This is a genomic window from Pseudoalteromonas sp. NEC-BIFX-2020_002 (assembly GCF_013002825.1).
GTDB classification, from domain to species: Bacteria; Pseudomonadota; Gammaproteobacteria; order Enterobacterales; family Alteromonadaceae; genus Pseudoalteromonas; species Pseudoalteromonas neustonica.
The window spans coordinates 1-46,046 of sequence record NZ_JABEPJ010000026.1 but is presented as its reverse complement, the minus strand read 5'-3'; the positions used below and the strand labels follow the sequence as shown (position 1 = coordinate 46,046).

At 39.5% G+C, this 46,046-nt stretch carries 40 protein-coding genes and 1 CRISPR repeat array; of the genes, 19 read left to right on the top strand and 21 right to left on the bottom strand.

The window, feature by feature from the left end; all coding sequences use genetic code 11:
- Positions 1-189, top strand: a 189-nt coding sequence (locus tag HJP15_RS21750) for a hypothetical protein (RefSeq protein WP_212760715.1), incomplete at its 5' end; no start/stop codon positions are given.
- Positions 190-448: 259 nt separating this feature from the next.
- Positions 449-2,388: a CRISPR direct-repeat array (repeat unit 32 nt; unit sequence GTTTCAATCCACGCGCCTGCGTGAGGCGCGAC).
- A 181-nt stretch (positions 2,389-2,569) separates the two neighbouring features.
- Here HJP15_RS21750 and cas2 read toward each other — a convergent pair.
- From cas2 to HJP15_RS20170, 9 genes are all read right to left on the bottom strand, one after another.
- Complete coding sequence (cas2, locus tag HJP15_RS20205) at positions 2,570-2,863, bottom strand: CRISPR-associated endonuclease Cas2 (protein ID WP_170174487.1); 294 nt, start codon at positions 2,861-2,863, stop codon at positions 2,570-2,572.
- Between the two features lie 36 nt (positions 2,864-2,899).
- A complete protein-coding gene (cas1c, locus tag HJP15_RS20200) occupies positions 2,900-3,931 on the bottom strand; it encodes a type I-C CRISPR-associated endonuclease Cas1c (protein ID WP_170174486.1) in 1,032 nt (343 codons plus the stop codon).
- Positions 3,928-4,551, bottom strand: coding sequence for a CRISPR-associated protein Cas4 (cas4, locus tag HJP15_RS20195; protein ID WP_170174485.1), 624 nt, complete (start codon positions 4,549-4,551; stop codon positions 3,928-3,930). Before cas4 ends, cas1c begins: the two co-directional genes overlap by 4 nt.
- Before the next feature lie 3 nt (positions 4,552-4,554).
- Entirely contained in the window at positions 4,555-5,424 is an 870-nt protein-coding gene (cas7c, locus tag HJP15_RS20190; RefSeq protein ID WP_170174484.1) for a type I-C CRISPR-associated protein Cas7/Csd2, read from the bottom strand.
- A gap of 12 nt (positions 5,425-5,436) precedes the next feature.
- On the bottom strand, positions 5,437-7,413 hold the full coding sequence (cas8c, locus tag HJP15_RS20185; protein ID WP_170174483.1) for a type I-C CRISPR-associated protein Cas8c/Csd1: 1,977 nt from the start codon (positions 7,411-7,413) through the stop codon (positions 5,437-5,439).
- Positions 7,410-8,114 carry a type I-C CRISPR-associated protein Cas5c gene (gene cas5c, locus HJP15_RS20180; RefSeq protein WP_170174482.1) on the bottom strand — a complete coding sequence of 235 codons (705 nt, stop codon included), beginning with the start codon at positions 8,112-8,114 and terminating at the stop codon, positions 7,410-7,412. The genes cas8c and cas5c overlap by 4 nt, the downstream gene beginning before the upstream one ends.
- Before the next feature lie 39 nt (positions 8,115-8,153).
- Entirely contained in the window at positions 8,154-10,658 is a 2,505-nt protein-coding gene (cas3, locus tag HJP15_RS20175; protein ID WP_170174481.1) for a CRISPR-associated helicase Cas3', read from the bottom strand.
- Entirely contained in the window at positions 10,659-10,787 is a 129-nt protein-coding gene (locus HJP15_RS22450; RefSeq protein WP_502707001.1) for a BrxR family helix-turn-helix transcriptional regulator, read from the bottom strand.
- 369 nt (positions 10,788-11,156) lie between these two features.
- Positions 11,157-12,362 carry a J domain-containing protein gene (locus tag HJP15_RS20170; protein ID WP_170174480.1) on the bottom strand — a complete coding sequence of 402 codons (1,206 nt, stop codon included), beginning with the start codon at positions 12,360-12,362 and terminating at the stop codon, positions 11,157-11,159.
- Positions 12,363-12,436: 74 nt separating this feature from the next.
- Between HJP15_RS20170 and HJP15_RS20165 the strand changes: the two genes are divergently transcribed.
- The 8 genes from HJP15_RS20165 to HJP15_RS20130 all read left to right on the top strand — a co-directional run bounded on the left by HJP15_RS20165 (position 12,437) and on the right by HJP15_RS20130 (position 20,332).
- Positions 12,437-13,390 (top strand): SPFH domain-containing protein, encoded by a 954-nt coding sequence (locus HJP15_RS20165; protein ID WP_054205019.1) that lies wholly within the window; start codon positions 12,437-12,439, stop codon positions 13,388-13,390.
- An 18-nt stretch (positions 13,391-13,408) separates the two neighbouring features.
- Positions 13,409-13,861 (top strand): NfeD family protein, encoded by a 453-nt coding sequence (locus tag HJP15_RS20160; protein ID WP_170174479.1) that lies wholly within the window; start codon positions 13,409-13,411, stop codon positions 13,859-13,861.
- A 314-nt stretch (positions 13,862-14,175) separates the two neighbouring features.
- Positions 14,176-14,850, top strand: coding sequence for an ABC transporter ATP-binding protein (locus HJP15_RS20155; protein WP_054205021.1), 675 nt, complete (start codon positions 14,176-14,178; stop codon positions 14,848-14,850).
- Positions 14,844-15,815, top strand: coding sequence for an HlyD family secretion protein (locus HJP15_RS20150; protein WP_170174478.1), 972 nt, complete (start codon positions 14,844-14,846; stop codon positions 15,813-15,815). Before HJP15_RS20155 ends, HJP15_RS20150 begins: the two co-directional genes overlap by 7 nt.
- Positions 15,805-16,974 carry an efflux RND transporter periplasmic adaptor subunit gene (locus tag HJP15_RS20145; protein WP_054205023.1) on the top strand — a complete coding sequence of 390 codons (1,170 nt, stop codon included), beginning with the start codon at positions 15,805-15,807 and terminating at the stop codon, positions 16,972-16,974. Before HJP15_RS20150 ends, HJP15_RS20145 begins: the two co-directional genes overlap by 11 nt.
- The gene (locus tag HJP15_RS20140) at positions 16,971-18,170 is read left to right on the top strand and encodes an efflux RND transporter periplasmic adaptor subunit (protein ID WP_054453982.1); all 1,200 of its coding nucleotides are present in this window, start codon (positions 16,971-16,973) and stop codon (positions 18,168-18,170) included. Before HJP15_RS20145 ends, HJP15_RS20140 begins: the two co-directional genes overlap by 4 nt.
- Positions 18,167-19,402, top strand: coding sequence for an ABC transporter permease (locus HJP15_RS20135; protein WP_169327453.1), 1,236 nt, complete (start codon positions 18,167-18,169; stop codon positions 19,400-19,402). The genes HJP15_RS20140 and HJP15_RS20135 overlap by 4 nt, the downstream gene beginning before the upstream one ends.
- Positions 19,403-19,486: 84 nt before the next feature.
- A complete protein-coding gene (locus HJP15_RS20130; protein WP_054205026.1) occupies positions 19,487-20,332 on the top strand; it encodes a patatin-like phospholipase family protein in 846 nt (281 codons plus the stop codon).
- 143 nt (positions 20,333-20,475) lie between these two features.
- Here HJP15_RS20130 and HJP15_RS20125 read toward each other — a convergent pair whose 3' ends face one another.
- Positions 20,476-22,101, bottom strand: a complete 1,626-nt coding sequence (locus HJP15_RS20125; RefSeq protein ID WP_170174477.1) for a methyl-accepting chemotaxis protein — start codon at positions 22,099-22,101, stop codon at positions 20,476-20,478.
- A gap of 435 nt (positions 22,102-22,536) precedes the next feature.
- On the opposite strand from HJP15_RS20125, the gene HJP15_RS20120 reads away from it, so the two are divergent.
- Positions 22,537-23,373 carry a type 2 periplasmic-binding domain-containing protein gene (locus HJP15_RS20120; RefSeq protein WP_170174476.1) on the top strand — a complete coding sequence of 279 codons (837 nt, stop codon included), beginning with the start codon at positions 22,537-22,539 and terminating at the stop codon, positions 23,371-23,373.
- A gap of 11 nt (positions 23,374-23,384) precedes the next feature.
- Positions 23,385-23,855, top strand: a complete 471-nt coding sequence (locus HJP15_RS20115) for a DM13 domain-containing protein (protein WP_170174475.1) — start codon at positions 23,385-23,387, stop codon at positions 23,853-23,855.
- Between the two features lie 11 nt (positions 23,856-23,866).
- Here the strand turns inward: HJP15_RS20115 and HJP15_RS20110 are convergent, their stop codons facing one another.
- From HJP15_RS20110 to ahpC, 3 genes are all read right to left on the bottom strand, one after another.
- Positions 23,867-24,271: a GFA family protein gene (locus HJP15_RS20110; protein ID WP_054453980.1), complete on the bottom strand. Its 405-nt coding sequence runs from the start codon at positions 24,269-24,271 to the stop codon at positions 23,867-23,869.
- A gap of 129 nt (positions 24,272-24,400) precedes the next feature.
- Positions 24,401-25,972 (bottom strand): alkyl hydroperoxide reductase subunit F, encoded by a 1,572-nt coding sequence (gene ahpF, locus HJP15_RS20105; RefSeq protein ID WP_170174474.1) that lies wholly within the window; start codon positions 25,970-25,972, stop codon positions 24,401-24,403.
- 109 nt (positions 25,973-26,081) lie between these two features.
- The gene (gene ahpC, locus HJP15_RS20100) at positions 26,082-26,651 is read right to left on the bottom strand and encodes an alkyl hydroperoxide reductase subunit C (RefSeq protein ID WP_054205032.1); all 570 of its coding nucleotides are present in this window, start codon (positions 26,649-26,651) and stop codon (positions 26,082-26,084) included.
- 251 nt (positions 26,652-26,902) lie between these two features.
- Here ahpC and HJP15_RS20095 point away from each other — a divergent pair, with 251 nt between their 5' ends.
- The 6 genes from HJP15_RS20095 to HJP15_RS20070 all read left to right on the top strand — a co-directional run bounded on the left by HJP15_RS20095 (position 26,903) and on the right by HJP15_RS20070 (position 31,837).
- Positions 26,903-27,322 (top strand): DUF3429 domain-containing protein, encoded by a 420-nt coding sequence (locus HJP15_RS20095; protein ID WP_054205033.1) that lies wholly within the window; start codon positions 26,903-26,905, stop codon positions 27,320-27,322.
- A 56-nt stretch (positions 27,323-27,378) separates the two neighbouring features.
- Positions 27,379-27,729, top strand: coding sequence for a hypothetical protein (locus tag HJP15_RS20090; RefSeq protein WP_054205034.1), 351 nt, complete (start codon positions 27,379-27,381; stop codon positions 27,727-27,729).
- A gap of 77 nt (positions 27,730-27,806) precedes the next feature.
- Positions 27,807-28,655 (top strand): GGDEF domain-containing protein, encoded by an 849-nt coding sequence (locus tag HJP15_RS20085; RefSeq protein ID WP_054205035.1) that lies wholly within the window; start codon positions 27,807-27,809, stop codon positions 28,653-28,655.
- A 304-nt stretch (positions 28,656-28,959) separates the two neighbouring features.
- A complete protein-coding gene (locus HJP15_RS20080; RefSeq protein WP_170174473.1) occupies positions 28,960-29,769 on the top strand; it encodes a class I SAM-dependent methyltransferase in 810 nt (269 codons plus the stop codon).
- On the top strand, positions 29,766-30,761 hold the full coding sequence (locus HJP15_RS20075; RefSeq protein ID WP_170174472.1) for a Gfo/Idh/MocA family protein: 996 nt from the start codon (positions 29,766-29,768) through the stop codon (positions 30,759-30,761). The genes HJP15_RS20080 and HJP15_RS20075 overlap by 4 nt, the downstream gene beginning before the upstream one ends.
- Before the next feature lie 197 nt (positions 30,762-30,958).
- Positions 30,959-31,837 (top strand): EamA family transporter, encoded by an 879-nt coding sequence (locus HJP15_RS20070; protein WP_054205070.1) that lies wholly within the window; start codon positions 30,959-30,961, stop codon positions 31,835-31,837.
- A gap of 515 nt (positions 31,838-32,352) precedes the next feature.
- Here HJP15_RS20070 and HJP15_RS20065 read toward each other — a convergent pair.
- Complete coding sequence (locus HJP15_RS20065) at positions 32,353-33,219, bottom strand: sensor domain-containing diguanylate cyclase (RefSeq protein ID WP_170174471.1); 867 nt, start codon at positions 33,217-33,219, stop codon at positions 32,353-32,355.
- Positions 33,220-33,524: 305 nt separating this feature from the next.
- A complete protein-coding gene (locus HJP15_RS20060) occupies positions 33,525-35,771 on the bottom strand; it encodes a DUF5916 domain-containing protein (protein ID WP_249365900.1) in 2,247 nt (748 codons plus the stop codon).
- A 155-nt stretch (positions 35,772-35,926) separates the two neighbouring features.
- Here HJP15_RS20060 and HJP15_RS20055 point away from each other — a divergent pair, with 155 nt between their 5' ends.
- Positions 35,927-37,978, top strand: a complete 2,052-nt coding sequence (locus HJP15_RS20055; protein WP_170174470.1) for a winged helix-turn-helix domain-containing protein — start codon at positions 35,927-35,929, stop codon at positions 37,976-37,978.
- A gap of 22 nt (positions 37,979-38,000) precedes the next feature.
- Here the strand turns inward: HJP15_RS20055 and HJP15_RS20050 are convergent, their stop codons facing one another.
- The 5 genes from HJP15_RS20050 to HJP15_RS20030 all read right to left on the bottom strand — a co-directional run bounded on the left by HJP15_RS20050 (position 38,001) and on the right by HJP15_RS20030 (position 43,952).
- A complete protein-coding gene (locus tag HJP15_RS20050; RefSeq protein ID WP_170174469.1) occupies positions 38,001-39,305 on the bottom strand; it encodes an ABC1 kinase family protein in 1,305 nt (434 codons plus the stop codon).
- Between the two features lie 101 nt (positions 39,306-39,406).
- Positions 39,407-39,826: a hypothetical protein gene (locus tag HJP15_RS20045; RefSeq protein ID WP_054453966.1), complete on the bottom strand. Its 420-nt coding sequence runs from the start codon at positions 39,824-39,826 to the stop codon at positions 39,407-39,409.
- A gap of 15 nt (positions 39,827-39,841) precedes the next feature.
- Positions 39,842-40,912 carry a lipocalin-like domain-containing protein gene (locus HJP15_RS20040; RefSeq protein WP_170174468.1) on the bottom strand — a complete coding sequence of 357 codons (1,071 nt, stop codon included), beginning with the start codon at positions 40,910-40,912 and terminating at the stop codon, positions 39,842-39,844.
- A 3-nt stretch (positions 40,913-40,915) separates the two neighbouring features.
- The gene (locus tag HJP15_RS20035) at positions 40,916-43,315 is read right to left on the bottom strand and encodes an FtsX-like permease family protein (protein WP_170174467.1); all 2,400 of its coding nucleotides are present in this window, start codon (positions 43,313-43,315) and stop codon (positions 40,916-40,918) included.
- Positions 43,299-43,952, bottom strand: coding sequence for an ATP-binding cassette domain-containing protein (locus HJP15_RS20030; RefSeq protein ID WP_170174466.1), 654 nt, complete (start codon positions 43,950-43,952; stop codon positions 43,299-43,301). Before HJP15_RS20030 ends, HJP15_RS20035 begins: the two co-directional genes overlap by 17 nt.
- Positions 43,953-44,472: 520 nt before the next feature.
- Between HJP15_RS20030 and HJP15_RS20025 the strand changes: the two genes are divergently transcribed.
- Complete coding sequence (locus HJP15_RS20025) at positions 44,473-45,426, top strand: hypothetical protein (protein ID WP_170174465.1); 954 nt, start codon at positions 44,473-44,475, stop codon at positions 45,424-45,426.
- On the opposite strand, the gene yidD is transcribed toward HJP15_RS20025, so the two are convergent.
- Entirely contained in the window at positions 45,414-45,824 is a 411-nt protein-coding gene (gene yidD / locus HJP15_RS20020; RefSeq protein ID WP_170174464.1) for a membrane protein insertion efficiency factor YidD, read from the bottom strand. The two genes, HJP15_RS20025 and yidD, sit on opposite strands and share 13 nt — an antisense overlap.
- Between the last annotated feature and the right edge of the window lie 222 nt (positions 45,825-46,046).

Below are 46,046 nucleotides of genomic sequence, written 5' to 3'. Positions count from 1 at the left end.
AGCTTGGTTACATCGGTCATCCATCACCTAAATACCAGTACCGTAGGTCGTGCTTTAGCGCGAGAGGCCCCGAATGATCACGCTAAGCTAGCGATTTATAATCCATCCATGGAGCTTGGTTACATCGATCACTCATCACCTAAATACCAGTACCGTAGGTCGTGCTTTAGCGCGAGAAACCCCGAATGATCACGCTAAGCTAGCGATTTATAATCCATCCATGGAGCTTGGTTACATCGGTCATCCATCACCTAAATACCAGTACCGTAGGTCGTGCTTTAGCGCGAGAGGCCCCGAATGATCACGCTAAGCTAGCGATTTATAATCCATCCATGGAGCTTGGTTACATCGGTCATCCATGACCTCACTTCCTCAGGCTGCACTGTTTATTCGGTAAATCGTTTCGGTCCATCGTCACCTAAGCTGCCTGTGCGGCAGTGAACGAAAAGCATCAATCCACGCGCCTGCGTGAGGCGCGACATGCAAAATAAACAGACTCGCGCGGGTATTCTTTGTTTCAATCCACGCGCCTGCGTGAGGCGCGACATCCAGCTTTAAAATTGGCCGTTACGGCGGCCTAGTTTCAATCCACGCGCCTGCGTGAGGCGCGACAAAAACCTCAGAACATAACGAGCGACAAGCGCCTGTTTCAATCCACGCGCCTGCGTGAGGCGCGACTGGTGGTTGCTAGGTGATGCCATTACGCTATCTCGTTTCAATCCACGCGCCTGCGTGAGGCGCGACCACTTTACAAAATTCTTGTGGAGTCGTTTAAATGTTTCAATCCACGCGCCTGCGTGAGGCGCGACTGGGTAGATAAGCACTTTGGTGCGAATGGTGGCCGTTTCAATCCACGCGCCTGCGTGAGGCGCGACGTTGTAATGTGTACACTCAAATTCAACAGATGATGTTTCAATCCACGCGCCTGCGTGAGGCGCGACTTTTTGTTGGGACGTAAGATACATTACCTTTTTGTTTCAATCCACGCGCCTGCGTGAGGCGCGACCAAACTGTGAAGCTGCTTTATTGCAGTTAAATGGTTTCAATCCACGCGCCTGCGTGAGGCGCGACCTTTACGCTATGCTGTTGCAAATAGCGCCCAGTATGTTTCAATCCACGCGCCTGCGTGAGGCGCGACTCCCTTTTGAGTTGCACGATGTTAGCAGTAATCACGTTTCAATCCACGCGCCTGCGTGAGGCGCGACAATGACACAAGTCCAAGCTCGCGACTTCGTCGCTCGTTTCAATCCACGCGCCTGCGTGAGGCGCGACCATAACATTAATTTGATCTTCGTAGGCACCAATAGTTTCAATCCACGCGCCTGCGTGAGGCGCGACCGCTGTAATTGATGTGTTATCTCGTCTAACTGAGTTTCAATCCACGCGCCTGCGTGAGGCGCGACAGCCACAGGGGTAATGGTTGATTGCACAAAAGCAGTTTCAATCCACGCGCCTGCGTGAGGCGCGACCAATTAAAACGAGTGCGCCTGTTGGCATCCAATGGTTTCAATCCACGCGCCTGCGTGAGGCGCGACACTTCGAACCATGTAGCGCTGGCAGATTTAAAAGTTTCAATCCACGCGCCTGCGTGAGGCGCGACAACTTGGGAGGGGCAATGGATTTCGGTTGCGCTGTTTCAATCCACGCGCCTGCGTGAGGCGCGACATATCAGGTAAAACGGGTGGTGGCAAAAGCTATGTTTCAATCCACGCGCCTGCGTGAGGCGCGACACCGCCTGAGTTTTTAGCTAAACAAAAAGAGGCTGTTTCAATCCACGCGCCTGCGTGAGGCGCGACGTCGTCCGAACTATGGGCAAAACTTAACTCCTAAAGGTTTCAATCCACGCGCCTGCGTGAGGCGCGACAAAAACCTCAAGACGTAACGTGCGACAAGGGCCTGTTTCAATCCACGCGCCTGCGTGAGGCGCGACTTTATATCTATGTCCGGTGCGCCGTCATCAGCAGGTTTCAATCCACGCGCCTGCGTGAGGCGCGACGCAAACAGAGAAAACAAAACACAAGTTACATCTGTTTCAATCCACGCGCCTGCGTGAGGCGCGACGTTTGGGGTCTTGATTTAGACAGCGTTATTATTGTTTCAATCCACGCGCCTGCGTGAGGCGCGACTTTATTAAGCGTTTTAATCTAGAGTCACTACTAGTTTCAATCCACGCGCCTGCGTGAGGCGCGACAGGTTTAGATAGGAGTTATACCCCGTAATACAAGTTTCAATCCACGCGCCTGCGTGAGGCGCGACTCATCTTTAGTTAATAGTATTAATTCTGAGCTTGGTTTCAATCCACGCGCCTGCGTGAGGCGCGACTCATACTCGCTTTGATTTGCCCCTTGATCTATATGTTTCAATCCACGCGCCTGCGTGAGGCGCGACTGCCTTAAATAAAAGGCATAGCTAGCCTAGCATAATTAATAATATGTCGCTAACCGCATAGGTAACATAGTAATAAAACAATCATTACTATGTTACTTATAATAAATTCCTTGTTTTCAAAGAGCTTAAATAATCGCTAAGGCCCCCACTTTTTAATGAGAACAAAGGGGGTAGCGCAGGTTTATAAAATTAATGTATCTCTAAAAATATCTATAGCTACTTTTGCACCATAATGCTCGACTTTATTTTGCCAACTTTTACCTAATTTATAAAACCTTAGGCTGTCAACATCAGGATCGTAGATTGAAAGTAGCTTTTCTTTGAAAATAAGCCATTGCGTTGAGTCAACCTCACATTCAAAAACAGAGTATTGAACTCGCATACCATAGTCTAAGCACACTTTAGCTAAATTACGTAAGCGCTTTTCTCCGCCTTCATTTTCAAAAGAAACATCGTAAGTTACTAATATCATCATTGTACTATTTCCTTATAAATGAATTTATCTGAGTGATTATTTTTGCACATAATAAGCTGGGTACTTAGCCAAATCACCACGAATATGACGTGCAAGCAACATAGCTTGTACGTGAGGTAGGAGCCCAACTTGTATTTTTTCGCCTAAAAAAGGGTGCGTTATTTCTTCTTGCTTTTTTTCTTGATAAGCCTGAAAGACCAATCGCCTTGCATCATCTTTGAGTGTAAAACCGCCTACGGCATCTTGAGTAAAATCTTTGCTACTAAGTTGCTTATTGTTGAATAACTTAATGGTGATGCTATCGACAATGCTCGCTCGAAATTCTTCAAGTAAGTCTAATGCTAAACTGTTGCGTCCAGGTCGTTCTTTATGTAAAAAGCCAATTTGAGGATCAAGACCTACACCTTGTAATGCGCCACTTATTTCCTGCCCAAGTACTGAGTAAAGTAGTGAAAGTACGGCATTAACTGGATCTTTGGGAGGCCTACGGCTGCGGCTTTTAAATAGTACATTCTCTTTATTTGACTTTATTAGTTCGCCAAACACTGCAAAATAATGCGATGCGGCTTCGCCTTCTAGCCCTAATACCGTTTGGTATTCATTTGTGTGGGGTAACTGAGCAATGATTTGTTTAAGTCGGTCTATTGCTTTGGTTAATTTTACTGAGTCACCATGATTTCGCCTATGTCGCATTAATAATACCCGAGATGAGCGAATTTTAGCCCCTACACAAGTTTTAGCAATATAGAGCGCCTGTTCATTTTGAATACTAAATTGTTGGCGTCTGAGTAATACATTTCCCATTTGTTTGCCGACAACATTTGCCAAAAACTTTCCATGCATATCAAAAAAAGCTAAGTGTGTACCACTCTCACCACAAAACCCAAGTAGTTGTGGTGATACCATGATATTGCCAAAGCAAAATATACTACCGATAGAGTGGATGGGGATTTGTAATAATTTCTCTTTTTTACCGGCGATTTTTTGCTCTATCAACAAGGTGTCTCGTTGCTTATGCAAATAAGCCCCATCCTTTGTGATGTATAAACAATTTTGTAATTTTTTCATTCATCATCCATGTTAAATAAACCCGTAATAAAACGCGATGAGCTGTCTTTAGTTATGAGCTCGGGTTGGCAGATTTCATTTAAAGAACATGCTTTGCAATGCTTGCCAAATATTGGGGGTGGTGTTTTAGCACTATAAAACATGGTTTGAATATCTGAAATCAGCGTTTTGGTTTGCAAACGTAATGCTTCATCAATGTCTACAGTAAGACGTTTACGTGTTTGCCAATACCACAGCGCACCGTGTTGAACTTCTACACTTTGCATTTCTTCTATACATAATACCTGTGCACACAGCTGTACTTTGTCGATGTTACTGGCTTTAGGCTTGCCGCGTTTATATTCAACGGGTGTAAATTGATTATTTGACGCTTGGTATTCTAATAAATCAAGTTTTCCCGTTAACCCCAATTTCGGTGCATTGACCGTTACTCCTCTTTCAAATCTTATGCCTTTGCGTGTTTCAGGCCCACCGTGATCTACCCTTTCGTGTAATTGGCGACCATGCGCCGTTAAAAAGTTTTCTTGCCATACTTGCTCTAAATGGATCAGCGCACATTGACGCTGACAAAATAGATAATGTTGTAGGGCCGAAATAGAAATCAAGCGGGCCTCATGCATATTTTAGAACCCTTCTATTACCTGAGTATCAAGGTCAGGTAGCGCTGGTTTTAATGAGTCATTTAATGCTGATGTATCCAGCGGTAAACCTTGTTGAATATGGTCGCGTAATGTTTGATGTACTTTAGCAGATGAGTATTGCCCTGACTTAGAGTTATGTTGCCACCATATTAAATGTGAAACTGCCATAGAACCTTCTGGACGTGCTGATGATGCATCACCTTCAAACAGCTTAGTAAGTACTTCTTTTATTTTTGTAGCATCTTCATCACTGAATGTTGTTTTTTCTGCGAGCTGTGGCGTCATTGCGCCAAAAGTAACGTATATTGCACTATCAACGCGGTGTTTCATTCCCATGGTATCTGATGATTTTTTACTGCCATCGCCTTCACCACTCACACTTTTGGTGATTTGAGTACTCGTGATACTTACAGGCTCTAAACTAAATGCACTTTGAATCGTCACAGGCCCACGGATAGGAATAGAAACGCCGTCTTTGTTAGCACCTTTAAACGCGAACACTTGTCCGAAAGCACGTACATCAAGCCACTTTTCACAGCACTTTTTGGCAGCTTCATCCACTGGCGTTTTTTTGCTATTAAAGGTGTCTTTACCAAGTCCAAAATCATCTGATTCAGCTCGATTACGAAGACTTGTCATGCCATCGTTTTTTTTCTCATCTGATTGAACAAAAATGCTTTCATCTGATTCTTGTAAGCGATCACGGATTTTACGCTTTAAACACACATCGGTAATTTCACCAAAGCCATCGTAATCTGTGCGTGGGCGATTGCCATTTAAAGGATCGCCATTGGGATTAGCATTTTGTACTTTAAAAATAATTGCGAAGTCGATTTTATTAGATAAACTCATTAGATAATCCTTTTATAAAATTTGTGTTGGTTGTTCTTCTGCTAATAATTCAGAGTCAGCTTTATTTACCCACTGTCCTTCAACTACTTTATGCTGTTCTAACCACAACATTTGGCTGTGAAAACCAAGTAAAAATTCCGGTGATAGTTTTTTATCTGATGTGAATTCATCGATTTCAAACATATCGGTGATCTTTGCAATTAATTGTTTTGTTGCAATATCGTAACCACGATAACGACTATGTAATCGTTGCTGATATGGCTGTAAAGCAGTTGAAATAGTTAACCATGTAGCAGCTGGTTTACTTACAAAACGGTTCATATAACGCTCTGCTGTGGTAAGCCTATTACCTTCGCCAATCGAAAGTGCCACTTGTTCAATTTTATTTGCTGTCGCTAACAATCTGCCAAATAAATAATCACGTGAGGCATAAGTCTCTTGTAATGCCATGTTATAGTCCTTTTTATGTATTAGATTTGCTGTACGCTTGCAATACCCTTTGTACAACGCGCACGCAATACCTAGGTTTTGTAACCACAGCCAAGTTTGATCTGATTTATAAGCAACACGATTAGTTGCCCGCTGAAAAGCATTATTTACAATGTCGATAGGAATGGGTTGCCCTTCAACAATACAGGGGTAAAGCCGTGCGACAAGATTCTTTTTTAGTGTGTCAGATGACTTTAAAACATCGCCATATACGCCATCGAGTACTTTGTATAAACTCGGTGCACACGGCAACCACGTGGCCTTTTCATTCTTTTTCACACGCTGCCACCAGCCTAAGTCCAATTGCCAATTATGGAGCTGATCAATAAATTCTTGAGCAATGGTTTCTCGGTAATAAATAATGCCCATTCGCCCTGGTGTTGCTGAATCTAAACCTAGTAATGCAATTTGCTCGTTGGCTTCCAATTTTTCATCGGCTCCTGATTTATTATGGCCAATCATGCCTGAGAAATAGCGGTTTAACTGGTCGGCGTAACTCTCTCCTAAGTTTTTTTGATGATCAACTTCCTCTGAATTGGCAAATAAATTCATAAAGTCTAATTCTGTAGGAGCAGGCGTTTCTTTTCCTGATACAGCCCATGCAAGGTAAACCTGTTCGCCTGTTCTATAGCCTTGCTTGGCTAACAGCCAACGCAATGCATTATGTGCTTTTTGGGTCACTTCAAAACTAACATTAGCAGCATCATTAACGGTTAAAAATTTTCCTCTAAACGTAAAACCGCTGGTATCATTTGCTGAAATTAGCTTTGCTTTATCACCACTGTGGCGAATTTTCGCAGGGTGATTAGTCGCAATAACTTGTTCATTTCCAGTAACAAAACACAATGCTTTTTCATCACTTTTTTGACTCTCATAGTCAATCCAGGATTGTTGGATTGTCTCATCCAACCATGTTTTGCTTTGCGCGATGCCTTTGGTTTCAACACTCCAACATACAAGCGCTGAGCCTTGATCGAGTTGACCTTTTTCTTTTGGTAGCACTTTAAATAATGCAGGTGCTTCCCCATCATCCAGCCACATTGTTAAAAGTTGATTATCATGAGCATACATTATTTTTGCAGTAATCAAATCTTTAACTAATTGGCCTTTTTCAACATAATTAAGTATTGCTTGCACTGCGCTATGTTTAAAATCGGATGCAACCCAATTACGTAACTGGGTTAAATACAAATCAAAACCCGGCTTTTTTATGCCACCAAATGCAGCGTAATCCCCAGCTACATATTGTATCTTGTCGGCTAAAGCATGTGCACATAAGCCGCTACTTCTACCTGCTGATTGCTCTGTGGCAGGTAATACTACTTGCGTTTTTTCTAACACTTGTGCTCTTAAAAATTCACCTTTATCGTTAATTACTACATGCACATGTGCATTTTGCAGTGTATGGCTGATTGGCATTACTTGCTGATCAATAGGTAAATCATCGTAGCGTATTTTTGCCTGTTCATAGGTTTCATAGAGTTTTGTAAGCCAACTCATAATTGTGCCTCCAGCTGCATGACTGGTTGCAAGTTCTGATCTAAGTCAAACTGCTTTGCTTGCATTTCTTTGACAAACCGCGTTATAGGGCACGCCTGCGTTTTAGGGTATTCGATTACGCCATATTTCATGTGTGCATGCCAAAACCGACTAATTAACTCATTGTTTCCCGTTTCATCTGGGTAACCAAAACTATGAAACATTAAGCCAAAGCCAAGTTCGTCAATCTGATCGTATGCACCTTCCCCATCACCAAATACACAGGGTTCAACATATCCCTGGCAATCTCGAGTACCTAAAAATATATCTTGGCGACCACCTTTTTCGATCATACGTTTTGCTATTGAAAAATGCTTACCGTCAACTCTATCCGCTGCAAGTTCTGGGCGATGTTCGTTCCACTCAAAATGTGCTTCAATTTGGTATTCCACCTCATGTAAAAAGGTATAGAATGCGAGCGTATTGCCGCCGCCCCAATTTAGTGGCTTGGTGCCCTTTGTGTGTGTTCGTAACGGTTTTATTACCCTTACTTTATCAACATGCCATATTAAGGTGGGTTTCCAATAAATGGATTTAAGTACACCTTTTATAGCCTCGTAAGTGGGTATATGGTATGAGCACTTTTCACAACCCACTTTAGTGATTGGATCGGTAAATAATGCATACCTTCCCCATAATCGAAAGCTAATGCTATTTTTCACTCAGTTCTCCTTGTTGTTACAAGCAGCTTTGCTTGTCCCTTATAAAATAAAATGTTCTTGTGTGTTACTTGTTTCTGTACTTAAACCAAAGTAATTACTATAAAACTCGTCTAACAGATAATACACTTGCTCATCATTACCTATTGTATAAACAGCCTGTATATCCACCAGCTTAGCCCATACATTTGGAAATAAATTAACGCTGTATTTTTGACTGCGTTTTAATAGTACTCGGTATTCAGCAGCATTAAAGCGGGTATCGAGCGCGCACAATTCGGTAATGATGGTTTTAGCTTCGTCGTTATAAGGTACGATAACTGAATTACTTGGTGCATCAATTGCTTTGAATGCTTTTGCGGCATCCATAAACGCATGTTTTAAAGGAAATGGTGAGTCACTAATATTGTTTTTATTACGGCTTAAAAGGTCTAACAATGTTTGTGTGCCTTTGGTAAACCCTGATTTTGTGATGTTGTATGGCATCTCACCTGCACGTTCATAAAAGTAATATTCAAAGTAACGAGTCATTGCTTGAGGAGAAAGTAATTGTGTCTCGTCAAACTCATCAAATATACGTTTCGTTGCGCCAATCCCGAGTTTAATATCGTGTAGCATGCCGATATTCTCTTTATCCGGATTTACCACAATCATTTTGGCGTTTTCGCGTAAGCCATGACGATTACAGCGTCCTGCAGCTTGAGCGATTGAATCAAGCCCAGCCATAAAGCGCACCACAGAGGAAAAGTCGACATCAACACCGGCTTCAATTAATTGGGTGCTGATGCATAGCGTTGGTAAACCATTTGCCAGCCTTGCTTTGACATCAGCTAGCATAGTTTTTCTATGTGCGGCACACATGCCGGTGCTCAAGTGATACACACTGATTTGCTCATCGACTTGCATTTGTAATGCTATAAAAAGGCGTTTTGCCCAGTCTTTAGTATTAACAATAACAAGGCAACTTGGCACGGAGAGAAGTTGTTCAATTATTAACTCTGTTAAGTCGCTCTCACACCAGCCATCATCACGGATTAAGTTTTTTACTTGTACACGTTCAAGTAAATTATAAAGTGATGTAATATCTGGGGTTAATTCGTTGGACAGCGTTAACGCTAATTGCCCTAACATTGCTTTCTCATTTGGGAGCTGGTGAAGTAAAGGCTGAGTAGCCGTACACATCACTGCAGTTGTTTTACAAAAACGAGTTAAGTAATTTATGGTGTTATTAAATAAGTGCACACAGCGAATAGGTAAAGTTTGTATTTCATCAAATACCAAGACTGCATTACTCATTTGGTGAAGTCTCCTTGCCCCTCGTGTACCACTGCCAAATGTACTTTCTAAAAACTGCACCATGGTCGTTAGCACAATTGGACGATCCCAATTTTGGGCAGCTAACTTTGAGCGCCAAGTTTGTAATTCAGGCTCTAAGTTTGAGTGATGCTCTAATACCCAACTTTGCTTATTTTCATCATCAAGCACCTTGCGTATTGCATCGGCATTTTGTTCGATGATAGAGGTAAAAGGAATAATGTATATAATGCGATCAAGGTTATGTTTTTTAGCATGGTGTAAAGCAAAGCGAAGGCTGGCATATGTTTTACCGCCCCCAGTAGGCACTGTTAGGCTATATATACCTTGTGGTTCACATGCACGGGCATAACAATTATTTGATATATCTGCACGTACACCATCAATGGGCCCTTTGGATGAAAATTGTGCTATAAAACCCTCAATTTTTTTGCAAGCATTTCCCCAATCAGCAACTTGATTACGTTCAGGTTTATTAGCTGGGTTTTCAAAATCAGCACTATCAATTCTGTCTGCGTCTATCAAACTGCTAAACAGCAATTTAGTGTACATCCCTAAATAAAAATCATGCTCTACAGCGCTTAAACTATAAGCGCCAAGTAATGTTTTTAAGTGGATGCTGCTGTTAAGCAAAAATTGCTTTGTTGCTATTTGCTGCGCTTTTTCAATAACAGTTACATCTGCATTTTTTACGCACTCAGTAAAATGCGCTTCATCTTCACTTTTCAACATTCTTTTTGTAAAGCCGCCTGTCGGCTCAGGCAAATTATTTATTAAACCACTATGATGCGAAACTACGCATAAACTAAGTATTTGCAAAATAGCCAATGCATATATTTGTATACTAGGATCATCTTTACAAACCGGTAGTAAATGCCCTTGTAACTCCTTAGTGATCCACTGTGCTCCCGCCGTTGAATGGTCAATAGAACCTTTTAATTGTTTTGCGCTTGCACCATCTAAATCAGGGTCATAATGGCCTAACAGTTCATTAATGATGATCTGCATATAGCGCTGAAATGCACCACTGTATTTGCCAAAATCATGTAATAGACCAATTAATGCAGCAGCATCTTCGCAATTAAACTTTTTAGCGATATTTTCCGCGATTTTACTGACGGAAAATAAATGCGTGCACACTGACTGATGGGCAAGATCAGTAAAGCTTGGGTGGGCAATCGCAACCTGCAGTGTTGCTTTTGTATTTAAATTACAGAGATTGAAGTCATCCATTCAAACCGACTCCGAAAGTAAGAGAAAATGCCGCTGCAAATGATTTGTGGTTAACCGCCCTTCCCAATGAATAATAAGTTCAATAAAATTAAAGCGTCTACGGGTTATATAGTCGAATTGTGGTGTCATGCGTTCCCTGCACTTTTACTGTGACTAATTTAAGTTATCAGAAAAATTATTGATTACAAGCAGAATTCCTTTTCTGCTTTTAAGGGCGTGTTGACCTTTCAGGATTAAAATTTGTTCCAACAAGGGGCGATTTAATCGCGGCGCGAGATTTGTAACCTGGTGGGCTAAGTAAAAATCGAGCAAAGCTTCCGCGTCCTGCTCACGCCCCTAGGAAGAACCCCGAAGGGCAGCGCGTGTTTGGCATTTATGCTGCGTTATCGCCTACTTATGGGGAACAACCACACACCATAGGCTCTGCCTTGCCTAAATACCAAACACACTGCTGCAAATTTAACCTCGAAAGATAAACATGCCCTAGCTTGTTTTAAATCAAAAATTAAACATGCTTTCTAGTGCATCGTCAAAAGACATAGGCATATGGCGTTTATTATTAATCCGATCATTTAGCTCTTCTTTAAGTAGTTTTACTGTGGTGCAGTATCCTAAACGCTCGGATATTTCTTCACACTCACTATTTAAAGCAGCGATATGATTAGTAAAATTATGTTTAATTTGCGCTTTACTACGACCATTAAATTTACGCCATACGAGTGAAGGCGGATCATTGCCTTCTTTTTGCTGGCGGTGCAGTTTATTTAACTCAACTATTTTATTTTGCAGTAGCGGAATTAAGTTAGCTTTAGTTTCTTCATCAAAATCTACGTCGTCATCAAAATGAGTTATGTATAACTGCAATAAGGTAAAGCCATCTTTTGCTTTACGGGCCTGCCCTAGTTGCTGCATAAGTTCGTGCTTTTCAGCCTTTTTGGTTGGATCAGGCTCTTTGTCCGGGTGAAGTTTTGCTGCTAAACGTTTATACATTTTGTTTAGTTGCGAGCTTTTAAATAGCTTTTCTAATTTTGCATCCGTCTTTTGTTGTTTAATTTCATCGCGGTCGAATCGTTCGAATTGATCAAAAAAATCATCCCAGTCTTCATCTTGTTCTGCATGTGCATTGCCTGGATTAAATGCATCGTCGTCGCTTTCTTCATCCTCACCAAAGCCTTGTTCATCAAGATGCTGATAAAGTTTTTGGGGATTGACGGCAATTTCTCTCAAGTCTTCATCTGTTAACTCTAAACCGGGGAAATCTTGTTGGAGCATAGTTCGTAAAAGATTCAACTGGGATGAATCAATTGCATTAACTGTATCGTGATTGTGCTTGCTTAAATGCGATTGAAAGATTTGCGTTACTTTTTCAATTTCCAACTCACCAATAAATGGGTGCCCTGATAAGTATTCTAAATCTTCGTTTATCCAATCTACAAGCTCATTGCGCTGCTCAATCGTCAGGCTTTTACGCTGAATAAATTTACTCAGATGAATAATTTGCTCTGCCATCATACGGGCTTGGTGGTGCTCGTGAGGCTCCACTTGCTCTTTAAACTGATTGAATAGCGTACTTTTTTTAATCTCAAAGTTTGCGTTACGCCTGGTGTGCTTATCTATTCGCTGCCATAAACGTTCTAATTCTGATGCAGGTTTCGCTGTCGCTTGCTGTTTTACATTTTGTAAAAAAGTTGTGTTTGTTTTCATTAAAGCTCGTATCTCATCATATTTACACGCATAATCATTGCTCTAGTCTAATAAAAAATCTAAGGAGAGTATACATGGACCCAATTGCGCAAATATTCAACATGCTGTTTACTGTTGAAGCGTTTTTACTCATTTTTGTATTAGTGCTGCTTAAAAGCAGTGTTAAGTTTGTACCACAAAACCGTGCTTGGTTAATCGAACGTTTTGGTAAATATCAATCAACTAAAGAAGCCGGATTAAACTTTATTATCCCATTTATTGATCGTATTGCCGCAGATCGCAGCTTAAAAGAACAAGCACAAGATGTGCCTTCTCAATCAGCTATCACTAAAGACAACATTTCATTGATTGTTGATGGTGTTTTATACTTTAGGGTACTTGACCCATACCGCGCCACTTACGGTGTTGACGATTATGTATTTGCTGTCACTCAACTTTCGCAAACAACCATGCGTTCAGAGCTTGGTAAAATGGAACTTGATAAAACCTTTGAAGAACGTGATCTACTCAATACCAATATCGTAAGCGCAATTAACCAAGCGGCTGAGCCGTGGGGTATTCAAGTATTACGGTACGAGATTAAAGACATTGTGCCACCGCAATCTGTAATGGAAGCGATGGAAGCGCAAATGAAGGCCGAGCGTGTTAAACGTGCACAGATTTTAGAATCAGAAGGTGATCGCCAAGCTAACATCAATGTTGCCGAAGGTAAAAAGCAAGCCCAAGTATTAGCTGCCGAAGCTGAAAAAGCAGAACAAATACTGCGCGCTGAAGGTGAAGCTAAAGCGATTATTGCCGTTGCAGAAGCACAAGCAGATGCATTACGTAAAGTCGGTGAAGCTGCTGATACTGAACAAGGGCAAAAAGCAATTCAATTAGATCTTGCGTCAAAAGCAATTGCCGCTAAACAAGCTATTGCTAAAGAATCTTCAGTTGTTTTACTACCAGATAACGGGACTGATGCCAGCTCAATGGTGGCACAAGCAATGTCGATTATTAATACGTTAAATACTAAACAAAAAAGCTAAACGACTAAGGGGATAATCATGGATCTCATTACTAATAATTTACCTGAAGTGCTGATGATTTTAGGCATTGCAGCTCTCATTATTGAGGTTGCTGTATTAGGAATGTCGACTTTTATATTATTATTTTTAGGCATGTCGTTGTTTGCAACCGGTTTGATGATGAATTTTTCAATATTGGATAATTCATTAACGACTGCATTGTGGAGTAATACCCTTGTAACAGCGGCACTGGCTGCTTTACTGTGGAAACCTCTTAAGCGCATGCAAGAAAATGTAGACACTAAAGAAGTTAAAAGTGATTTTGCTGAGCTCGATTTTATACTTAATAGCCATGTTGATGAGCAGGGTCTTAGTACACATTCATACTCTGGGATCAGCTGGAAGCTAAAAAGTCACCAACCACTATCCGCTGGTACGCATGTTAAAGTAGTAAAAAAAGAAGTTGGTGTAATGTGGGTTGAAACGCTTTAGTTATCTCAATAAAAATCAAATAACGTGAAGCTATTTCACGTTATTTGCCTCTCATGTCTTATATATTTTTTGTAACAAAAAACATTTCTTTTTATTTCAAAAATCAAAGCAATTAAGCGCTTTAATCTATCAAAAATCAATTAAGCCCACTCAGAGTTAATATAATAAACATAAAAAGATACAAATTTGTTAACCGGGTTTTATCTTTAACGGTAGCTTAATTTTATTCAATAAAGCAAAAAATCTTTTGCTTGTTCCTGTTACCTTTTCCCGTTAGTTTAATTAGCCATAATTATAAAAATAAAAGTCAGCATATGATCAGGGTCGAAAATCTTTGCCGTACTTATGGTGCAGGTGAAACGCAAGTAATTGCATTAGATAACGTATCGTTACATATTAAAGAAGGTGAATTTGTCGCGGTGATGGGCGCATCCGGCTCAGGAAAGTCTACTTTAATGAATATTTTAGGGTGTCTCGACACGCCAACTTCTGGCAATTATTTACTTTCTGATGAAAGTATAAAAGAGGTACATGACGAGAGCCTTTCTGCTATTCGCAATAAGAAAATTGGCTTTATATTTCAAACCTTTCACTTGTTAACACGACTAAGCGCACAAGAAAATGTTGCCCTACCACTGCGCTATACCGATATGCCAAAACAACAAGCCAGTGATCGCGCAATGGCGATGCTTGATAAGGTTGGTTTACAAAATCGTGCGCACCATAAACCATTTGAAATGTCAGGGGGGCAACGTCAGCGCGTTGCCATTGCCAGAGCATTAGTGAATAACCCGCAAGTAATTTTTGCAGATGAACCTACCGGTAACCTCGATAGCAAAACATCCCATGAAATAATGGAGTTACTGTGCTCGCTCCACCAGCAAGGACACACCTTAGTCATGGTGACACATGAAGAAGATATTGCAGCTTACGCTAAACGCGTAATTCGAATGAAAGATGGTGTAGTGATTGAGGACAGCGGATGTTAAAAAATAAATTGATTAAAACCAGCCTTATCTTACTTTTTAGTAGTTTGTCATTTTCAACTTTTGCCCAAAGCTTATTGCTCAGTGGCGAACTAAAAGCCAGTGAAAATCAAATATTCTACGCTCCCAAGTCAGATACATGGCGTGTGCAAGTCCAATGGATGATGGAGGAAGGCGAAATAGCGCAAAAAGGTGATACCGTTGTAGTATTTGATAGCGGCACAATTGCAACTGAAATAGAGCAAGATGAAGTTAACCTTGAAGCCGCACAAGAAGAGCTTATTAGGATCACCACCAGTAATAAAGAAAATCAAATTGAAGCTGAGTTTAACTTTAAGCGCTCTGAGCTTTTATTAGAACGTGCGCGTATTGATGCTGCTATTCCTCAAGTTAATTTAAGTACTTATGACTATCAAAAAAATCAGCTTGAATTTGAGAAGGCTTTAATTAATAAACAAAAAGCATCTGAAGAACTGTTGCAAGTAAAAACAGAGAATAACGTTGCTTATAACAAACAATTACTAACTATTGAACAATTAAAAACTAATCTTGAATATAACAAAAATCAGCTTGCTAGTATGAGTATTCAAGCTCTGCGAACGGGGCCCGTATTATATGCCAACCACCCGTGGAATGGCGAAAAAGCGTTTGTAGGTATGACTGCGCAACCGGGTTGGAAAATTGCCGAAATACCAGCCATGAGTGAGCTTTATATTGAAGCATGGGTACATGAAATTGATTACCATCAGTTAAAGCTCGGACAACAGGCACAGTTACTATTTGACGCCTATTTACAACAGCCACTAAGCGCTACGCTAAGCGAAGTCTCAACTCAACCAGAAGAACGCTTACAATGGGGAAAAGACGCTTATTTTAGAACTCGTTTTAATTTTAGCGCTGTTGCATTAAATCTGTTGCCAGGTATGAGCGCAAAGCTAACAATAGGAGCAGATACAGATGAGGAATAAAGCCTTATTAGTATGTACAGTAATCATGTTTGTGTGTGTATTAAGCGCATGCAATGACGAGAGCCAACAAACCCATGTTGTTAAAAGCAGTGACATTGCTATTACCGTCAATGCTAACGGAGAGTTGGAATCTTCAACAACAGCAATCATTGCCCCGCCGTCTGTCGCCCGTATGTGGCAATACCAAATTAAAACGATGAAACCTGAAAATACACACGTTAAGCAAGGTGAAGTCATTGTCTCGTTCGACGACAAACAAGTTCGAGATAAACTAATTGAAAAACAATCAGAGTTACTTCGGGCAAAAAAACAGCTAGAAAATGCCCAAAATAAAGAACTCATCAAAGAACAAGAGTTAACACTCTCCGTAGCTGAGATGAAAATGAATTATGATAAAGCTAAACGCAAAGCAGATATTGTCGATCATTCTCGTTCTGAAGTTGACCGTAAAAAATCACAAATTGATTTTACAATTGCAAACAATGACTTAACCCTTGCTAAAAGTAAACAAACCTTTCAACAACAAAGCAAAGAGTTAAATCTAAAAATGGCAAAGAGCAAGGTTGCTCGGCTACAGAGCGAAGTGGACGGATATTTACAAGATATTGATCGCCTTAAAGTAAAAGCCCCGATAGATGGCCTAGTAATTTACAAAACCAATTACCAAGGTGAAAAATCATCCATAGGTGAAAGCGTACAATTTGGCCAACCGGTTATGGAACTTGCTGTGCTGGAGAATATGCAAGTAAAAGCACAAATCGATGAGCCCGATAGCGGTAAAATAACGCCCGGGCAAACGGTTAAAATTACCATTGATGGTAGTACTGAGTTAGTTGTTTCAGGAAAGGTAAAAAGCTTAGGCCGTGTGTTTAGAGAAAAATCATACCAAGATAAACGCCGTATTGTAGATGCAATTATCAGTATTGATAACCTTGATATTAGCGCAATTAGACCAGGCCTAACAGCACGCTTAGAGATAACCACCGCATTACTTGCGCAGGCTTTAAGTATCCCTTTAGCTAGCTTACAGTATGATTTACAAGGACCCTTTGTTGAGACTACGGAGAATAATAAACAATTGATAGAGATTAGTCATTTCACTGATAATCTCGCCGTGATTAAAAGCGGTTTACAACAAGGTGATGAGGTGAAATTATGAAAATCCGTTTTGTATTGAGCTTAATTACCACTGCGCTTATATTAAGTGGTTGTTCTAAAGAAAATAAAGTTCAAAATGAGCTGACTTATACCGTCAGCACACATAGCTTTAAAACCGAAGTTGAAGCCAAGGGCCATTTAGTTGCTGCAAACGAAACCCTTATAGTTGCCCCTGCATCAAGTCAAGGACCGCAAACTTTAGCGTGGTTAATGCCTGAGTATAGCCAAGTCAAAAAAGGCGAAGTGATTGCGCGTTTTGATGGGGAGAAAATGCGCCGTCAAAGTCAAAAAATTACAAATCAAACCGCCATGGCTGATGAAGACTTAACGCAAAAATCAGGCGCAATAGAAAAAGATAAAACAATTTTAAATCATGACATTGTATTGGTTAGTGAAGAAAAACAGTTTGCCGAAGACTATTCAATCGAAGATGAACGCATTATCTCCAAGCTAGAGATCTTAGAGTCACAACAAAATGTTGAGTTTTTAAATGCAAAACATAATTACTATGACTGGCAGGTCGAACGCTTTGAACAAGGCGCAACTGGCGAATTAATGCTGTTAAAAATGAGAAAAGATCAACATCAACAAAAATTAGCATCTTTAAATACTAACTTATCACAACTTGAAATAGTTGCCCCCCATGATGGCTTACTAACCCATGACACTAATTGGCGTGGTGAAAAACCCCGAGCTGGTGAAACGCTATGGCCAGGGCAAAAGATTGCAGCGTTACCCGATGTCAGCCAAATGCAACTAATCCTTTATGTATCTGAGCGTGAGGCCATTGATTTAGCAGTGGGTCAAACTCTAACGTTTAAGCTTATCGCTTTACCTGATCAACAATTTAGCGGTGAATTAATTGAAGTGTCTCCTTTTCCAAAGTCTATTAAACGTGGCGATCCACAAAAATATTACGAATTAAAAGCAAATATTAATGAACAAAGCGCTGCATTACGACCAGGTTTGAAACTCAACGCACATATTTTGGTTACCCCAGAAAGCGAACGCTTAATAGTACCAAAACAAAGCGTATTTACTGAACAAAATGCCCATTATGTTTACACCGAAGTACACAATGAGTTTATTAAAACCACTGTAAAATTAGGCAAACATAATTTAAGCCACGTTGAAATAGTTGAAGGTGTCGCCTCTGGTAATGTGATCTCCTTAATTAATATGAAGGACGCCCAATGAAATATTTGAGTTTATTTATCGACACCACGTTAGAGCTTGCGCAGCATAAATTACGTACCTTGCTGACTCTATTAGGAATGATTTTTGGTGTGGGTGCCGTTATTGCGATGCTCAATATTGGTGAAGGTGCAGAGCAAGAAGCAATGAAAATGATTGACTCTATGGGCTTGTATAACTTAATTGTTAACGCAAAAGAATTTGATGAAAAGGAATTAAAAGAACAACGTAAACACTCCGCTGGTTTGAACCTTCGAGATGCTCAAGTCGCTCATGCGTCACTGCCTTTCATCACTGATTATGCGGCGCAAAAAACAATTGAGACATACCATATTTTTAGTCAATACAATAAAAGCGATGCGTCCGCTGTTGGTGTTAGTGCAAACTTTTTTGAATTATCACACTTCCAAATTTTTTCCGGTCGTGTTTTAAATCAAAACGATCAACAACAGTTTGCACAAGTGGCTATGTTAGGCGCAAATACCGCCAAACAACTTTTTCCATTAGGTGACGCCCTTGGGCAACAAATTAAAATCAATCACCTCTGGTTTAAAGTCATTGGCATTTTACAATCCCCCTATTTAAAAAAGAAAGAGTTTCAAGGTGTGAAACTAGGCAATGAACAAAATCAAGTGTTTATCCCTCTAAGCACGGCGCTACACCGCTTTGAAAGCGGTTTACTCGATAGTGAAGTAACCAGCTTAAAACTGGCGATTGATAAGTCTGTAGACCCCATTATCGCAGCCCAAGCATTAGAACATCTGCTGCAAAATCGTCACAGTGATATTGATGATTTTGAATTAGTCATTCCAGCCGCTTTATTAGCACAGCAAAAACAAACCCAACAAATATTTAATATCGTAATGTCGTGCGTTGCAGGTATTTCATTGCTCGTTGGAGGGATTGGTATTATGAATATTATGCTGGCAACTGTACTTGAGCGTACCAAAGAAATTGGTTTATTACGTGCTATCGGCGCGACACAAAAAGATATCCGCATACAATTTATTGCTGAAAGCTTCACTATTTCTATTTTGGGTGGTTTATTAGGCGTTGTCTTTGGTATTGGTTTATCTGAAATTATTTCAATCTATTCTCAGTGGGCTGTATCTTGGTCCATGACCGCTATTGTATTGTCTTTTAGTATTTGTGCATTAGTAGGGCTTATATTTGGCGTATACCCTGCAATTAAAGCGTCACAGCTTGATCCTATCGAAGCCCTACAAAGTGATTAATTACTGCAGGTAAACTCACATTCTCCCTCGCGAATTAACAATGAAATTGTTAGCATAGCGTTATTCTAAAAAGAGAGTAACGCTATGAATCATTCATCTCATGCTTTAGTTGTTGAAGGTGGCGCTATGCGTGGGATATTTGCCACGGGTGTACTTGATGCTTTTTTGACTGCCCAATATCAACCTTTTAACCGCTGTTTTGGTGTGTCTGCAGGCGCAACCAACATCGCCGCTTATTTGTGTAAACAACCCAAGCGAAATCATAAAGTAATTACCGATTACTCTTGCAGGCCTGAATTTATAAATTTATCACGATTTATTCGTGGCGGGCACTTGTTCGATTTAGATTGGTTATGGCAACAGACTATTAAAGATATTCGCCTTGATTTAACAACGTTTCATAATCAATCATGTGATTTTTACATTGTCGCCACTGCAATTGAAAATGGCGAAGCCCAATATTTAAAAGCCACAGCTAAGCAATTAGAACAACAACTTAAAGCATCATGCGCTATTCCAATTGCCTATCGAGATTTTCCGTCTATTGGTGGATTAAAGATGACCGACGGTGGAGTTGCCGATTCAATTCCTATTCGTAAAGCGTATGAAATGGGTGCTAATGAAGTAACCGTGATACTTTCTCAACCGCTTGGCTATCGAAAAAAACCAAATAAAACACCTTGGCTTACAAAACATATTTACAAAGATTACCCTGCACTTATTCGCGCTACGTTAGCACGCACTGAAAACTACAATGCCAGTATCGACTTTATTCACAACCCGCCAGCTAACTGTAAAATAAACATCATTGCACCACCTAAAAACTTCAAAGTTGGTCGTACAACCACTAACACAAAGAAATTAGCTGATGGTTATTTGATGGGCTTTAATGCTGGTCAAAATTACTTAAGCCGTATTTTAGTCACTTAAAAACCAAACTCTTTGTTAGCAACAAAATCCGGGGAATATTATCAATTAAGTGACGTTCTAAGTAGTTTTAGTACCAAATACACAACCGTGTACTTGGTACTCTATCGAGGTAATATTAGATTTTATGTTTAAGTTTAGGTCTACTATATTTTAAATTCATTTACTTGCTGCTGTAACGTCGCTGCCAATATTGCTAACTCCTGAGATGCTTGCGCATTTTGCTGTGAACTTTCACTAACAGACAAAATACTTGCGCTGAACTCATTAATATTACTACTTAGCTCATGCGCAACCATTTTTTGCTCTTCTGTCGCTGTTGACACTTGGGTATTCATATCTGCAATTTGAGTGACCTCTTGATTTATCTCACTTAATACTTGAGACGAATACTGTGCATGGTCAACACTTTCTTGGGCACTGCTTTCAGCATTTCCCATCGACGCAGCGGCTTGTTGCGCCATTTCCTGTAATTTAGTGATCATTTCATTGATACTTGCTGTTGCCTTTTGGGTGTTATGGGCAAGCTGCCTTACTTCATCCGCAACAACAGCAAAGCCTCGTCCTGAATCCCCCGCTCGTGCAGCTTCAATTGCTGCGTTAAGGGCTAATAAATTAGTTTGTTCTGCGACGCCTTGAATCATCATAACAACTTGATTAATATCGTTTGTTTGCGTATTTAATTCATTTATAAGTTGAGTATTATCATTGACTAAATGTGACAACGTTTTTATTGATTCTATGTTATCTGCAACTGCTTGTTGTCCTTGTTGTGCTTTAGTGTCTGCGTTTGTAGCTTTATCAGATGTTGCAAGTGCATTTTGAGCCACCTGCTCAATCGCACTACTCATTTGCGTGATCGCGGTTGCTATCATCGCTGATTGTTGCTCTTGCTCTGTTGCTGTCGTCGCTACTTGATCGCTAATCGAGTTCATTTGTTCAGCAGCAGACGATAATGTCATTGTTGCGCCCGAAACGTCCGTTACTAACGTATGAATTCTTGCCACCATGTTATTAAAATGTGTTGCGGTTTCAGCAATTTCATCTTCACCCTGAACATTAGCTCGTAATCTCAGATCTGCATCATTTGCAATTTCAGATATTGTGTTACGTAATGACATAAGTGGATTATGAATTGATCGGTATATAAAATAGGCAATCGTCAATAAAATCAATACAAGTAATACAACTGACACTTCCATTATTAAGCTCGTCACTTCATAGCTGTCATTTGCTTGCTCTTTGAAGCTATTGGCCTCGTGTAATTGTAATTCTATTAAGGCTTGATAACTTGTACTCAAAGGGTCAAATACATTATAGAGATCACTCACAAATTGTTGCTGAGACACAGATTGGAATTCTTCGTTTGTAATACTATCGAGTAGGTTTTTCAGGTGTGCTTGAACAGGCAAAAGTTTGTTTTCTACGACACTCACTAAGCGCCGCTCTTCATCCGTTAAGTTAGTACTAAGATATGCTTGCCATTCGCTATCTGCAGTATTTTTTGCATCGTTCACTGCACTCAAAAAGTCAGGCTTTGGAATATTTCCTGCTCTATACTTATGAAATAAGTCAACAATATTCACAGCATAATTATCTGACACATTCTTTATTTGCTTAAGTGGAACAACCCTGTCTTCGTATAAATCATCTATTCCTACAACTAAGCTTCCCATTGTATTTATAGAAAATACAGCCGTTAAAATAAATATCAGTACTGGCAGTATTGCCAGTACTCCTAATCGGGTTCGTACTGAGTAATTATTAAGCATAGCGTTCCAAATTTACTTCTATTATTAGAAAAGTATAATACTAATTTTAAAACACACTGGTTTTTTTGCTAATTAAATTATAATAAATTCATCATAAGGGCGTGTTGACCTTTCGTGATTGATTTTGCAGCAGACTGTTTGGTATTTAGACAAGGCAGCGCCTATGGTGTGTGGTTGCTCCCCATAAATAGGCAATAACGCAGTATAAATGCCAAACATGCGCTGCCCAAAGGGTTCTTCCTAGGGGCGATTGACTCTTTGTTGCTCGGTTTTTACTTATTCTCACATGGATGTGAGCCAGTAGAATAACGCAGGAGCAGTTATCGAGCCCGCTAGGTTACAAACCTCGCGCCGCGATTAAATCCCCCCTAGATTGAACAAATTTCAATCCACAAAGGTCAACACGCCCTAAACCTACGAATATTTTGCTATAGTATGTTAACTATTATTGACTTACGACTGACTATGGCTTTCTCATCTTTATTACGCTATACGCTTTATTTATTGTTATTGCTCCCTTTCGCCGCGCAAGCTAATAATGCAGTTGTTAATCTTCATTTAGCCCGACCGAGTATTGTAGAATCACCCACAAATCAATACATTCATGCTTTACTAACACAAAGCTTTGCTAAGGTAGGCAAAGAAGTTAACTTTATTTACTCAATTAAGCCCATGAATAAAAAAAGGATCACTGGAGAGCTTTATAAGCCCGGTGGAATTAATTTAGCCTGGTTATCTATAGAGCCTAGCGCACACAATGATCTACTTCACACATCCTCCCCCTTGTATAAAGGGATACATGGCAAACGCCTATTGATGATCAATAAAAACCAGCAGGCAATCTTCAAAAGGATTTCGTCGCTTAATCAATTAAAGCCGCTCGTAGGGTTACAAAAACAAAGCTGGTCCGACTATAAAGTACTCAAACGAAGTGGCTTAACCGTCAATGGTGAACTAAGTTATAAAAGCATGATAAAAGCATTAGACACAAACCTTGGTGATTATTTCCCTCGCTCTGTGTCCGCAATTGAAGCCGAACTTGCAAAACAAAAACATGTAGATTTAATGATTGAACCAACAATTATGTTGCAATACCCCAGTCATTATTACTTTTATACACACAATAGAAATAAAGATTTATTAATATTACTTGAATCAGGCTTAACTCAGTTACAACAAAGTGGTGAGTTTGAGTTGCTTTATCAACGCTTTTTTGGCGAAAAGGAAAAACGCTTAAATTTATCATCAAGGAAAGTATTTAACTTAGAATAAAAGGCTTAGTTATGGTTACTACTTTGATACGTACGCTTTCCTATCTCGTTGTTTTTATATTAGGTTTTTGTTCTGGTATGTATGCTCTACCCATTATCACTGCGCCGACCTCTCCTAGTAAACTGGAACTAGCAACACATGCTCAAAAGGCAATTTATAGCGGTGAATTTAAAGAAGACCTAGAAGGATCTGATGCATTGCACTTTGGTACGGGCGAAGTTCATTTAACTAAGCGGATGATTTCGTTTGCGGGCAAATTAAGTCCCGGACCTGACTATCAGCTTTACCTCGCTAATAAATTTATTGATAATGAAACTGAATTTTTAGCACACAAGGGAAGCTTCACACGGGTAGGCAGCGTCAAAACATTTGATGGTTTTATGGTCAAAGTGCCACAAGGCATTAATATTGCTGACTTTAATACCGTTATTATTTGGTGCGAAAGCTTCAATGAATTTATTACAGCTACGCAATATCAATAAGCTGCTAAAAATTAGCGGCTTGGTTCAAAGCCGTCGTAGTGAGGTAATTGTGCATCAAACTCCTCCCAATTAGCTTTAGAACTACAAAAATTGTGGCTAATAGGTCGCTGTGTTATGTCACTATCGAGAATACCTAAGCGTAGTCTTAGACGCGTTATATCGGCTAAGTTTTCACTGTAAACAGGTGAGCCACATTTACTACAAAAATACCGATTTCGACCCGGTTTAAACTCAAACATGCTCAGAGAGTCTTGCCCTTTAGTAATGGTAAAATCGCTTCGCGCTACAAACCCATTAGTTGCATATGCTGTTCCGCTTGATTTTCGACACAAAGAGCAATGACAATGAATAATGCTGCTGATAGGGCCATCGATTTTAATCGCTATTTTTTTACACAAGCAACTTCCTTTGTACATTTACTTTCCCCTATATTTTTTAAAAAATATAACATAAGTAATTATTTTAATGTACAAAAAAAGCCGCCTTTGGAGAGGGCGGCTTTGGAAAATAGCAGTCATGGGTGGAAACTGCTAAATCAAGAGCTTTTATGCCACAGCAGCGTCGTTATCACTGTGGCGAATTAAATAATCAAACGCGCCAAGACTCGCGGTTGCACCGCTGCCCATCGCGATGATTATTTGTTTAAAAGGTGTCGTGGTTACATCACCGGCACCAAACACACCGGGTAAAGATGTTGATCCCTTTGCGTCGATTTCTATCTCACCAAATCGTGTTAACGACACATCACTGTTTTTAAGCCACTCTGTATTTGGTATAAGCCCTATTTGCACAAAAATACCAGCAAGACTTATCATTTTGCTCTCACCCGATTCGCGATCAGTGTAGCTAAGCCCCGTTACACGCTTGCCGTCACCTAGCACCGCAGTAGTTTGTGCATTTTTTATAATCGTAATATTCTTTAAACTATTCGCTTTTCGTATGAGTACTTCATCAGCACGTAATGTGTTAGCAAATTCTAAAACTGTGACATGTTCTACGATATTCGCTAAATCAATTGCCGCTTCAATACCTGAGTTACCACCACCGATCACCGCAACCGATTTACCTTTAAAAAGCGGTCCATCACAGTGCGGGCAATAAGCAACGCCATGTCCACGATATTGGCTCTCCCCAGGCACATTCATTTCGCGCCAACGCGCACCTGTTGCAAGTACTAAGGATTTAGCACTTAACACTGCGCCGTTTGCCAAAGTGATGTCATAGCCATTGTTATAACTTAGCCCTACAGCACGTTGATTATTCATTACATCCACATTATATTCTTTAACGTGTTCTTCAAGTTGGGCAACAAGTTTGGGGCCTTCTGTTGCTTTGATCGATATAAAATTCTCGATACTTAATGTATCCGCCACTTGACCACCAAAACGTTCAGCAACAATACCGGTATTCAAGCCTTTGCGCGCGGCATAGATGGCTGCAGATGCACCTGCAGGGCCACCACCGACCACTAATACATCAAATTGCTCTTTTTCGTTCAGCGATTGAGCTTGACGAACGCCTGCCTTACTATCAACTTTATTTAAAATCGTACTAAGCGTCATTGCCCCTTGACTAAATAGTTGTCCATTTAAGTACACTGCGGGCACGGCGAGGATATTTCGTTGCTCCACTTCGTCTTGAAATAACGCACCGTCTACCATAGTGGCGGTGATCAGAGGATTAAGAGCTGCCATTAAATTAAGTGCTTGCACGACTTGCGGGCATGTCTGGCAACTCAATGAAATATATACTTCAAAATTCAGTGGTTCACTCAACGAACTTATCTGCGCACGCTGCTCATCAGAGACCTTACTGGGATGGCCGCCACTGTGAAGTAAAGCCAGCACTAAACTTGTAAACTCATGCCCCATAGGTACACCCGCAAAGGTTATTTGGGTTTCTTTTATGGGTGAGTACACCGTCATTGAAGGACGACGTACATCGTTATCTGGGTTGTTTCGTACTAAAAATTGATTACTTAATGATGCGATGTCATTCGCTAGGTTTTCTAATTCTGTTGACTTTTTGCTGTCATCCAAAGCGATAAGCAGCTCAACAGGATCTGTTATAGATTCAAAGTGGCTTTTTAATTGATTTTTTATGTTTGTGTCTAACATGACTTAGCCTTCGTTTTCAGCAAAAGGGTGCCCATCATCACGCTAATGTGCTTAATAAAGTTGTGATGATGGGCGTTTTGGAACACATTAATTATGTGCAACCATATATTTAGATTTTGCCAACTAAATCAAGAGACGGCGCAAGAGTCTCTTCACCTGGCTGCCATGATGCAGGACAAACTTCGCCATCATGTGTTGCAATATATTGCGCTGCTTGTACTTTGCGTACGAGTTCTTTTGCACTGCGGCCAATGCCTAAATCATGAGTTTCGATGATTTTTATTTCACCTTCAGGGTTCATTACAAACGTACCACGTAACGCCAAACCTTCTTCTTCAATCATCACACCAAAACTGCGTGTAATACGCCCTGTTGGATCGCCAATCATTGGATAAGTGATTTTGCCGATAGTGTCTGACGTATCGTGCCACGCTTTGTGCGTAAAATGTGTATCTGTAGAAACAGAGTAAACTTCAACACCCATTTCTTGTAATTGTGCGTAATGATCTGCTACATCGCCTAATTCTGTTGGGCATACAAATGTAAAATCGGCCGGGTAAAAGAAGAAAATTGACCATTTACCTAATACATCTTTCTCGCTTAGTTCAACAAAATCACCATTGTGATAAGCCGTAGCGTTGAATGGTTGTAGTTTTGTATTAATCAATGAAGTGCTCATAGTATTCCTCATGGGTATTTAAATAAAAAATAACAACACACTGTGTGTTGGCTTGAGACATACAATAGAGCGTTTGCTTAAATTAATAAAATTGATTGTTTGGATTGATGTAATCGAATATACAGATTGAACTTCCTGCTTATAACGATCGTATACGGGATATGGGCATGCTTTTAAGTTAGCGTTTTTCAATTTCTAAATGGTACAATGGTGTGTTAAATTTGTATTAATAACTCCGTGTAAGGTAAGCCATGAACAAATTTGTTAATCATATTCAGTTAGGTTATTTAGGCCTCGTGCCATTTTTAGGCTGTGTTGGATGGCCTTTACTCGTTGGTAGTAACCAATTTAACATGCAATTTTTTACCTTTTATAGTATTGCAATATTAGCGTTTATGGCGGGGAATTTATGGCATGCAGGAAATCAACGTTACAGCGATGCTTTAAAAGCCGTGATACCCGTTATACCACTTGGGTTTTTAGCTTTCGTACCACAAACAGTCACTTTAATATGGTTAGCTGTTAGTTTTTGGCTAGTGTTCTTTTTTGAGAAGTCGAACCCACAATGGCAAACCTACCATGCAGATTATCAAAAAATGCGTTTTGTGTTAACTTCTGTAGTTTTTGTCTGTCACACTTTTGTGATCGGAATAAGTTTATATCCTAACTAGCTCGCCCTTTAAAGCGGTTTCATGTACCATCCGCGCACTGCTTTTTAGGATAACTTATGATAGATAAACTTCGTCAACAGCTTGATCAACTCGGTGAAAACTACGTTGAAAAAAATGCCAATTTCAAAATTAAAGTAATCCCTTTCTTTTGTGCCATACACATAAAAAAAGACCATAAGAGTGAAGGCCGACTATCATTTTATTCTAATCAATGGCTTGAAATTGCTTTAGTGGTAATGTTTTTACTGTTTGGTTTGATGATTTTTGATACAGAATCCGGTTTTACAGACGGGCCAATCCAGATTGCGTTTGCTGTATTAATCACTTTTAACTTGATCATAAAACAAATTGCTATTGAAGGCTTAAAAACCCGACTCGCTTTATGCCCTATTAGAGAAAAACCATAACATTCGCTAAAGAGGCTTCGCGAAACAGACATTTTAGTACTATATATAAGGTATAAAAATAACTTTGTTGGCTTTAAATGAAGCATACCAATTGGCTTATCTGTATTTGGGTTGTGGTGTTCATTTGCACATATTTTTTACTTTCTCATGAGCAATCACAATTCGACACGATTGAAGAGTTATTCTGGGCGGGTATCTCTGTTTCACTCACGTTGCAAGTTTATTCCTCTTTAGGTAATAGGGTCTTAATAGGCGCATGGATTTTATATTGCTCAGGACTAATATTTGATTTACTAGATGACTTGTTAGATGCGCAGATGTTTCCTTTTCTGATCTTTGATACTACGTTCAAGCATGTTGGTTTCCTATTAACGTGTGCAGGATTGTTTTCGTTAATCACAGAAAAACGCGCAACAATAAAAAAGCTCAATATTGAAATTCAAACCCGTCAAACTTTGCAAGAACAACTGGAATTTGAAGCAAGTCACGACAAACTTACCGCCTTGGGTAACCGACGCGCCTGCTTTGCACGCTTTGATGAACTTAAAGAACACTTTCATCTCATCTATTACTTTGATTTAGATAACTTTAAGTTTGCTAATGATAATTATGGTCATCAATGTGGTGATGAAATTTTAGTTGATTTTGCACAACGCCTTAGTAAGCACTTTACTAAACAAAATTGCTTTCGCCTAGGTGGCGACGAGTTTATCGCTTTTTGTGATGATGAAAATCCTAACATAGATGAACTAAGAATATACTTAACGGCTTTTATGCAACAATATAAAGTTGGTGTGAGTATTGGTTTTGCAGAGCTAAATAACGACGATAACCCCGATCATCTTCTGCATATAGCAGATCAAAATATGTATCGAGATAAAACCAGTAAATCAATGCGTCAGCGCTGTCGAGAAAACGACAGCTAACTTTGTTATATACCAAGCCACCTCAAGATGCAGAATTCAGCGTTTCACAGAGGCTTAATATCAAGGCGTTACTTTGTAGGAATGGCCGCCCCTTTTAAGAAGGAACAACGATGAGAGTAAGTCGCTGTGAAAAGCCCAACGGGTTGGTTTAAAAGCGATTTATACTGCGTTATTGATTTTAACAATAGAACCACTATTACTTGTAATCAATGCCTTGCCTAAATCGCTTTTAATTCCAACGACGCTCGCATCTTGAGGTGGTTTGGGTATACTGGCGCAATCTTGTGTTAAAAAACCATAATTCATGTATTTAAACCCTAACTGGCGTATTCTCACTGTAGGTGATGGTGACCTTTCTTTTTCACATGCGTTATATCGTGCAATTAAACCTAAGAAACTCATTGCCTCAACTTATGATGATGAGCATACAATTAAAACCAAATACACTGACAATGCATTCAGTGACCTTACTGATAATAAAGTAACCGTATTAACTCATTTTGATGTAACGAATAAAGATACATGGCGTCGTTTGAATAATGACACGTTTGACGTCATTATTTTTCAATTTCCGCTGATCCCAGCATTTGCAGGAAAAACTGCTTTTGTTGAAAATACTCAAAAAAATAGCCTAAACACATTAAACCGTGCGTTGTTACACCAATTTATTAAATACGCTTGCGAACTTGCTCTGGATAAATCAGGGCCGATGCTTTGCTATATTACCTCTAAAGATGTGAAGCCCTACTTACATTGGAATATTGAGGGCAGCTTAGTTGCTGGGCTAGATGCGAGTTACTTAGGTAAAATACCTTTTGATATTTCCAAATTCCCTGGCTATAAAATTCGCAATGTTGATAGAGATAAACACGTTAAAGATACCAGTGGTATCACTTATATTTTTAGCCCAAAAAGCAATGCAGATCTTAAGTCAATACTGACCTACCCTGACTACTTAACAGATAATCACTGTGATCTATGTCGAGCGGGCCCTTTTCATGGCAACGAAGATCACCAAAAACATATCAATGCAAAAAAACATCAGCAAATGCTAGCTTTAGAACATGAATGGAAAAACTGGTTAACTCATTTTAATAACAAGGAAGAGCTATGAACTTTGTCATCGTCGGAACCAATTTTATCAGCGATACGCTACTGAGAGCGGCACAAACCCTACCTGAATTTAACTTATATGGCGTATGCTCAAGAGCAACAAGCAGCGGTGAAGCATTTTTAATAAAGCATAACCACCATAATGCAAAAGTGTTTACCACTATAGAGCAGGTTTGTAATGATGAAAATGTCGATGTAGTTTATATAGCTGCGCCAAATAGCCTGCATAAACCCTATGCCATTAGCTGCTTAGAATCGCAGAAGCACGTACTTGGCGAAAAACCTTCTGCGGCGAATAGTCATGAGTTAAAAGATATTATTTGCGCCGCAAAAAAACACAACCGCCTCTATATGGAAGCAATGATGACGACGCATCTGCCTAATTTTGAAATCATTAAAAATGCTTTACACAAAATTGGCACCCCTCGTAAATACATTGGTCAATACAGTCAATATTCGTCTCGTTACGATAGGTATAAAAGTGGTGAACGCCCAAATACATTTTTACCTGAATTCGCCAACGGCGCGCTTGTCGATTTAGGTATTTATCCGCTGTATATTTTAATTGCACTGTGGGGCGCACCCAAGAGTGTACAGGCTAGTGGGGTATTACTGGAGACTGGTGTTGATGGCGCTGGCGATCTATTACTCAATTACGATGATAGACAAGCGGTGATCAGTTATTCAAAGATCTCCCAAGGAGATAACTTTACCGAAATTCAAGGTGAAAAAGGCAGGCTACGCATTGAAGCCGTGTCGCAGCTTAAACGCGTTCAGTTTATAGCGAATGACGGTACTGTTGAGGAACTATCAAAACCATTTGATACACACTTTATGCGCTATGAAGTTGCCCACTTTATTAAAACGGTTAATTCGCAGTTGTGTGAGTCACCAATTAATACGCATCAATTATCGCTCGATGTCATGACCGTGCTCGATAATGCACGTAAGCAATTAGGTGTGAGCTACCCAAATGATAAATCAAAAGTGTAATCTAATCGGTTATCTTTTAAAGAGTTTATTGTTTGCTAGCGGTTTAAATTAACGCCGGGGCTAGCAGTACTGTGCCCCTTTCCTAGCCTCATTAATTACCGCCAAAACGGTCACCATTTTTAATCGCAAAACCTTACTACCACTAGTAAAAAAAAGGTAAAATGACTAAAACATTACTCTTTGGTTTAAGGATTGCAATGCCGCGTACAATCTCCCCTTTTTTTCTCGCTATTATTTGTGTATTACTGGCAATGGTCACTTTGCAATCTGGTATTTCTATTGCTAAAAACCTTTTTCCTATTATTGGCCCAGAAGGCACTACAGCCCTGCGCCTCGGTTTTTCTGCCATCATTTTATGCTTAGTGTTTAAACCATGGAAAGCATTTCCTCGTCTAGGTCAACGCCTTCCTATTGTTATTTATGGTTTAAGTTTAGGCGGGATGAACATACTATTTTTTCATGCTATTGAGCGTATTCCGCTTGGAATTGGTGTCGCATTGGAATTTACAGGGCCTTTAGCTGTCGCGCTATTATCATCGAGACGAAAACGCGACCTGTTTTGGGTTGGCTGTGCTATTGCCGGGATTTTTATGCTTCTTCCTGATATGACCGGTGAAGAAAGCCTTGATCCTATAGGTGTTTTACTCGCTCTTGGTGCAGGAGCATGTTGGGCGGGTTATATTTTATTTGGTAAAAAAACAGGTAATCAAGGCTCTGGAGGCATGACAGTAGCACTTGGGATGAGTGTAGCCGCCATTGTATTAGTCCCCTATGGTGCAATATCACAAGGTGCTGCATTACTCACCTGGGAAGTGATACCGTTAGGTTTGTTAGTCGCAGTGATGTCGAGCGCCTTGCCTTATACGCTTGAGATGGTGGCATTACGTAACATGCCTGCACAGGGTTTTAGTATTATGATGAGTTTAGAGCCTGCAATTGCTGCAATGGCAGGGTTTATGATTTTAAGTGAGCTCTTAAGCATTTGGCAATGGTTAGCTATTTTACTTGTCATTATTGCATCTGTGGGTAGCTCATTATCCGTTAAGCAAGAACCTGCACCTAAAGAGCAAGTATGATTGGCTAATCTGATACTATAATTCGTACTAATAGCACGATAATCTCTCTGGAACAGGCACATACGACCAATTACATACAAGGATGTTAAAATGTTGAACTGGTTAAAAAACACATTATCCAAGAGTATCTGGCACACATTAGCTATGATAATCATAATGCTTGTTGCTGGCCCTGAAATCATGATTAGTATGGAGTTAATGGCTATAGTTGAAGTGTTAGGCGCTTCAACATTCGTTGCAATGTATTTTAGCGGGTTAAAATTATTTATTTGTAATTGTTGGAATAGGTTTAAGACATTTGAATCCCATTCTTTTTTCTTTATCCCGTCATTCAGGCTCTGTTGAACTTTGCGGATTAAAATTTGTTAAACCGCGAGGCGATTTGATCACGGAGCAAGGTTTGGCATCGAGTGGGCTAAGTAAAAACCGAGCAAAGTGTGTGCGTCCTGCTCACGACCCTTACCTAAATACCAGACAGGCTGTCTGCAAATTTAACCTTAAAAGGTCAACAGACCCTAATAAACAATACGGTTTCCCCCTGCATTTTTAGCTCGATACATCGCCTGATCCGCATATTGAATTAGCTGCATATCGCTCGTTCCATTCTCAGGGTAGCTTGCAATGCCAATACTACTTGATAGATCTAAAATTAAGCTTTCAATTTTAAATGGGTGCTTACATTGCACACAGATTTTTTCAGCAATATTATAAATATACTCCCGTTCACTTATACCATTGAGTAACACTACAAATTCGTCACCGCCTAGGCGTCCAACGGTGTCATAGCTTCTAACACAACTCAATAATCGCTGCGAAATACTTTGTAATAACTTATCGCCAATGAGATGGCCATGGGTATCATTAACATCCTTAAAACCGTCTATATCAATAAATAACAACGATAACTCTACTGCGCTGCGATCGGCCTTTGTTAAGGCATGTTGGATACGATCAAGTAATAACATTCTATTTGGCAGCCCTGTAAGTTGGTCGTGCCCGACCATATATTGAAGCTGCTTTTCAAACTCTTTACGCTCAGTAATATCATGCGCAACTGCAATTCTAACTTGGTGTAGCTCAGACCATCTAACAGACCACAGTATATGTAATACTTGCCCATCTTTACGCACCCAGCGATTTTCAAATCGTGGTCTTGACTCCCCCGATAATAAAACTTCAACCGTGTCGTGGGTGATATCATGATCATCTTTATAAACAAAATCAATCATTGGCTTACCTATCACTTCACTTGGAAGGTAACCAAAGATATTTTCAAATGCAGCACTGACAAAAACAAAATGACCTTTTTTATCAACAACACAGACTGCATCTAGCATCAACTCGAGTACATCTGTTAGACAAAATAATTCATTATTTTTCATTCAGCCATTTTTCCTGTTTAGAATTCGTAGTTTGGTCTACCGTAATCCATGTAGTAAGCAATGCGAAGCTAAGCTTATTTATAGTTTATTATAGAGTAAATTACATATCTTAAACGTACTTTTACTGTTTAACCTCATAATAAGAATCGAATTATAAAATAATGATATGTTGCCCTATATACCCAAGCCACCTCAATATGCAGAATTCAGCGTTGCATAGCAACTTAATATCAAGGCATTACTTTGCACCCTTTAAGAAGTAGCAACGATGAGATAAAGTGCCTGTGAAACGCCCAAACGGTTGGTTAAAATAAATAACGCACTTTAAAGGTAAGCTGGTCTTGATCGCGTTCTTGCCATAACGTATTTAAGTTACGTAACCATTTATGGGAGCCTACATCATCATCGAAGCTCGCACCACCTCGGTTGTATACTAAATAAATATCAGAATACGCACCTAACTTATAACGTAGCTTTATTTGACTTGTAAAGCGTTGATCAGTAAAGCTATTGTCTATACCTACTTGTTTATTTAGCTGGTTTTGTGAAATATCGTATACTGAATCTGTTTTAGCATCTAAAATAACCCATTGGAAAATAACGCTTAATTCCAAATTATCGGTAATTAAACCGGCTGCATTCAAATAGCTAACATAAAATTTACGGTCAAACTGCGTAACTTGATCTGGGTCGGTACCAATCACTAACCCATCACCAATTCGGTAAAATTGGTTGAATTTAACGCTCCAGTTATGATGCGGCATCCATGTCATATCAACGGCGTATTGCTGCGCTAGTCCATCAATACCTTCTTCGTCTAACTGAAAGCTGGCAGCCCAACTAAACTCCCCAGTATAAGAACTACCATAAAAGAGTCGGCTACTAAGTGTGCTGTTACTTTGATAAAGCCCTACACCACGACCAATTAAATCATCCCACCCTGATGTAAAGTACTTAAGTGATGCACTGGCCGTTGCACCATTATCTAAAATAAATGATGCTGTATAAGCTTGTAATGCAGGGAGCTTTAAACCGTTATCGGTACTTTGATAACTGGTATCAATGCTGTGTTTCACTTGGTTTATAAAACCGTCAGAGTAATTAACCGCATGATTATAATTAAGTTCAGTTACTCGCCAGTTATTACGCTGTTTATAACCTAAATCATTATTTTCAAATTGATCATCAAGGCGTAAATAGTCACCTGCAAGGCTTACATTTGGATTAAACTGGTATTTAACATTAGCGCTTAAGCCATAACCTTGTTGATCAATTTCTTGAGTACCATAATCAACTTTACCTTGTTGAATATCTGAAAATAACAGCGCACTTTGTAAAGACCACGTTTCACTTTGATATTGGCTGTCAAATGCCGCTGTTTTTGCTTCACGTGCTAACCAAGGTCGCTCTGTTTGTGTCACTAGCAGCCCTGATTGCCAGTTATCTTGGCGAAAACGTGCTCGACCCACATAAAATTCTTTGCCTGCATCTGATTCTAAATCGTCTTCATGTACCGCAAAACCTGCAAATTGCCAATGCTCACCTTGGTGGACAAAACGCCCGGCAGCATCAATCGGTGTTATCTGCTCTGTCCCATCATCACTACCCGCACCAATACGTCGCGTATGAATAAGCCGCGTATTTTGCTCTGCTGTTACATTTAGCACACCAATATCTTGAGTGAAAAACGCTCGTTTATCTGTCGTTAGAGTTTCAACTGTGGAATAGTTAACTACCAACTCATCGCTATCTACTTGACCAAAATCAGGGTTAACCGCCACACTCAATTTTTGATGATGATCGGGTTTGTAAATTAAATCAAAGCCGATATCGACATTATTGTCGTCAGCAATAAAGTTTTGCTCAGACGTTATGTAAGGCACAAATGACCACTGCTGAGAAGTAGGGATCTGGGCCAGTACTTTCGGCATATTTAAATAAAAATCACTCTTACCCGTAGTCTGCTGTTGCGACCCATAGATATGATTTTTCGCTAATTCATATAATTGTAAAGACACCCCCACGCTCGCCAAATCTTGTTCATCACGGTTTGGCCTAAATGAAACCGTTTGCCAAGGTATAAATATTTCATTCGTCCAGTAATCAGGGTACTCATAAAAAGCTGACTGCCATACGCCATCCCAATCGAAGTCAGTGGTTAATTGCGGTGTTAATACAGCATCTTGAATGCCTCCACCTAATGTGGCCGAAAACTGATAGGCGCCACTGCCATCCCCTGAAAAATCTATCACAAAACGGTTAAAATCAGCTTGCATAAAGCCATCTTGTAGGTTGTATTGCTTTTTACGGTCGCCTTCTTTTTGAAAGTTTTTAAAACCAATATAAATGCCCTCTTCAGTGGTAAATACGAGTCCCTGTACTTTGTTTTGAGTTACTTCCAGTGTGGCGGGGACTACTTTAAAGAAGTCATGATAAGCCGTCGCGTTATGCCATTGAACCTCGTTCAACTGACCATCTATTTTTATATCTTCTGCGATCACAAACTGGCTCACCAACAAGGCGGCCGACACACTTACTAACGTTTTCATCATTGCATTTACTTTGTGTAATTATTTTCTTTATAAGAACAAAAATACGTGCATAAAAATCTGATTTTTTACTGAATAAAGATGACTAGTCCCTTATCTTTATTGACTTTTATCTGAATAGCGGTATGTTTAGGTAGATTCAAACTGGTAACAAAAAAATGCAGTCAATAGATATAAATAACAACCAAGATCCAACAGCCGAGAAAGTAACTATCTATTATTTTGATGACTTTGCTTTTGACGCACAGCACGATGAACTTAAAAATATTGCAAGCAATCTTGTACAGAAACTAGAGCCTCAAGTTGCGCATTTATTGCGGTTGTTTTTAGCCAGCCCAGATCAAGTGATCTCAAAAGAGCTGATCCAACAAAGCTTATGGCCTAACACGGTGGTTGAGCAAAACAGTTTGTATCAAATATTAACTAAATTACGCCGTGTCTTAAATGATTCAACCAAGTCACCTAAGTGTATTAAAACTGTGCCTAAAAAAGGCTATCGGTTTATTGCCAATGTAAGCACTGAGCTGCCAAAACCACTTGCAGATATAATTCCAACAACTAAAAATGAAAAATCTTTAAACCAACCCCCAACTCGATGGATGTGGTTACTCCCTGTAATAATTGTGTGTTTTAGTGCCTATGCATTTTTTAATAGCGATGAACCCGAAATAAAAGTCCCACTTTATCATCTCGAAGATGTCAGTTACGCATTAGGGTTAGAGTTTGATGTAGACGCTCACCCACATGCAGATTTGCTCGCCTACATTAAAGATATAAAAACACTCACGATTAGTAATAAGCAAGGTTCTGTGTTATTTCAGCAGCCAAGCACCTATCGTGCTGCAAAGCCTAGTTGGCAAAAAGAAGGAAAATTGCTGGCCTATTGGCAATACCGAGAAGATCAATGCGATTTAAAAATAATCACCCCGCAAGGTGCTATCGCACACAATGGCCCAGCCATCTCGTGTGAATTAGCACAAAAACCTGTTTGGAAAAACAGTAAAGAGCTTATTTTAACCATTAAACAACACGGTACTTTAGTCCCGTATTTATATAGATTAACTAATAATGCTCTTATTCCTTTGCCTTTAAAGTTACCTCAAAACAGCATCTATAAAGGCGCTTTAAATGCATGGAATGACAAAACATATTATTTATTAAATCATAAAGACCACACTAGCAGTTTGATTGAGCTAAGCGGTCGTACTGTACTCAACTGGGATTTTCCAATTTGGCTAGCAACGTTTGATCCACAGCAACAAACAATTGTCAGTAACGATGTCAGTCAGCGTCACGGCTTAATAGCAACACGACTAGATAAAACACACTACCCGATATTTAGCACCGCGCAGGGCCTATTTAGCAGTATCTCAATTGATCATGCTGGTGATATGTATACTGCCATTGAGAGCTGGCAGGTAAATATTCGTGATAAAGACAATTTACCTATTTTTTCAACATCAAGCATTGACTACTTACCCGTAAGTAACGCTTTAGGCGAAACTGCATTTATGTCGCGACGCAGCGGTATTTGTGAAGTCTATTTACACAGTGAAAATAACGTCACGCGCTTATCGCAACATAAAGGCTATGAGTATGTGCAATTTTTAGAATGGCGACCTGATCTATCCATGCTAGTTTCAAACCGTGATATGGATATTGCTCTGTACGATCGCCAAGGTATGGTACAACAATTTACCAGCGCACTTGATCAGTCAATTAAAAATTTAGGATGGTATAACGCGGACACACTCTATGCATTTGATGGTAAAACGGTGCATTTATATAATCTGCAAGGTCGCTTACTTTCATCTATTAGTCTTGACGCACAACTTGCTTACTATAATGTTTATAATTCAAGCTGGCTCATCCTTAAAAATAATCAGTTGTTCAATTTAACTGAGCTGACTAATAACATGTTCTTTGGTAATAAATTGACTGATAAACAGCTCGCAAACAGCGTTACTTTAACCAATAAACAAGTTAATCAATTTCATAATATACGCATAAAGAACAATAACTTGTATTGGCAATCATCATGGTCAAAACACGATCATATTTGGCAATTGAATTTAGCCACTCAACAGATAACTAAAGTGGCCAAAGGCAATTTGATTTGGCATTTTGATATAAACGCCAATGAGGAGCTCACTATTGCTAAAATGGAAGCGCTAGAGGGCGATATTAAACGCTTAACCACCGTTAATTAACTGATCTTGCAGTTAAAAGGACTTAGCGATACACCTGAAATAACTGCTTTACATTTACTTTAGCCTGTAACTTAGCGGCAATTAAATACAACCCAGCTAATTTTCGGTGTATAAAGAGCGCATCAACCGGCGGGGTATGCCACTGCTGTGCATCTGTACTCATTGCCATACCTGCATTTTTCAAACGCATTGCAAGATCACTACTGCCAAAATCATATGCCTGCTCACTTCGTAGTGGCTCACACGCTAACATAAACAAATCAAGTACGTTGTTTTTATAGCTATCAACAATGTCATCTTGAAAATAACCAATAGCCACTGCAGCACTAAAAGCACTCTGGCGATCATTATTACTGGCGGCACTTAAAAGCGCACGATACCCATCGCTGAGCTTATCAGGTACTTTTCGAGTTGCCCCAAAATCAAGTAGCACGATGCGCTCTGAGGCTATTTGATACTGAAAATTAGCGAAGTTAGGATCTGTTTGCATCAGTTTAAAATCAAACAACTCATGGAAAAATAGCGAAATAAAATCACTCGCAATATGGTCGCGTTGAGCTTGAGTCAAACTGTCTAACGCCTCAATCGGCTGTGCCTCAACATACTCCATTGCTAAAATTTGTTTTGTACTGTACTGCTCATATAAAGCAGGCACAATATAGCGTGGTTCGTTCGCTAATAACGAGCCAAAACGTTGCAAATAACTGCCTTCTAGTTGGTAATCCGCCTCAGCGAGTAGCTGCTTTTTGGCTTCTGCCACTAAGGGTTTAATATCAAGGTCTTTAGGCAGTAAACGCGATAGAGTAAGCAAGGTCATCACATTATCAACATCACTTTGTACGCTTTGTGCAATTCCTGGGTATTGAATTTTTACAGCCAGCTTATTTCCTTGCTCAGTAACCGCATGATGAACTTGACCAATTGACGCTGCTGCAAACGGCCGTAATTCAATGTGAGAAAGGGTATCAATCCAATTATCGCCCCACTGCGTTTTTAAAACGCCAATCAGCTGCTTATGCGGCATAGGGTTAGCATCGGCTCTGAGCATCGCCAATAATTTCGCTAATTCAGGGCTCAGTAAATCACCGGCATCCATTGATAATAGTTGCCCCAACTTCATTGCAGCACCACGTAAATGTGCCAGCTGTTTAGCTAAATGCTCAATGTTCTTAGGTTGAAGCAACAAGTTTTTATTATTCCATGACTCGCCTTTGAGCGCGCCCTTTGCACCGGACACCAGCATATTACCAGCCACTTTTCCTGCCATTGAACCTAGTTTTGCAAACCGTGAAAATCGTGATGTGGGAATTGCACGCTCTTTAGTCATTATAAGTCCTAAAATTTTGTAGTCCTACGTTATTAATACACAAGCTTATGCTGTCGAAACACATTTAAAATTCCGAAAAACTAAAGCTCAACGACTTAAGATCACGTTGATGTAGAAGGTAAAACATCTTTGTTTTTACTGGATAAATAAAATACCCACACAAAAAATATCATAAAAATTAAATCATTGAGCCCATAGATACTATAAAAAACACCAGCTAGAATATCCTCTGAGTAAACGGCCTTTACGCTGTTTTCACTATGCCACAGAATCCAAATAACAACATAAATCAGCTTTTCGACAGCAAAAACAGCCGAAATCCACTTCGCGCTTGAATTACTCAAACCAATGCAAAGATACGCAAGCCCCCACATTACAATCATGAGAAGCCCAAAATTAGACATCACTACGGGATCCGCACTATTAATTGCCGTATTTGTAAAACCACGTGAAAATACCACAACACTGAAATTCATCAGTGCTGCTAATATAAATCCCCTTTTAATTAATGTATTCTCCATATTTTCCTCTTTCGTTTAATAACCAGTGAGTTCGGCATAGCCTTTGCCATTAAAGCCGCCAGTCGCTTTAACTCGTCCTTCCCAATATTCTATTGATAATTGGTTTCGAGAGTCCTTTGTAATGCTTTCAATAATGATGGCTTCGCTATTATCTAATTGGACTTGCCATTTACTTGGGTAATCTCGATTACCCAAACTCACAGTATTAATCACTGTCAATGTAATATCTTGTTGAGGAATTTGAGTTACCTTGCCATTGGCCGAAATTTTACTCCCACTGCAATAATCATAACCTTGATCATCACCACGAATGCAAAACAGCATTAAGCCTTTTTTGTCACCTGATTGACTGTCAACAAGGCTAAACCAATCCCAGCCGCGCTGTTGTTTATCTAGTAAACTGGCAGACCATTCTCTGTCATACCATGCATTTCCCGTGACGCTGTAATGATTGCCCGCAAAAGTTAGCTTGCCAGTTACATTCAAAAATGGGTAACTATAATAATACGATGCATGACCACTTTGCGTTTTTTGGCTGTAACCATTATCACCATGCAAAGTAAGTGGGCTTTGCGCTAATGTCAGTTCAACAGCATAACCCTCTTGCTCAGCTGATAAAGTTAAAGGCAAAAATGTGTTCTCATTACTTTTTAACTGCCAGTTATCAATTGAAGCATTAAAGGGCGAGCTTGTTACACTCGCCTGACCTACTCGAGCAAAACGTTCAAAAGCAATATGCTCTTGCTTGTTCTGCATAGCAAAATGAGCAAAATAAAGGTTATTATCCCACCACTGTGAATTAATCTTGCTTGGCATTAACGTACGAAATAATGTCCATTGCACACCAAATGTTTCATTGTTTGCTGTTTTTAAATTAGCAGTGAGATACCACCACTCAATGCCCTGCTTGTTATGAATACCGTGGTCCTGAGGAAAACTAAGGATTTCACTTGGTTTAACAGGTTCCCCTATCGACACTTGTAATGCAGAGCCCATCTCTGTTTTCTTACTTTTTTGCTGTTCAGCTGGTTGGCATGCACATAAAATACATAAAACAAATACACTGAATAGTCTATTTTTTAGCATGCCTTAGTGCTCCTGCGATTCTTGTTTTATTATTCGTCGAATAGGTAAGTAAGCACATACAACTGATACGCCTACAAGCGTTAAACAGGTCAATAATAAATGCATAAAATCAACGCTAAAATGAATCGTCCACCCAAAGGCTATCGGCATGACAAATGCCAGTAAAGCATACCCAAGAGCAAACCCTAAGGGGATCGCAAATAGAGTTGTAACAAGCACGACCCCACTAGTTTGCAGAAGTTTCATACCAAGTAACTGGTATTTTGTAACGCCCAAATGCCGTAAAATAGTAAGCTGTTTTAACTGATTAGTGCTTAAACTTAATAAGCTGGTACATAAGCTCAATAATGCAATCGCTAAAATAAAACTATTGAGTGCCTTAGTGACAACAAACGTGTCTTCAAATAATGTTTTGGCATAGCGCTTAAACTGCTTGTTGTCTAAAATCTGTGTACTATCTTGGTTAAAATCTTCAATTAAACGTTCACTAAACGCCGCAACGGTGGTGCCGACTTTTAACCGAATTGAATAGCCAAAATAGTCACTGTTTAACGCCGTACTCTTGTGTCTTTTCTCTTGCGTTAACAAAGAAATAGCAGGATTACCATAATCATAGAAAAAGCCCGTTATGCGACAGGTAAAACGTGTAGCGTTTTGCTTAAATACAACCTTATTACCCAACGAAAAACCAAACTTAATTTTACTTTGCTCATTGGCTAAACAGCCCTCATTACTAAAGTCATCCTCAGTTACGAGCTTTGCTGAGGTAAGTGAAATATGCTGATAGTGCTGAGAACCTTCACCAAAACTTGCCAACTTAGCAGGAATTTGATCAACGTTGCCCTCACTTTGCATGTAAATACTCAGCAATTTAACGCCTGACTCGCTACTCAACGTGTCCCTTAATGTGCTATCAAGTGATGTTGAACGTAAATAAATGTCTGCGCTGAGTTGTTTTTCAAGATGGGCGTTTAAAGTATTACTAAAGCTTTTTACCATAATTTGCATGCCAATAGCGCTACCGAGTGCGACTAAAATAGCAACAACTGCAATATGTAAATCTTTTAAGTAATAGCGGGTATCACAATGTAGCCACTGAGCTAATGGGTTGCGTATATGAATTGGTAAACATGCAAGAGCAGATAATACTTTGGGAACCATTAATATAAACAAAACAAGAATAGTAAAACACACGAGTAAGGCTTGTAGTTCAGTGCTCGCGTAATTTAATAACCAAATCAACACCACGCACGTACACACTAATAAAGTATAAAAAAGCCGCTCGCCTTTCACTGTTATCTGTTTTGCTTGCGCTAATAATATAACAACCAAGCCTATGATATTTAGTGAAAAACCCAAAATCACATTAAACCACTGCCAATTAATCACTAGTGCTTTATCCAGCTGATACAAGCCAACTAAGGTGCTGTTAATATCAAGCACAAGTGCATTGGCTATAACATATCCACCCGCGGTACCAAGTAAAGCTGTAAATAAACTCAAAGCCATTAGCTCGATCAGTAAGCTAATTTGAATAGCTCGCGTGTTACAGCCTAATAAATGTAACTGCTGGAGTAATTTTCTTCGTGCAGATAACGTCAGCTTTATCGCGTTAAAACTTAAAAAAGCCGCCACAATATAGCCAAGCATCGCCAGGGCCGTTAAATTAAAAAAGAATGCCTGCGATAAAATATCAAACTCTTGTTGTTGCACATCTATAAGCTCAGCGCGCCCTGCAATTAACAACTGTATTTGCGCTTGTTGCTGCTGCGTTAAATTCGATAATTCAATAAAACTAAGCTGCCCTTTGGCATCTAATAAATAATCGGCGTTCGCAAGATCTGTAATTGCCCATAAACCAATATCATCGGCAAAATATATATTTGGTTGGTGGCGCTCATTTTGGAATATAAAAGGGAGACGTTCACCTGTTGTGGTCGTGAGACGATCTTTAAATTGGGAATCAACAAGTAGCGATGATAATGCAAAAGGCCCACCAACCTGCCCGCTGCTAATCTCTGTTTGTTGATATGGTTTGCTGTTTAACCACAATAACGTATCAACACCTTGAATCCCTAATGTGCCTTCACTTGTTGCTATCCTACCTCGTAGTACTGGCTGTGCGGTTGTAATCCCTTTTTGACGAAGCTTAAGCCATATATCCCCGTTAATATATACCTTGCCTGCCAGTGGCTTAATTAGATGTGAAACAGGATTATTAATAAGTGCAGAGGAATTATCATAGCGGTTTTTTGCTTCTTGGTTTAGCCCTGCGATTGCGGTTAATAGTGCACTCCCTAAACTAAAGCCTATAAAAAACAAGGCTATTAACCATGGGTGACGACGATAGAACGCAATATGGGTGGCTAAAATAAGCTTTATTTCGTTATACAAAGTAACCATCTCTTAGTACTTTTACTTCATCAAAGTAGCTCGTTAATTCTTCAGAGTGAGTTACCATAACTAAGTTGATTTTTTTCCTGCGGCATAACTGGGTGAGTAACTTAACAACTTGATGTGAGCGTGTTTGATCTAAGTTGCCAGTGGGTTCATCGGCTAAAATTATTTGCGGTTTGTTAAGCAGCGCTCTTGCAATGCCGACTCGTTGTTGCTCTCCACCAGATAGCTGGTGCACTAAAGAGTCAAGTTTACTATCTAAACCTAACTCATTAACTAAAGTATCAAACCCTTCAACATCTTGATGTGGAAAATTAAGTTTATGCTGAAATAAAATATTTTGCTTCACATTTAAGCACTCAAGAAGTTGATAATGCTGAAATATTAAGCCGATTTTTCGCCTATACAAGGTCAGCTCGTGCTCGTTCATCGATGATAGAAGATGCCCATTAACACTAACGACCCCGCTGTGCGCCTTAATTAAACCCGCTAAGATATGTAATAAGGTTGTTTTACCCGAGCCACTATCCCCAAGTAACGCCAGCTGTTGCGAATTATCAATCGATAAATTAAGGTTATTTATAATACGCTGCTTGTTACTACCATCAGTGCGACTAAAGCACAGATCTTTAATTTCAATCACGATAACTCCTTGTTTATAAATAGCACATTAACGTAATGAGGCTCATAAAACCACCAAAAACCTCAACCTTAATAATCCCTCTTTTTAAACGTTAACCTCAATACGTTATACCAAAAGGTTTAACTCAAGTCCGCTTTGCCTTTTGAAAAGGGCTTTATTAGCAAGTAATCAACACCTGTTCAGACCAGTTAACTAAGTTAATGAAACCATTCATGTTACGTAAATATAATAGGCATTTCACTGTAAAAACAACCTAGTTAAAACGGCGTATTTTTAAATTAATAACTAGCAATAGTGGAGGGTTTACTGTTATAAATACCATACTTTAATTGCATCAATATACACATATACAATCATAAAGGACTTGGTTTGACGCAGTATTTACTTATACCTAATTAAAATTAGGCAACTTGTTGGACAATACATGATTCTTAATAACCGTTCTAAAAGTGCATATAGCTTACACACACCATTTACTTTTAATCTATTAAGCAAATTTGTATTACTACTGGTATGCTGCATGAGCCTTCCAAGTAAAGCGACAACGTTAATGTCTGGCGAGTTGTCTCGGCATTTAAAAGCAACTAACTATGGCGCTAAAGCGGATAACCGCTGGGCAATGCCCGATGCAAAAGAACAAGAAATATTTTATGCTGTTTTCAAGTCATTTTTTGCACAAAATTATCCACTTGCAAGTGAGTTAGCAAAAGACATCGGCTATCGGGTTATAGAGTTTAAAGATACGAAAACCGATAAAAAATATTACTTACTACAAGAAATAGCACAGCTACCTAGCCCTGACTTCAAAGGCGGCGGTACTTTTGTGTACAATCCAGATGGGCTCAATGCCACCTTGCAGGCACCTCATCCTAAAAGAGATACATTTACTGGCACTCAATCAATCGATGCATTTTTATACACTCAAGCAAAGTTATTAATGCTTGCTGGCACCCGAAGAGACAGCAGCCACACATTAAGTACTTGTACAAATGGTAAATATCAAGCAAGCGATGTGGCGCATCAAACAGATTCTTTCTTTAATATTGCGCACAAGTACATATCTGATTACGATGACAGTTCAGTATTTATTCAATATCACGGCTTTGGTAAAACCACGCTAGCCAAGTTGCAAAATCAATGTAATACCGATAATTCACTGATGCTTAATTTGAGCGAAAGTGTCAGATACGCGACCGCTGAGAATGAACATAGCCTGCTACATGAGCTAAAAAGAAACGTTGAAAAAGAGGGTAAAATTAAAGCCTGTGTTTACGGTAATGACACAAAAAGCTTAGGCGGTACGTGGAATGTACAGGCACGTTATACTAACGGTTCAAGTAATACATGCTCTTCAAGCTCTGTCGCATCTTCAAAGCGTTTTATTCATCTTGAACAAAGTTACTCTGTCAGAAAGTACCACAGGAATGAAATGCAAATTCATTTAAAAGCAGCGCTTGAGGCCTATTTAAAATAACAGCAAATCAAACGCTCATTGTTTAAATTAAAACAATGAGCAATCACAGGCTGAGCTAGGTAAATCACACCCTTTTTTTGGTATGCAGCTCGATGTACCGAGTGTTGGATCGCAGCAATCAACGCTGCATTTATCTTTATCGTTTTTTTAGGTTTATCGTTTTTCTTAGATTTATTTGCTTCATTTTCATGCAGTTGTTGATAAGCGCCTTTACAGTCGGTGAATCGCATTTTGACCAAACGGTAACCACAAAACACGCCATGCTCTTCAATAATGTGTTTAACCGCTTCAGAACATGATACTCCTTGATGAAGAGCGGCATGCGCACACCGAAACCCTTTATAAGGAGAAATTCTTTTTTGATAAAAGCGGATCAATAATAATGCGAGGTATTTCATTTACTGTCCTATAAAAATAATAGCGATTAAAAGCCTGCTAAATGTCCCTTAATACAACCTAACACCATAGCCCACACAACTCACTGACATCAATGATGTTGTGATTCAATGAAACCGGACACAAATTTAGGTGGTATTATTACCACTCAAACAGAGGTGTTCTATGACAAAACAACGTCGCTCTTTTTCTCAAGAGTTTAAACTTGATTCAGCAAAATTAGT

What these genes read in the sequence shown, in the direction of transcription:
- HJP15_RS20165 (WP_054205019.1), top strand. Translation starts at nt 12,437, where the DNA reads ATGGACCCAATTGCGCAAATATTCAACATGCTGTTTACTGTTGAAGCG.
- HJP15_RS20080 (WP_170174473.1), top strand. Translation starts at nt 28,960, where the DNA reads ATGTATTTAAACCCTAACTGGCGTATTCTCACTGTAGGTGATGGTGAC.
- HJP15_RS20135 (WP_169327453.1), top strand. Translation starts at nt 18,167, where the DNA reads ATGAAATATTTGAGTTTATTTATCGACACCACGTTAGAGCTTGCGCAG.
- ahpF (WP_170174474.1), bottom strand. Translation starts at nt 25,972, where the DNA reads ATGTTAGACACAAACATAAAAAATCAATTAAAAAGCCACTTTGAATCT.
- yidD (WP_170174464.1), bottom strand. Translation starts at nt 45,824, where the DNA reads ATGAAATACCTCGCATTATTATTGATCCGCTTTTATCAAAAAAGAATT.
- HJP15_RS20090 (WP_054205034.1), top strand. Translation starts at nt 27,379, where the DNA reads ATGATAGATAAACTTCGTCAACAGCTTGATCAACTCGGTGAAAACTAC.
- HJP15_RS20130 (WP_054205026.1), top strand. Translation starts at nt 19,487, where the DNA reads ATGAATCATTCATCTCATGCTTTAGTTGTTGAAGGTGGCGCTATGCGT.
- cas4 (WP_170174485.1), bottom strand. Translation starts at nt 4,551, where the DNA reads ATGCATGAGGCCCGCTTGATTTCTATTTCGGCCCTACAACATTATCTA.
- HJP15_RS20120 (WP_170174476.1), top strand. Translation starts at nt 22,537, where the DNA reads ATGTTAACTATTATTGACTTACGACTGACTATGGCTTTCTCATCTTTA.
- HJP15_RS20035 (WP_170174467.1), bottom strand. Translation starts at nt 43,315, where the DNA reads ATGGTTACTTTGTATAACGAAATAAAGCTTATTTTAGCCACCCATATT.
- HJP15_RS20075 (WP_170174472.1), top strand. Translation starts at nt 29,766, where the DNA reads ATGAACTTTGTCATCGTCGGAACCAATTTTATCAGCGATACGCTACTG.
- ahpC (WP_054205032.1), bottom strand. Translation starts at nt 26,651, where the DNA reads ATGAGCACTTCATTGATTAATACAAAACTACAACCATTCAACGCTACG.
- cas3 (WP_170174481.1), bottom strand. Translation starts at nt 10,658, where the DNA reads ATGGATGACTTCAATCTCTGTAATTTAAATACAAAAGCAACACTGCAG.
- HJP15_RS20170 (WP_170174480.1), bottom strand. Translation starts at nt 12,362, where the DNA reads ATGAAAACAAACACAACTTTTTTACAAAATGTAAAACAGCAAGCGACA.
- HJP15_RS20155 (WP_054205021.1), top strand. Translation starts at nt 14,176, where the DNA reads ATGATCAGGGTCGAAAATCTTTGCCGTACTTATGGTGCAGGTGAAACG.
- HJP15_RS20045 (WP_054453966.1), bottom strand. Translation starts at nt 39,826, where the DNA reads ATGGAGAATACATTAATTAAAAGGGGATTTATATTAGCAGCACTGATG.
- HJP15_RS20160 (WP_170174479.1), top strand. Translation starts at nt 13,409, where the DNA reads ATGGATCTCATTACTAATAATTTACCTGAAGTGCTGATGATTTTAGGC.
- cas2 (WP_170174487.1), bottom strand. Translation starts at nt 2,863, where the DNA reads ATGATGATATTAGTAACTTACGATGTTTCTTTTGAAAATGAAGGCGGA.
- HJP15_RS20125 (WP_170174477.1), bottom strand. Translation starts at nt 22,101, where the DNA reads ATGCTTAATAATTACTCAGTACGAACCCGATTAGGAGTACTGGCAATA.
- HJP15_RS20070 (WP_054205070.1), top strand. Translation starts at nt 30,959, where the DNA reads ATGCCGCGTACAATCTCCCCTTTTTTTCTCGCTATTATTTGTGTATTA.
- HJP15_RS20095 (WP_054205033.1), top strand. Translation starts at nt 26,903, where the DNA reads ATGAACAAATTTGTTAATCATATTCAGTTAGGTTATTTAGGCCTCGTG.
- HJP15_RS20055 (WP_170174470.1), top strand. Translation starts at nt 35,927, where the DNA reads ATGCAGTCAATAGATATAAATAACAACCAAGATCCAACAGCCGAGAAA.
- HJP15_RS20040 (WP_170174468.1), bottom strand. Translation starts at nt 40,912, where the DNA reads ATGCTAAAAAATAGACTATTCAGTGTATTTGTTTTATGTATTTTATGT.
- cas7c (WP_170174484.1), bottom strand. Translation starts at nt 5,424, where the DNA reads ATGAGTTTATCTAATAAAATCGACTTCGCAATTATTTTTAAAGTACAA.
- HJP15_RS20140 (WP_054453982.1), top strand. Translation starts at nt 16,971, where the DNA reads ATGAAAATCCGTTTTGTATTGAGCTTAATTACCACTGCGCTTATATTA.
- HJP15_RS20060 (WP_249365900.1), bottom strand. Translation starts at nt 35,771, where the DNA reads ATGATGAAAACGTTAGTAAGTGTGTCGGCCGCCTTGTTGGTGAGCCAG.
- HJP15_RS20085 (WP_054205035.1), top strand. Translation starts at nt 27,807, where the DNA reads ATGAAGCATACCAATTGGCTTATCTGTATTTGGGTTGTGGTGTTCATT.
- HJP15_RS20145 (WP_054205023.1), top strand. Translation starts at nt 15,805, where the DNA reads ATGAGGAATAAAGCCTTATTAGTATGTACAGTAATCATGTTTGTGTGT.
- cas8c (WP_170174483.1), bottom strand. Translation starts at nt 7,413, where the DNA reads ATGAGTTGGCTTACAAAACTCTATGAAACCTATGAACAGGCAAAAATA.
- HJP15_RS20110 (WP_054453980.1), bottom strand. Translation starts at nt 24,271, where the DNA reads ATGTACAAAGGAAGTTGCTTGTGTAAAAAAATAGCGATTAAAATCGAT.
- HJP15_RS20025 (WP_170174465.1), top strand. Translation starts at nt 44,473, where the DNA reads ATGAGCCTTCCAAGTAAAGCGACAACGTTAATGTCTGGCGAGTTGTCT.
- HJP15_RS20065 (WP_170174471.1), bottom strand. Translation starts at nt 33,219, where the DNA reads ATGAAAAATAATGAATTATTTTGTCTAACAGATGTACTCGAGTTGATG.
- HJP15_RS22450 (WP_502707001.1), bottom strand. Translation starts at nt 10,787, where the DNA reads ATGACACCACAATTCGACTATATAACCCGTAGACGCTTTAATTTTATT.
- cas1c (WP_170174486.1), bottom strand. Translation starts at nt 3,931, where the DNA reads ATGAAAAAATTACAAAATTGTTTATACATCACAAAGGATGGGGCTTAT.
- HJP15_RS20150 (WP_170174478.1), top strand. Translation starts at nt 14,844, where the DNA reads ATGTTAAAAAATAAATTGATTAAAACCAGCCTTATCTTACTTTTTAGT.
- HJP15_RS20115 (WP_170174475.1), top strand. Translation starts at nt 23,385, where the DNA reads ATGGTTACTACTTTGATACGTACGCTTTCCTATCTCGTTGTTTTTATA.
- HJP15_RS20050 (WP_170174469.1), bottom strand. Translation starts at nt 39,305, where the DNA reads ATGACTAAAGAGCGTGCAATTCCCACATCACGATTTTCACGGTTTGCA.